Source organism: Flavobacterium johnsoniae (assembly GCF_001879205.1).
GTDB lineage: Bacteria > Bacteroidota > Bacteroidia > Flavobacteriales > Flavobacteriaceae > Flavobacterium > Flavobacterium johnsoniae_A.
Genome location: NZ_MLFK01000013.1, coordinates 230,687 through 288,357 on the forward strand (window position 1 = coordinate 230,687; position 57,671 = coordinate 288,357).

The window sequence follows — 57,671 nt, forward strand, 5'->3', positions numbered from 1 at the left end:
ACCCATTCGCACCCTATCGCTGGTTTTAAGCATAAACATTACGATGGAACCGCAAATTATAAAACTGCTTTTGGCGTTGGTTTAGTGCACGGACTCGCGGGAAGCGGTTCATTGGTTATTTTGGTTATTTCGCAAATAAAAACACCATTAGAAGGATTATTATATATTTTAATTTTCGGAATCGGGTCGATTCTGGGCATGTTTATAGCATCTGGACTGTTTAGTATTCCTTTTACAAAAAGCATTCTCAAATCTCAAAAACTGCAATACAGTTTAATCATTGTTTCTTCGGTAATCTGTATTGTATATGGGTTTAATATCATTTACACCAATTTGTTTTAGACCATAAGTTTAAATTAATTTAAAAAAAAATGCCTCGACGCTATCCCTAAGCCGAGGCATTTTTTTAATTTCTAAAAGCTGTGGCAATACCTGTTATGACATTTGAAGCTCCAAAAGCAAACAGGCCCGAAGCAACTGCATTTTGACCTGCAAAAAATTGATTTTCTGCAATAGCATTGCTAAAGAATAAGCCGCCGGCTGCGCCTGCAATTAGTCCGATACCAATAAGGGTAACGGTCCACCAGGGCTCCGGATCCGGCGGTGGAGGCGGATTTTTCCAAAAACGTTTCCACCAGCCTGGGTATTTGGTTCCGCACCATCCCATTGCTAAAAATAAAGCAGTTTCCATAATTTCATGATTTGATTTGTGCCTACTCGTTTGCTTTTCGGCTTACGCATTTAATTGGAGTAAAATTATGCCGTATTTAATCTGAAATTATAAGGTAAACTACTGTTTTTGAAAGGGGAAAAACCCTGTTTTTTTTCTTTATTAACCATCCTCTAATTTAGACATAAGACTAACTTAATGATATCTTAAGGTGGTTTTCAAAACTTCATTTACCGGGATAAATATCTTTGCCCCCATGAAAAAATTGTTCCAAAAATCAGTCTCCATTATTCTTTTATTTGCTGTAAACCAGTTTTCGTTCGGTCAAAAAATTTCTTCAATGAAAGGAACAGTTACTGACGGAAAACTTCCTGTCGAATTTGTTGATGTTATTTTAAAAAATGCCAACGACTCAACAAAAACGGCTAATTATACTGTAACGGATGCATCAGGAAATTTCTCTTTAGAAAATATAGCCGAAGGACAATATAAGCTGTATTTTAAACTGATTGGTTTTAAAACTATTATTAAAAAGATTCAATTTACCGGTTCTCCTGTTTCTGCTGGAACTATTGTTTTACAGAATGATACTAATTTATTGAATACAGTGGTGGTTAATTCTCAAAAGAAACAGATTCAGAAAACAGACGAAGGATTTATTTTTAATGCGGCTTCTAGTATTTCGCAATCCGGAGGTACAGCCACAGATATGCTGAAAAATATTCCAACTGTTGCCGTGGATGCTGAAGGAAGTATTACTTTAAGAGGAAAATCGCCTTTGATATTGATTAACGGAAAAAACTCTGCCATAACCAATATGGACCAAATTGCGGCAAGCAGCATTGAGAGTATCGAAATAATCAGCAGTCCCACCGCTAAATACGATGCCAATGCAGAAAGCGGTATCATTAATATTAAACTAAAAAAAAATAATCAAAGCGGTATGAATGGTGCTATGGCTTTAGGAAGCGGTTTTGGTGCTAAAGAAAGAATCAACAGTTCGGTTCTTTTGAATCATAAAACAGAAAAATGGAATTTTGGTTTGGGATATGATAACCGATTTGCCGGAAGAACAAAAAAAATAAAAGCAGACAGAACCAATTATTTTATTGATGATGAACATTTAATTCAACAAAACAGAAGTGATCAGCGAACTGAAGGTTTGCAAAATTTAAAACTGAATATTGATTTTTCACCTAATGAAAGAAACAGTTTTTCATTTGAAGCATTGGGAAATACAGAAAGTCAGGACAATGATGAAACTTTATTTACTCAGGTTAATACAAGTACAAACAGCTTTTTTTCTAATACCAGAAGACATTCTTTAGAACTGGAACGTTCAAAAGCGGGTGAACTGGCATTTAATTATGATAGGAAATTTTCTGATGATCGAAAAAACTTAAACGCAAGTCTTACATCATCATTCAACAAACATAAAGAAAACACTAATATTGACACCTATAATTACGATGAATATCAGCAGCAAATCAACGATGCTTCCCTGCAGCGCACACATAATTATGAACATGAAAATATATCCAATGCGATTTTAAATTATACCTTTCCTGCCGCTGAGAAATCAATTGTAGAAACCGGTTACAAAGGAACTTTTCGCTTTTTTAATTCTGATTTCGAAAGTTCCGATAAGGTTAACGGCGAATATGTAATTAATCCGCTTTCGAGCAATTCCTTTGATTTCAATGAACAAATAAATGCGGTTTACGGATTACTAAATTCTTTTATAGGAGAAAAAGAAAACCCCAAATGGAAATACAATTTAGGGCTGCGTGCAGAAAATGTTTCTAACACAGGAGCAACAAAAAATAATAGAGATCGATTTAACAATGATTATCTAAAACTTTTTCCGTCAGCATCATTGCAGTGGAATTTGGCATCAAATGAATTCGTGAAAATTGGATACAGTAAACGTATCAATCGCCCGGATTTAGATGATCTGAATCCGTTTATTGATATTACGGATGCTTTGAATCCACATGGAGGTAATCCGTATTTAAAACCTGAAATTATTCATATTGCCGAAATCAGTTATTTAAAAAACTGGTCTGCATATTCTTTTTCAGCCAATGCTTTTTACAGAAATGCTGCCGATGCCATCAGGCAATATGCAGAACTGTATGATAACGGAGTAATATTACTGCAGCCAAGAAATATCGGAACTACTGTAACGTATGGTTTGGAAACTATTTTTAGTTTAAAACCAATTAGTTTCTACGATGCAAACATCAGTTTAACGGCTTTCCAGCAAAACATCAACGCTTCAAATTTAGCTCAGGATGTTGTGAGTAGTGCTTTCAGCTTGTACGGAAAAATCATTAATAATTTTGTTCCCTGGAAAGGCGGTAAACTGCAGCTTATAGGTAATTACAATTCGGCACTGGCAACACCGCAGGGAAAAAGGATTCCTATTTATAATATAGATATGGGTTTTCAGCAAAAACTCGGAAAAGGAAATGCACGTTTGGGGTTGGTTGTAACCGATGTATTTAACACCCTCAAAAGTGGATACAAAAACAATACTTTATTATTTAGCAGCAACAGAACAAACAAATCTGATACACGCGCTTTAATGGTTACGTTTGCCTATACTTTTAAATCCGATTTTAAAGAAAAAATGCTCGAAAATCAGTTTTCTACAGAATAAATTGCCTTAAAAAATCAAAAATTCAAAAAATAGCATTCTTGTATTTCAGATTTATTTTTCTATCAAAATTTAAACTATATTCGCCATGAAAATCTGCCGCTGATTTTCCCTAAACGCCAAAAACTTTTAAACCTACATAGAATGAAATCTGTACATTTATTACTTATTGCTATATTTTTTGTTACTGCCAAATCATACTCCCAAGTTGAAGTAAATCAAATCACACACAATTCTAAAGATCGTTATATTACCACTACAATTGGTTTTCCGGTTCCGGGAACTTATGCCCCGATTGGACAAAAAGAGCCTATTACGGTATTAAATCCAGACGGAACTGGATCTATTCAGGCAGATGATCTTACAAAGAAAAAAATCAATTGGGGAATTGAATGCACAGAAGAAGGTGTACCGGTTTTTAAAGAAGGTTTCAATAGTAAATCGTATACTTTTTGGTACAGACCAAATGACAGCAATGAATGGTATTACTCTCAATTCTCTATTCATTTTGCCAAGAAAAAAATGTTCTTAATGGGCGAAAGAGTAAAAGCTTACGAAGATTATAACGTGCAATAATCTTTTAAAAAAGTACATCCAAATTAAATATTTCTCGATTTTTAGGAAAATTTACTACAAAAAAGAAAACGTTTTCGTTGATTTTTAATAGTCTCTATAAATTTTCCCATAAATTTCGATAAAATAAAAAATCATACCTTATTTTTATTTAATTTGCAGTAAAATTCAATATATTAAACATGGTTTCAATCACACGCCTTTTTGATTTTCCCTATTATCAACAAGAAACATATAACCTTCCAGTTGCTCTTGCAACCAAAAAAAATGGAGTCTGGGAAAAAACATCCAGCCAGGAATATATTGCAAAAGCAAATGCCGTTTCGAGAGCATTATTGCGCATGGGTGTTCAAAAAGATGATAAGATTGCTTTAATCAGCTCAAATAACCGCAGCGAATGGAATATAATGGACATTGGTATTTTACAAACCGGTGCGCAGAATGTTCCTATTTATCCAACCATTGCAGAAGAAGATTACGAATATATCCTAAACCATAGCGGCAGTATTTATTGTTTTGTTTCTGATGACGAAGTTTTACAAAAAGTAAATGCCATTAAAGCCAATGTACCTTCATTGAAAGAAGTATATTCTTTTAATGAAATTGAAGGCTGCAAACACTGGACAGATTTATTAATTTTAGGCGAAGATGAAAGCAACCAAAGCGAAGTTGAAGCCAGAAAAGACAGCATTAAAACGGATGATTTAGCCACGATTATCTATACTTCCGGAACTACAGGAAGACCAAAAGGGGTTATGCTTTCGCATCAAAACATTGTTTCGAATGTTTTAGACAGCGCACCAAGAATTCCGTTTGACCCGGGAAAAAGTACAGCATTGAGCTTCCTGCCAATCTGCCATATTTTTGAAAGAATGATTTTGTACATCTATCAATATTATGGGGTTTCGGTTTATTTTGGAGAATCTATCGATAAAATCAGTGATAACTTAAAAGAAGTCCGCCCTACTGTTATTACTGCAGTGCCAAGGCTTTTAGAAAAAGTTTACGATAAAATTTATGCAAAGGGTTCTGAATTAACAGGCATCAAGAAAAAACTATTTTTCTGGGCTATCGATCTGGGGTTAAGATATGAGCCTTACGGAGCAAATGGCTTTTGGTATGAATTTCAGTTAAAAATTGCCCGCAAACTAATTTTCAGTAAGTGGAAAGAAGGTTTGGGCGGCAACTTAGATTTAATGGTTTCCGGAAGCGCTGCATTACAGCCTCGCTTAACAAGAGTTTTTGCAGCAGCAGAAATTCCGGTAATGGAAGGTTACGGTTTAACTGAAACATCTCCGGTAATTGCCGTAAATGATCAAAGGAACAGAGGATTTAAAATTGGTACTGTTGGAAAACCAATCCGTAATCTGGAAGTAAAAATTGCCGAAGACGGAGAAATTTTATTAAAAGGCCCGAACGTAATGTTAGGCTATTATAAAGACCCTGAAAAAACTGCTGAAGCTGTAATTGATGGTTATTTTCATACAGGAGACATTGGAGAAATTGACAGTGAAGGTTTCTTAAAAATTACGGATCGTAAAAAAGAAATGTTCAAAACTTCCGGCGGTAAATATATTGCACCGCAGATGATCGAAAATGCCATGAAACAATCTCGTTTTATTGAGCAGATTATGGTTATTGGTGAAGGCGAAAAAATGCCGGGTGCATTTATTCAGCCAAACTTTGAATTCGTAAAAGAATGGGCAAAAATCCATAAAATTAATCTAGGAAGTTCTGATGCAGAAATCAGCGCCAATCCAGATGTTATTAAACGTATCGATGAAGAAGTAGAAAGCATCAACAAAAAATTTGGACACTGGGAACAGGTAAAACGTTTTGAACTTACACCAGATGTTTGGTCTATTGATGGCGGACAACTTACTCCTACGCTGAAATTGAAACGTAAAATTATTAAAGAAATTTATAAAGATCTTTACTCTAAAATATACGGGAACAATTAATAAATCAAAATAATATAACCAAACGAAAAGGCTGCCTTACTAAGACAGCCTTTTTAATTTTGCAGGCACCAATGTAAAATCTTGGCGATGTTTTTTGCATCGTCTATACCACGGTGATGCGTTCCTTCCAGCGGGATATTCAACAGCTGTAAAGCCCCATTCATTCCGGTTGGTTTTTGAATGCCAAATTTTTCGGCAAAATGGTTTTTTACATTAATATGCTCCTCACCCATTGGATATGAAATTCCAAACGATTTACATTGTTTTTTAAGCATATTGAGATCGTATTGACCGTAACTTGCCCAAGTATACAAATCAGGGTTGTATTCGTCGATTAGCTGATTAACAGCTTCTTCAAAACTAATTCCGTTCTGATCTAATAAATCCTGAGTTATGGTCGTTAATTCAGTACAAAATGGACTCACACTAGAACGTTGGGGTTTTATTAAAATTCCCTTGTTCTTTGTAATCGCACCAGTTTCTGTATCTAAAACCGCTAAACCAATTTCGATGATTTCATTTTCCTGGCCCTTCGGGACCGCACTCTGCCAGCATGTGGCTTCTAAATCGATAATAATAATTTTATCTGTTGTTTTCATTTTTTTTAATTTTTAATAATTGTTTTTTTTAACCGCTAAGAGCGCTAAGATTTACGCAATGAACGCTAAGATTTTTTTCGCGCAGATTGAGCAGATTTTTTAATAATCCTTTTAATCCTTTAATCTGTGACTAAAAACTTTGTGCTTTCGTGTCTTTGCGGAATTTTTTAACCGCAAATAGCGCTAAGATTTACGCAATGAAGGCTAAGATTTATTTCACGCAGATTGAGCAGATTGAGCAGATTTTTTAATAATCTTTAATCCTTTAATCTGTGGCTAAAAAACTTTGCTCCTTTGTCTCTTTGCCTCTTTGCCTCTTTGTCCCTTTGCCCCTTTGCCCCTTTGCAACTAAAAAGACCTAGAAAAACATACTTTTAAGATCTCTAAAGAAACTTCTTTTCTTAGATTTTTTCTCCTGTTTTTCCTTTTTATCCGAACTTTTCTTCTCAAAAACTGCTTTAGCTTTCTCAATCCGTTTAACTGGTTTTATTTCCTCAGTTTTAGAATTTTCGTAAAACTTTTTGAAAGGACGCGGTTCAAAATCAACCAAAATTGCAGCCATATTTATCGCATCAATATTTGACGGATCTGTTTCCCCTTTAAAGAACGTCTCAATAGGTCTGAACTTATCTTTTTTCTCCTTAAACTTATTCTTTTTGGTATGATCGAAGTCTAACCCTAATAGATTACTGAAAACATTCAAATCATCCTTTGTTGGGTTATTTTCGAAAATGAGCCAGCACAAATCACGAAGTTTTCCACGAGAAGGTTTGTATAAATAATCAAAGTATTTACCTTCTTTTTCTATCTCGTATTTTTTTCTAATTGCTTTTTTATATTTTTCTAATGTATTGTTTTGCATGGTATTTTTTTTTTTTGCAATTCTTGGGAATCTCAGGAAATCGAAGGCTTTTCCGGGAAATCCAATATCACAAAAGTTTAAAAGCACCCTTGCTTTATCAGAGAAATATCTCTAAATGATATATATTATTTCCTTAAAATTTACCTTTTCATTCCATAGGTTAATCAGTTTCAAATCCATTTTTATATTTGAGGCATATGACGACTCATTAAACTCCACTGTTTCTGTTTGATCACTATGATCTGACCTAAGTCTATTGCTTTGATTCATCCTTAAATTTTTATTGTTAAACTAACGATCAGCTTTCTGCTAATCGTTCCTACTTTTACTTTACTACGATTTTTTTACGAACAAATATTACAATTGTCCTGCGCAATTATTCTGCGTACTTTTTTAAAGTTTCTAAGATACTAAGGTGCTAAGGCTCTAAGTTTTTCTCTTTGTCTGAACCTTTGAACCTTTGAACCTTTGAACCTTTGCTCCTAAAGCAAAAAAAAGCACCCGATTAAAGGTGCTTCATAACAAATACGATATAATTATCCTATTGCCTGTATTCTTGCACCGATATGTAAAAGCATTCGCAATCCGAAGTTGCGCCAGCTAATCCTGGGTTGTTTATATATAATTTAAAACTCATTTTATTTATTTTTTAATTGTTGTTGTTATCTATTGAAACTTTTTGTTTCGATTTTGTTTGGCAAAGATATGATGGAAAAATTCATATTTCCAAATACTTTTTAAGATTATTTTTCTGACTATCAGTTAGTTATACACAAAATAAAAACATAGAAATTCCTGTCCGCATACTGGTGCAGATTACTGTTTTGTATCAAATGATTGGCGCTCATCGAATTACTTTCCAAGACTATATTTCGCTATTTGATTTAATCATTAAACATTTGGTCAAATTATTTTTTAATTATTTTTAGTTATGGTTTGTTTTTTAATCATTTTAAACCTCTTATTTTTCAATACTGATCAAAATCAATGTGCTTTAAAACAAAAAAAGCGTCCCGATTGAGGACGCTTTTTATATTTATGTTGAGTTTTAAATCTAAAATTTACATTTCAATTTCATAAAATACAAGCTGCGCCCATAGCTTTCAACCGGAAGATATCCGGCGAAATCAATTTTTTGTTCTGACGAACGGCTAATATGTATGTTTTTCATTTCCATTTCAGGTACAAATGTAGTTTTTTTCTTTTTAATAATTAAATTCCAATTATTCTTTTAATCTGTCCGCTGTTTTTATTTAATAAAAATTTAACCCAAAAGTTTCCTTTCAAAACAAGGAAAATCTCTTTATTAATTTTATTTTTGAGAGAAAATAAATACACTCCTATAAACCATTCTATACCACATAATGAAAAAAAATCTTAAATACATTGATGGCAGCTCCGATAAATTCTGGGAAATCGAAGTTACCGGATTAGAATATACCGTGACGTACGGAAAAAACGGAACCTCTGGAACATCTCAAACAAAAAGCTTTGCCTCAAACGAAGAATGTCTGAAAATGGCAGAGAAAATATTAGCCGAAAAAATAAAAAAAGGATATTCTGAAACCGGAGAAGTAGACGTTGTTTCTAAGCCCAAATCTGCAAAGAGCAAAAACTCAGATGAAGTTTTAGAAGAATACGACGCCATTTTAAAATCTAAAAAAATTGAATTACTGCTGCCTTTACTGAAAGAAAAGGCGAAAGGAAATATTGAAGCGTTAAAAAAGCATATCAAAAAATGCAAACGTTACTGGATGACGTATACCGATTTGACCAAAGATCCCGGTTATGTTAAAAAAGACAAACACGATCATGGCTGGGGAACCCGCGGTGACCGCACTCAAAGCGAAATCATTACCCTGAGCGCAATCGCTTTGTTTGATAAAACCGATATTAATTCGTGGGACGAAGCCCTTCATTTATTAAATGATTTAGATTACAAACCCTATGTTTTAGACACTTTGCTTTGGGCGAAACCAAATTGGCTTGCCGCTTTTTTACTGGAAAAAGTAAAAAGACAAGACTGGGTAAGTTTTAGCTATCACATTCTGCGAAAGCTGGAAGAAAATGACTTACTGCAATTTAACCCCGAATTATATGCTTTGAGTTTAGCCGCAACAAATGAATGGCGCGCTAAAATAAAAATCAGAGATTTTATCGATAACATCTTAAGTGATAAAGTAAGTTATCAAAGAGATATTCCCGAATTGTTTAATTATGAAACCGTTCTTCATAGTCATTTCTTTCGTGATAATGACACGCAAAAATATGACGAATTCCAAACCTGGAGCTTGATTTACAAATCGTTATTAGACGAAAAAAAGATGGAGCGTTCTTTCTTTATCGAAAACGCGATCCAGATTCAAACCAAAGAATGGAACAATAACCTGAAGTCTTTTTTTAGAAAAAGGCTGGACGAATTTAATGTTACCGCTGATGAACTTGTTGTTTATCAGGGAAATATATTCAGTTTTTTTCACAATGCCTATCCTCCTATTACAAGTTACGGCGTAGAACTTGTGAAAAAAATCTACGAGCATCCTAAATTCAAAACCAAATCATTTCTGGAATGGCTGGAACCGCTTATGATGCGAAACGATTGCAAAGCGGCAATAAAAAGCGTGCTGCCAATTTTGGAAAAAATGACCAAAGCAAATCCGAAATTAAACAATACTATTGCCTCAATAATTGCTGATGTTTATGTGATATCAGACTTGGCTTTGCAGGAACGCGTTTCAAAAATTTTACTAAAAATTGGATCTGCAAAAGACAAAACGCTAAAAGAAAAATTAAGTTCGTATGTCTCTTTAATGCAGGGAAATATCAAATCAGGCCTGACATCGTTTTTAGATGAAGAGGCACTTACGATTGACGATTCGGCATTAGAAGAATATCATTTTGAACCAAAAAAAGAATCATTGCTTACCGAAGAAGTACAGCTGCCAAATGACTGGAACGATATTGTGTTTCAGTTTGGAAATTTTATTAATTCAGATGAAACCCTGGATACCGAGATCCTGATGAACGTTTACATTCAGCAGCGAGATTTATTTCCGGCAGATTCTGCGGCACAATTACAGCCTTACGAAAAACAACTGCAAAAACATTATTTTGAAGCGGTTCATAAAAATTTCATGAAGTCGTTTTTACAGCAGAAAATTCAAAATATAAACGGCAGATTTGACAGCAGTTTCAAGCATTATTCAAAAATAAATACGATTACTTTAATCAAACCGTTATTAGAAAAAGTGCAGCAAAAAATCGAATCCAACTCGGCTTTGCCTTTGCTTTCTTTCCCGAGCCATAAACCATATTGGGTGGCACCAAAGGTTTTGCTGGAAAGAGTAATCGAATATCAAAAAACCAAAGAAGAAATTGATTCTGTCGATTTGGCGATTGCCATTGCGCGTATGCCCAGAGAAAATACCGCAGAAGCAATTCCGTTATTAGATAAAGTCGAAGGCGAATTAAAACAGCTTTTATCGTTCTGTCTGGGTGTTGATGAAAAACTCAATTTAGATTCGACTTCTTTGTTTTCTAAACTTTTGGCAACGATGGGCAAAACGACCAAAGAAACCGGAAATTTATCTTTGTGGGCCGTTGCAGCCAGAACGTTTTATCCAGATGATACTTTCCCTGAATTTGAAAACACGTATCTAAAAGATATACCGTTTGTGGTTTCGCCATTTGTTCCGAAAGTACAATTTAAAGAAAAATGGAACGAGTGGACGAATTATCAAACCAAAGAGAAAGAGCGAACACCGTCTTGGTACGAATTGAAATACGATCTGCCCCATTATAGCAAAATTCCAAACTATTTATTGTACAGTCAGGATATTTACAATCGCGGCAACAGCTGGGATTATTTGCTAAGCTATGCCGGAAACACGTATTACTGGCACAGTTTAATGCCTCAAAATTCTGATGCTTTGGCTTTGACTTTATTGCAGAACTGTGCAACCGGCGACGGAGCTAAGCCGGAATTAAAAGGTTTTCTGGATATCATAAACAGACCGGAGTTTAGATTTTCTGAAACTACGCAGCTTTTGTTCGCAGCTTGTTTCTTTCAGGAAAAGAAAGATTTGCGTTTACTGGCATCTGAAGTTTTGATTCAATTAATCGAAAGACAAGCTGTTGATGTCGAAATATTTGCCCAAAAAGCGGCACTATTGGCTTCAGAAAAATATGGTGTGTTTTTACGTTTTTCTGATGCATTAGCGGCACTGAAAGATATTTCGCCTTTACACAATAATGCTTTGTTCAAACTGTTTAATTCCTTTTTTAAAAATCTGGTTTTAAAGGAAAAACTGCCAACGAATTTCAAAAAAATAGTAGAGAATTATGTTGATGTTTTAACGAAGACCAATCAGAAACCTTCGCCAAAAGCAATGGAATTCTTTGAACAATGGAAAGACAATACCGCGCTTAAATCGTTGATTAAGCAAATTTTAAAATAACGAAAATGACAGATTTAGAATATAATTATAAAGGAATTTCAACCTACAGTAAAAGCAAAGGAATCAACAATCTGGTTTTGGCGCATCAAACCGAAATTGAAGAGATCAATAATATTCCGTGTTTTTTCTGGGGAAGTTTAACTGATCCTTATGTTACGGCAAAATGCTGGGGAACGATTGCCAAAGTGGTTCGTTCGAGTTTTGGGCCTATTCCGCCCAGTTTGCGCGATCCTATTGTTTCGGCGGGATCTGAGCGATTGCGTTTCGAAGGATTCTCGTCCTGCAATGGCGTGTATGTAAGACTCGATATGAAACCCGAAGCCATCGACGGCGAATTTATCGCGAACGGAACCACCAATGTCGATTTTAATGATCCTATGCTGAATGCTTTAAATGCGATTCAGAAAAACGAAAAAGTAACCCTTGCCGTTGGTCAGCAGGATGTTCAGGTGATTACGAGCAAGGCAAAAGTGACCGAGAAAAAAGTAACCCTGCCAATGCGCTGGATTAAAGGTTTAACAAGCGTACAGTTGTATCTGGCCGATATGGATTTAAAGTTTGAAGTAAACAAAATTCAAACGATTCAATTGTTTCAAAGTCTGCCAAAAGGAAACGTAAAAGGTGATTTTTTCATTACCAAAAGAGCCGGAAAATTTATGTTTTCGACTTTGGCAACAGCTGACAGCGTGAGAATTGGCGGTGTGCAGCGATTACGATTATTAGAAGGAATTCTGGCGATTGTCGATAAAATTTTCATTTACGAATCGTCGGACAAACAAACCTGCGCCGTTGTAGCCGAATTTGGAAAAATGCAATTGTTAATGGCTTTTTCTCCTGATTCTTACCGGGGCTTTTCTGGTGAAGGAAATGTACTGGAAACCATGACCGAAAACCTACCGATAGAATGGGTTTACGGTTTAAACAGTTTATTAAAATCGAATGAAACTTTTGACCCCACGATGCTTTCTATAGAAAATGATATCGATTTTGGAACCATGGACAACCTGACTTCGAATTTATCATCGATGGGATTATTAGGTTATGATTTAAGCGAAAAAGCGCATTTCTATCGCCGTCTGCCTTTTAAAACCGAACGTATTTTATCGCTAAATCCGAGATTGAAAAATGCCAAAAAACTTATCGATAACGAAGACATTGAAATCGTTGAACGAAAAGCCGATTATATCGAAGCGAAAGTAAAAGGTTCCGGCGTTGTACACAAGGTAATTATCGACAACGCTTCGCAAAGATGCACCTGCGACTGGTTTACGGCTTATCAGGGAAAACGAGGGATTTGTAAGCATATTTTGGGAGTGAAGATGATGATTTCCTGATGTTTGCTTTTTAATTTTAAATCGCCCTGAGTGTTGGGGCGATTTTAGAGCGCGGATTTTACGGATTCGCTTTCGTGAAAACGCGGATTTGTAAGGATTTTTTAAAGTTAGATTTTTGCCCTACTTGGAATTATACAATTCTTCTCTAATTTTTATTAGAGTTTGAATTGCTTTTCCCTCATCTGGCTTTTCAGGCAACGTAGATGTTTGATAATGATTTTCGATTGAATCGATTAAATCATCTGCCATTTGTAGTAAATCATCATATTCTTTATTTCCAGCTTTTATATCGAGTAATTCATCACGGTTTGGAACTCTGATATTTAATTTTCCTGTTGACAGAATTTTTTCTGCAGTTTGCAAAAGACGAATGGTGTGCATCATATTTTTGCTGTCGTAATTTTTACCATGTTGCTGATTCGTATTATAACGATCTTCGTTTCGTTTATCGATCCAACTCCAATATTCTGTGTATTCTTTACAATATTTAGAATATCCGTCTTGATTGCAGGATAAATAACCAATTAGCTTTTCGTTTTTCGGAATCGAAGAAACAGAAACTTCATTAGAGTTTTCTTTTTGAATAATTCCTTTGTAACCTAGGGTTTTATTTTCATCGTAAAACAAAGCAAACATACCTTTTGAATTAGATAAATTCACCAAACCGCATTGCTCTTGATTCAAATTGTTTTCTTCTAAAAAAGTATTGGCCGAAACAGTTTCATAACCTTTCAGAACATAACAAAAATCTAGAAGACTTTTCTTTTCTTTTGGTAACGGATTTACAATTTTCTTATTTAAACCTCTTGCCTTTTTGATTTGCGTTACGGCATAACCAGCAAAAGAATCTTTGCATAATTTGGACAGAAAATCTTCTATCTTCAAATTATCCATCAACGGATGTTTGTATAAAATATAATCTTCCGGCGAAGCCAAAATCTCTAAAATATTAGGATTATTTTTAAGCAGCAATTCTACAAAACGCCCAATTTCATAATACACCTCATCATTGGTTTCATTCGCCACTTGAGGTATATAATCTAACCCAAAGAATTTGTCTTTCGGAAGATAATAAACGCCCTTTATATCGGTGTCTGATGTTGGTGCATTTAACCCAAAAGATTTACTTCCTGAAATAACTTCGAAAAGGATCAGATTTTGGGATTTTAAGTCTTGGATGGTCATTGTTTTTGTGTGATGAAATTGTAAATCTCGATTGTTAATTGTTCAATCTCGTTATTTCTAGATAAGATTTCCCAAGAAAAATTTTTATTAAAAACTAACTCGCTTAATTCTCGTTTATTAATTATTGTTCCAAATGATTCCTCTGACTTTACTTCATAAGCAGATCGATTAAGTATAAACCTTGAAGAAATCTTTCCCATTTTTTTTCTTATTTCTTCAAGAAATTCTCCAACATATTTTTTTGCGAAATCTGAATAATTAACTTCAGACAAAGCCTTATCAATTTTTAATAAAATTTCAGCTTCATGTGACTTAACTAGGGTTTTATTACAAAGCTCAATAAGAATTTCTTTCCACATTTCATTGGTCAAAAGATTTTCTACCTCTCTTATATTCCAAACAATTTTAGGAATAAAATTATCTGTTTTTGCATCTTCTAATTCTTTTAATCTAATGCCTTTCTTACTACTTTGTTTAGATGCATCACAGTCTGCTAAAAGAAATATCCGATTACTTATTGCTAAAGCTTTTATATCCTTTAAAACAATTTCTACATCTTCTTTTTCTACTTCATCTTCAAAAATATAATGATCGATGTTTGATCCTGCATATTCAAAAAATGCAAAATCGATATCTTCTTTTGGATAAGATTTTCCAATTGAATCACAGTATGATTTTAAAAATGCCTTTAAGTAATTTCTATCAGATATTCCTTCAACCCAAATACTACAATTAGCCATGAATACCGAAGAATTATTTACTCCTAAATCCTTAAGTAAAGAGTTATCTCCTCTGTTTACATTTTTTACAATAAACTGTTTATCATTTAATTCATTCTTTCTTTGAGAAAACAAATAAATGGAAACATCTTCTTTTTCAATTGTTAAATCTAAAAAATGATTTGAATGTGTACTAATTATATATTTAAGCTTTTTATTAATTAAATCTTTATTAGATGTTATTTGTTCTAGAAATAATCTTTGCATTCCAGGATGCAAATTAAGTTCTGGCTCATCAATAAAAATAAATGATTCAGGTTCCGACATAAAAATTTTATACATCAGTACAATTAAAGCCTGAACACCGTCACCTAAATCATATAATTTTCTAGTTTCTTTTTCCCCTTCAACATGTATAAGAATCAGTTCTGATTCATTAATTCCTTTCTCATTATCATTTTTATCGAATTTCGCTACAATATCAATTTGTTTACTATCAAAAAAATTGACACTTAAAAATTTTTCAAAATTTTCAAACTGTATTCTTATACTTTTTTCTGAATTTCTTGAATTCAATATATCTCTATATAAATGAAGTCCTGTAAAAATTTGGACACTCTTGTCTATTCTGTAATTTTGTAGGTAAGTATGAAGAAATATATCTTTTTCAATCTTCTCATAATCATTTGTACCTGGTACATCTAATTTCTTTTCTGAACCATGTTTTATTATCTGAAATAACGAGTGGGCTGTTCTTAAAGTTGGTATGTAATATTTTTTAGGTTTAAATTCTTTACTATATGTATCTTCAATTTTAGAATAATCTTTCAAAAAATCATCTTGCATGCCAGAATAACCTAACATTTCATCTAGTTTTTTTTTGTTCCCATTGATTACAGAAATAATATTCTTAAAATCTCCTTCTTTTAACTTAATAAGTCTATTTTTTTGAATTTTAACAGCTTTTTGATCCAATATAGTTCCTCCTGCGATATTTCTAGAATACTTATCTATAAAGGTTTGTATTTTATCTATATTAAACATTTCAACGTATAAATTATACTCATCAATAAGTTCTCTTATTAACAATAAATCATTAATTCCATCATATGAATTTAGAGACATCAATTGTCTCATAAATCTACTTTTTCCACAATTATTAGCACCAACAATTATATTTATTGAATTGAATTTTGGAAAATATCTTAAAGGATGATCTTCATCATTTAAAAAATAATCTTTAAATTTTTCAGAATCCTCTATAATTAAATCATAAATATTTTTCATAATCTTTTATTTTATCATCTTCCTGAAAAACAAATCCAGCTCCTCACTCAACTTCTTCCTACTTCTCAACTTACTCGCATTTTCTTGATTAAATTTTATCGTTTCCAATAAAAAATCAGTTATTAAAGTTTCTTTTGGATGCAGGTATTTTTCGTCATGGTTGGCTTTTATTTCTTGTAATTCTATTATTGTATCTTGTATATTTTCTGGTGCGATTGGTAATAAATCAGCAAATGCAACAGGCGGAAAAGTATTATTTTCTATAATCCATTTTCCGCATAAAGCGGTGCGTAAAGCATAGAAATAACTTTTTAGTTTGACTTCTTCCATTTCGCATACTTCCATGAAATTCTTTGTCGTTCCTAAATAATGATGCAAAACCGATATGGGCGAAAAACATTCTACGGCTAAGTCCTGCATTTGTTTTACAAAATCATCATTTTGAAAATATACTATTGGCGAAAACAACCACTCGATCAAAGGTGCATTAGATTTTGCTAACAACCTTACGGATTTCCGTAAGTCCCAACCAGAACCATCAAGATCGTCTTCGGTCATGAATTCTATTACGTCTGGCTTTTCCCAAAGTGATAAATAATATTCAAGTTTGTGTTTGTATATAAAACGGATATCATAATCACTGTCTGGAGAAGCAAATCCCCAGGCACGACTTCCTGATTCTACAGCAAAAAGTATTTCTACATTTTTTTGTATTTCTATTTCTTTTAATTTTTGAAGTATTTTTTCTTTCATGATTGATTTCAAATATAAATAAACAAAAAGCCTTTAAACTCAGTAAATATACCTGATTTAAAAGCCAACATTTTTTGCCACTAAGGCACTAGGTCGCTAAGTTTTTTTTAAAAGTTTGTGCCTTTGTGTCTTCGCAGCAAAAACACTAAATCCCAAAAAAGCTTTTAGAATTTCGAGTCGTTTCTTCTGCCACTTTATCTAAAGTAATTCCTTTAAACTGTGCAATTGTCCCGGCAACAAAAGGCAGAAAAGCAGGTTCGCAACGGCGTTCGTGGTATTTTTTTAAAAGGGTCTTCGGGACATTTTTAGGAAGCATAAACGGCGCATCGGTTTCAATCATCATTCGGTCGAGCGGTACGTATTGAATCACTTCTTTTAAATGACTGAAACGTTTGGCATCAGAAATCGCTCCCGTAAAACCCAGATAAAATCCGTTATCGAGATAGGTTTTGGCTTCCTGCAGCGTTCCGGTAAAACAATGCACAACGGCTTTTGGCAATTGCGGTAAATAGTCTTTGGTGATATTCATAAAGCTGTCAAAAGCGGCTCTTTCGTGCAAAAACAAAGGTTTCTGGACTTCGATTGCCAATTCTAATTGGGCTTTATAACATTCTTCCTGTTTCTTTCTGGGCGAAAAATCACGATCAAAATCGAGTCCGCATTCTCCAACCGAAACGACTTGTTTCTGTTTTAATAAATTCCGCAGTCGTGAAATGCTTTTTTCATCAAAACTCTTCGCATCATGCGGATGAATTCCGGCAGTCGAATATAATATTCCCGGATATTGTTTTGCGATTTCTAATGAAGCTTCGCTGTTGCGCACGCTTGTGCCTGTGAGTATCATCTGCGATACGTCGGCGTCGATCGCGTCTTGTACGACATCGTCTATGTCGTTTTGGAATTGTTTATTTGTTAAATTAATTCCGATATCTATGTAATGTTTCATTTTTTTTTAAAGTTGCTAAGGTTCTGAGAGGCTAAGGTGCTAAGGCTTTTTACTCTCTTGAAACCTTTATTATTATTTATTTTTTTGCCACTAAGGCACTAGGACGCTAAGTTTTTTAACACAACGTTTATCATTTCGATCCCGAGGCTTCGGGATCGAAATGACATATGGTGCGGAAAAACCTTTGCGAACCTTGCGTATCCCGAGGCTTCGGGATTGCGTCCTTTGAGGTTAAAATCAGTACAAAGTGTTAGACCCACTGCAGTGCGCCTCTACGCTGAAAACTGCGACCGCGACTGAACACTAAAAATGAGTCGCAACACTGAAAACTGAGACCGCGACTGAAAACTAAAATCAATCCTCACGGCTACCATCATCCGCCATTCTCACCAACTTCGGCGTAAACTTCGCCACAACATCAACTAAATCCTGTTGTGCTTTCATCACTTGGTTGATATCTTTATAGGCCATTGGCGCTTCGTCCAGACCTGCACCGATAAGCGTAACGCCATGATCTTGCAGGATAGATTTCATCTCGGTTTTGGTAATATTTTTTATGGCTTGTGTTCGGCTCATTTGTCGTCCTGCTCCGTGTGAAGCCGAATTTATGGCGTTCTCCTCGCCTTTTCCTCTCACCAAAAATCCCGGCGCAGTCATACTTCCCGGAATGATTCCCATAACGCCTTTTCCGGCTGGAGTTGCTCCTTTTCTATGCACAATAACTTCTTCGCCATTCCAGATTTCTTTCCACGCAAAATTATGGTGGTTTTCGACTTTGGCTAAAATCGTTGCTCCTAAGGCGTGTTCCATTTTGTTATGAATAATCTCGTGACAAGCCGAAGCGTAATCACCCGCCAAATTCATCGCCATCCAGTATTCCTGCCCCAATTGTGAGTTCATATCCAGATAGGCTAAGTTTTTAGCCACATCCGGAAGTTTACAAACGTCTTTGGCGATTTTTGTATAATGTCCAGCGATTGTGGCACCCATTCCGCGTGAACCTGAATGCGTTAACAAAGCGACATATTTCCCTTTTGGGATATTCAAAACCGCATCGTCTTTCGTAAATTCCATGATTCCGAATTCGACAAAATGATTTCCACCACCCGAAGATCCTAATTGCGACCAGGCTTTATCTTTTAAATTCTTCACAAACGGAGTCATATTAAAAGCATCGTTTTCTAAAACCGCGTGATCTGCTTTATGTTGTCCGTGAAAGCCGTGTCCGGCTCCAAAAATCGAATTCGCAATTAATTCTTTTTTGAATTTGGCTTCGTTTTCAAAGTAAAAATCTTCTGCAATATCATAAACTGACAACGCCATTCTACAACCAATATCAACCCCAACTCCATAAGGAATAATGGCATTTTTGGTCGCTAAAACTCCGCCAATCGGCAATCCGTAGCCTTGGTGCGCGTCCGGCATTAAAGCTCCTGCCACCGTAACCGGTAATTTCATGGCAACTTCCATTTGTTTTCTGGCTCCGTCTTCGATTCCCTCTAATCCGTAAGCCGAATACGCATTCGGATTTTGGTTTAAAGCAATAAAATCTTCCGGTTTTTCATTTGCTTTTTCGATCAAAGCGATTGCCAGTTTGCTGAAGATTTTATCGTCTATATAATTCTCCGGAGTTTCTAAGACGTTTTTGAAATTAGCGATCATTTCGTCTCTTGTAAATCCGTTTCTTTTGCTGTTTATTTTTAAGGCAATCCCGATTATTTTTCCTTCCGGGAATCCTAATTCTAATATATCTGTACCGTTTATTTGTGTTTTCATTACTTGTTTTATTTTGATAGTACAAAGGTTGTTTAGTACTGCGCAATTATTTTGCGTATACAAATTAAACTTGTAAAAAATCATTTTTTAAATATTCCTTTATGTTATTTCCATATACAATGATATCACTACCCCATACTGAAATAACTGGGGAGAGATATTTATTTTCAAAAACGACAAGCACTCTATGGCTATAAATTGGTATGTAACCCACAATTTTAGAAACATCAAATCCAGCTTCAATTAAAGCTTCTTCAGCATAAAATTTAAATTTATTGATATCTTCTACCAACCATTTTGATTTCTCAATATCTCTTGGATACTGGTAAAAAAAATTATCAAATTTTATCTCTTCTTCTCCATCCGGATCAATTGAAATTTCTAAAGTATCCAAGCTTCCAAGAATTAAAAGCATTTCTTTATATTCCCAAGGAAAATCAAATCCAAACAATATTTGTAATTCATCGATTTCTTTCCTGCTAATTCCTTTTAAAAATTTAGTATTAGGCTGTACTTGATATCCGCAAATATCATTGTAAAGTTGTATTTTTTGAAACCTCTTTTCTATTTTATATTTAAGATCTTTGATTGTAATCATTTTTTAAATAAAAACCACGAACTCAATTAAGAATCCGCGGTTTCTGTTTTTAATCTACCAATAACTGTGTAACAACCGCTGGATTCATTGCCCATTGCGCTGTATAAACCTCATCGGCATTTTGATCTTCGGTGATTATTAAACCTTGAGCTTCTGCTTTGAGTTGTAACAAACTACCTATGTTCAATTTGCTGCTTAGTTTTGCCAATAACGCCTGAACTCCTTTAAAATCCAAACCTTGAACGACTTGCCCTCCAAATGTCATCTCTAACCAAACGATTTCTCTTTTGTCTACATCCAACACTCCAAAAACCAAACCTTTGGCAACATTCTGAGTCACACGAACCTGATGATCTACACACGACGGATCGTATGCAACTCCCGTTTTCTCCGAAATTTTCATCGGATGTTTGCTGTTCATCCAGCCAACAATTAAATTTGGCGTTATACTTCCGTTGCTGTATGCGTTGCAGGTAAAAGTTACAAATTTAGCTTTGGCTTTCGCCAATTCATCGATGTTGATGTTGATATATTCGGCCGTTCCAATTTTATTCGGAATGCTTCTAATATCACCGCTATGCTGGCAACCTGTTGTGGTTAATCGGCTGAAAGAACAAATATCTGAACTGTTTTCGTATGCGATATGACAGCTCAAATCCATATCTAAATGCTGTGCCGGCAAATCCTTACCCCATTGCATAAACAATCGCACTTCGTTTCCTTCAACTGGGAAACGTGTTCCCATTAATGCAACCGGCAAATCCTGAACAGTTTCACTTCGATCTCCTATAGAAACCGGAATATTAAACAATTGCGGATCGATATACATTGTCTTGTTTGTGTTCGCCATTTTTGCAAATCGTTTTTTCATGGCCAAAAGACACAATTCTTCGATTTGGTTTTTCATTGCTTCCAACTGAACATCATCATACAATTTCAATAAACCATTTGGTTCGATTCTTTTGTTTGTTCCGCCCAAAGGTTTCACACTTCTTTGCATGTTTTTATCAAAATAATTTTGAGCATACATATTTAATGTAAACACCAATCGAGCCGGAACTTTATCGATGATTTCTTCAAAATGTGCCACAGTTTCTTCTGCACCAAACCATAACATATTCGAAAATAACGAACGTGCAAACAATCCCGGACGTTGTTTCAATAAGGCAAATGTTTTATCGGCATCAAATTTCAATCTTGACGAATCTACTTTGCTTTGCCAAACATCATACACTTGGTTGTAAAATACATCCATTAAAAAATTCAATTTCACGAATCCTTTTCTTTTGCTGTATTCTGCCAAACGAAGCGCTCGGATAAAACGAACCCACATTCCACGTTTTGGATGCATGATTTCGCACATGGTCTCAACATCCATATCCATATTATTCAACCAGTTTGCCACCATTAAACATTCTTTTCTTGAATATTTAAGTTTCAGATCTTTTGCAGATGCAATTCTCGCCTGCGCACTTGTATCTAAAGAATTATGAAAATGCTGACCGTTTTTAGCTGTTCTTTTTATAATCGTTTTTGGTTCGATAATCTGCAGCATTCCAGTATTTTTATACCATAAATATCTTAAGATATCAGTTGGCGTTTTTAAAAATTGAGATGCTTCGGCTTCTTTACCGTTTTCAATCAAAAGATCGATCACTAACATTAAAGTTTCCTTCATTGCAACATCAACTTTTGGCAAAGGCAAATTTTGCATCGCCATTTTTAAACTATCTACCTGAGTAGCGTCTAAAGCGGTTTTAGATTGCAATAATGAGATATAGAAATCATTTAAATCTTTTTCTGTCCACAATTCAAGCACTTTCAATTTGCTTCCTTGTCCGAAGTTTTCGATTTTTCCAAATTCAAACGGAGTTCCGCAGAACGGGCAGCCGTTGTATCTTTCTAATGGAAAAGTATTATCCGGGATAATATGTCCGCATTGTAAAGTCGTTCCATTTTTCACACCTAAAACATTCCAGAAATAAGTTAGAATATGATCTACAACAGATTCTCCTGTTGGGATATTCCATTCTTTCACCAATGGCGTCCAGTTTTTATCTGTCCCTAAAACTTCTCTCAGCACTTCTAAAACTTCTACTTTATAATTTGGGTTTACATTATTTAAAGCGTGCAATAAAGATTCAGAAAATGTAAATCCAAGTTTTGAAACATTGGCTAATAAAACTGATGTTGTTCCAGATAAATTTTTAATATCATTCGAAATCATTTCTGATGGAATGAAAATGGCATTTTGGCGTAAACTGATTTTTAATAATTCTTTTGTTTTCATTTTTTTTAATTTTTAAAATTTAGATAATTGCGTTTCTGAGTTCTACCTAAAAGAGTTTGAAGTAAGAAACACTTGACCTGAAATTGGAGTGTAATGGATGAACTGTTTTACCAGATGGGTTTCCCTAAGAAGTAAGTTAATCTTGACCCTCATTTTTTATTAATGATGATTTTAAAACTTAATAACCAGCAACTTCCTTTCGGAAGTTAGGATTCGAACCTAAGAAGTAAGTTTTAATTGACCATTAATTGTGGAACAGGTGGGATTCGAACCCACGACCCGGACATTAAAAGTGTACGAAGTAAGTTTTGATTGACCTTTTAAGGATAATTTCAAAACTACCTGCTCTACCGCTGAGCTACTGTCCCCATATAATAGTAGAATAAAAAGGTAATGGTGTAAGTGTGTACGTTGGAAAGTGTTTCGAAGTAACTCAAACTTGACCTGTTTTATTCTTTTTTTTTATTTCTATGAACGTTTGTTTTTATTTCTGAACAAAGATTTTAAAACTAGTACGCAGTTATTTTGCGTAGTAAAATTTTGTTTTTCATTTTAAGAAATAGTATTTGTTTTATTTCTTGAGCAAAGATTTCAAAGCCACTACGCAATTATTTTGCGCAGTAAAAAAAGAATTTTAAATTTGGGTAAATATTAATTAAAAAAAGCGCGTAAATCCCAGAGGGACGACATATTTATAGCTATTTTTTCGATGTGTTTGAAGAGCCCCAGCGGGGTGACATATTTATTGATAAAATATGAAAGCCGAAGTGTCGCTCCCATGGAGCTTTTGATCCTATCCTATAAATTGCTATAAATATTACGCTCCGCTGGAGCTTTGATCTGATTAAATAAAAAAAATATATGAATTTAACCCAAATCTATTCTGAATTACTCTTGAATATTGGCTTTTCAGCAAATGATATTCAGGAAAACTGGCTGAATTTAGAAAGCGCCTATTCCAAGAAATCACGGCATTATCATAATCTCACTCATTTAAAAGAAATGATAGAAAGCTTTGAAACCTATTCCAATCGGCTTCAAAATCCGAATGAAATATTATTTTCTATTTTTTATCATGATTTTGTTTATTCGGCTTCAAAAAAAGACAACGAACTCAAAAGTGCCCAATACGCTTTGTCGATTTTACCTGAAAATGTCAATTTAAATAAACAATTAGTTTTTGATGCAATCTGTGCCACGCAACAGCATCAACAGAATGAAATTGAAGATATCAATTGGTTAATCGATTTTGATTTGAAAATCCTTGCGAAAGATTGGAACGACTATAAAATCTATTTTGAACAGATCAGAAAAGAATATCGTATTTATCCTGATTTTCTATACAAACCCGGGCGCGCCAAAGCGTTGAAACATTTTTTAGAGAATGAATTTATTTTTCACACCGATGAATTCAGGAGTTTGTATGAAGAGAAAGCGAGAATTAATATTGAGAAAGAGATAAGAATTTTAGAAGGTAAAAAATAATCTCACAAAGACGCGAAGGCGCAAAGTCTTTTTTCTCGCAGATTGAGCGGATTTTTTTTAAAATCATTTTAATCCTTTTAATCTGTGGCTTAAAAAATAAAAACTTTGCAACCTTGTGACTTTGCGAGCAAAAACACAAAGAACAATGTCACAAAACAAAAACGCATTAATCCGGTACAAAACCATTGACAAATGCCTGCAGAATAGATACAGGCAATGGACTTTAGAAGATTTAATTGAATGCTGTTCTGAAGCTTTATTTGAATACGAAGGCCGTGAAAACCCAATCAGCAAGCGAACTATTCAGATGGATATTCAGCTTATGCGAAGCGAAAAACTGGGTTACAACGCGCCGATCGTGGTTTACGATAAAAAGTATTATAAATATGAAGATGAAGATTTCTCGATAACCGATATTCCGCTGACGGAAACCGATATGAATGTTTTAACGGAAACTGTTTCCATGTTAAAACAATTCAAAGATTTTTCTCTTTTTAATGATGTATCGGATATTTTACAGCGTTTAGAGGATAAAATCTACTCCGAAAAATCACATACCAAACCTGTAATTTATCTGGATAAAAATGAGAATCTAAAAGGGCTTCATTATCTGGACGAAATCTATCAGGCGATTATCAAAAAAATGGTGCTAATTATTACTTATAAATCTTTTAAATCCAGAGAAGAAACAAAATTTCATTTTCATCCTTTTATATTAAAGGAATTCAACAATCGCTGGTTTCTAATCGGAAAGAAAAAAGCGTCACAGCCTATTACCAATTTGGCTTTGGATAGAATTATTTCCATTGATTACGATTTCAATTTGCCGTATTTAGAAGAAGATTTTGATGCGGATGTCTATTATAAAGATGTAATTGGCGTTACGGTAAATTCCGGATTAAAAGCAAGACGAATTGAATTATGGGTTAATGCTTCAAATGCGCCTTATGTCCTAACAAAACCACTGCATGCCTCTCAGCGATTAATCAAAGAAAATGAGGACGGAAGTATTATCGTGCATTTATATGTAATTCCAAATTATGAAATGGAAAGGGTCCTATTGGGTTTTGGAAGCTGTTTGGAAATCTTAAGGCCCGAAAGTCTGAGAAATCGTATGAAAAAGATTCTTCGGGAAGCAATTTTGCGCTACGAATCTGAAAATTCAACTGAAATAAATGCATAATTTTTTAAATAATACAGAATTAAAACCTATTTAAAAACCAAAAAGAGATTTTTTCAATACTTAAAATGTTAAAATCTAAAAAAAGAATAGTATATTTCACTATAAATAAACCACCAAACCACTATAAATCAGTGGGATTTTTTAACTAACCAAAAATTTATTAAAAAATCATATGCATGCATAGTATTTTTTAATTATATTTGAAATCGATATAGTTACCTATGAAAGACAAAACGATAGATTATATTTTGAGAGCTACATGGCAGGCTGTTTCAAGAATGTACAATGAAGAAGCTGCTAAATACGATGCCACAATGGCAACAGGATTTGCTCTTTTAAGTATGGACAAAGAAGATGGAACTCCGTCGACGGCCTTAGGACCGAGAATGGGTATGGAAGCTACAAGCCTGACCAGAACATTAAAATCTATGGAAGATAAAGGTTTGATTGTTCGCAAAAAAAATCCAAGTGACGGCCGGGGAGTTTTGATCTACCTGACTGATTTTGGAAAAGAAAAGAGAGAATTATCTAAAAATACGGTTCTGAAATTTAATGAAACTATTAGAAAGCATGTTTCAGATGAAAAACTAAAACATTTTATCGAAGTTTCTGAAATTATAAACGAATTAATTCAGGACAAAAACATATTCAATCACACAGAAAACAAAGAAAATGAATAATCTTTTTTAAGAGAAAATTCAAATTCTACCCAAAAAACAAATTTTACAAATATGAAACGCACAATTAAAAAAGTTGCTGTAATTGGATCCGGAATTATGGGTTCAGGAATAGCCAGTCATTTTGCTAACATTGGTGTTGAAGTTTTACTTCTTGACATTGTACCCCGCGAACTGACAGAAGCTGAAGCTAAAAAAGGATTAACACTTGAAAGTAAAGCCGTTCGCAACCGTGTGGTAAACGAACATTTGGCGAATTCATTAAAATCGAAACCCTCTCCTGTTTACAGCCAAAAATTCGCTAGCCGAATCACAACTGGAAATACAACTGATGATATGGCAAAAATTGCCAATGTTGACTGGATTATCGAAGTTGTAGTGGAACGTTTAGATATCAAGAAATTAGTTTTTGAACAAATCGAGAAATTCCGTACGCCGGGAACTTTGGTTACTTCTAATACTTCTGGTATTCCAATTCACTTTATGAGTGAAGGAAGAAGCGAAGATTTCCAAAAACACTTCTGCGGAACCCACTTTTTTAACCCTGCGCGTTACTTAAAATTATTTGAAATTATTCCTGGTCCGAAAACTTCAACACAAGTATTGGATTTCTTAAACGAATACGGATCTAAATTCTTAGGAAAAACTTCGGTTGTTGCAAAAGATACTCCGGCATTTATTGGAAACAGAATTGGTATTTACGGAATCCAGAGTTTATTCCATTTAGTAAAAGAAATGGGATTAACGATTGAAGAAGTTGATAAATTGACGGGCCCTGTAATTGGCCGTCCAAAATCGGCTACTTTCCGTACGGTTGACGTTGTTGGATTGGATACTTTGGTTCACGTTGCCAACGGTATTTATGAAAACTGTCCAACAGACGAACAGCATGAATTGTTTAAACTTCCTGATTTTATCAATAAAATGATGGAAAACAATTGGCTGGGAAGCAAAACCGGACAAGGTTTTTATAAAAAAGTAGATAAAGATATTCTTTCTTTAGACTTAGATACATTAGAATACCGCGCTGCCAAAAAAGCAAATTTTGCTACGTTAGAACTAACTAAAACTATCGATAAACCAATCAATCGTTTTAAAGTTTTAGTAAAAGGAACAGACAAAGCGGGAGAATTCTACCGTAAGAGTTTCGCTGGAATGTTTGCTTATGTATCAAACAGGATTCCTGAAATCTCAGACGAATTATACAAAATTGACGATGCTATGAAAGCTGGTTTTGGATGGGAAAATGGCCCGTTCGAAATTTGGGATGCAATTGGTGTTGCCAAAGGAATTGAAATCATGAAAGCTGAAGGTTTAGAACCAGCTGCATGGGTTACTGAAATGCTGGCTTCTGGAAGCGAAAGTTTTTACTCTGTAAAAGAAGGGGCTACTTATTTCTATAACATTCCAACAAAATCACAAGTAAAAGTTCCTGGACAAGATTCATTTATTATTCTAAACAACATTCGCGAAAGCAAAAAAGTTTGGAGCAACAGCGGTGCAATCATTCAGGATTTAGGTGACGGAATTTTGAACTTAGAATTCCAATCTAAAATGAATACAATTGGCGGCGACGTTCTACAAGCCATCAATAAAGCAATCGACTTATCTGAAAAAGAATATCAAGGTTTAGTTATTGGAAATCAGGCAGCGAATTTCTCTGTTGGGGCTAATATCGGAATGATTTTCATGATGGCAGTTGAGCAGGAATATGACGAATTGAACATGGCTATCAAATTGTTCCAGGACACGATGATGCGCGTTCGTTATTCTTCTATTCCAGTTGTAGTAGCGCCTCACGGAATGACTTTTGGCGGTGGATGCGAAATGAGTTTACACGCTGATAAAGTGGTTGCAGCTGCTGAAACTTATATGGGATTAGTTGAGTTTGGTGTTGGTGTTATTCCAGGTGGTGGAGGTTCTAAAGAAATGACTTTAAGAGCTTCAGATTTATTCCGCAAAAACGATGTGGAGCTGAATGTTCTTCAGGAATATTTCTTGACAATCGCAATGGCAAAAGTATCGACTTCTGGTTACGAAGCTTTTGATACTGGACTTTTACAGCATGGAAAAGACGTTATTGTAGTAAACAAAGATCGTCAGATTGCTGAAGCTAAAAAACATGCATTGTTACTAGCAGAAGCAGGTTATACACAGCCAATCAGAAGAAATGATATTAAGGTTTTAGGAAAACAAGCTCTTGGTATGTTCTTAGTTGGAACGGATCAAATGGAAGCTGGAAAATACATTTCTGAACACGACAAGAAAATCGCTAACAAACTGGCTTATGTAATGGCTGGTGGTGATTTATCTGAAGCAACTTTAGTTTCTGAACAATATTTATTAGATATCGAACGTGAAGCTTTCTTGAGTCTATGTACAGAACGTAAGACATTAGAGAGAATTCAATATATGTTAACTAAAGGAAAACCGCTTCGTAATTAGAAAAGTAGAAGAAAGATGCAAGAAGCAAGATTTTAAAAATAAAGTTTTGTCTTTTCTCTTGGCTCTTGCTTCTATAAATCTTTAAAAAACAAAAACAAATGAAAACAGCATATATAGTAAAAGCATACAGAACAGCAGTTGGAAAAGCTCCAAAAGGTGTTTTTAGATTTAAAAGACCTGATGAATTAGCTGCAGAAACCATTCAGTTTATGATGGACGAACTGCCTAATTTTGATAAAAAACGCATTGACGACGTTATGGTAGGAAATGCCATGCCGGAAGCAGAACAAGGTTTGAACGTTGGACGTTTAATTTCTCTTATGGGATTAAAAGTGGAAGACGTTCCTGGAGTTACGGTAAACCGTTATTGCGCATCTGGACTGGAAACTATCGGAATGGCGACTGCTAAAATACAATCAGGAATGGCAGATTGTATCATTGCCGGTGGTGCAGAAAGCATGAGTTTTATTCCGATGGGAGGTTACAAACCAACTCCGGATTATAAAGTTGCCGCTGCAGGTCACGAAGATTACTATTGGGGAATGGGTTTAACTGCCGAAGCGGTTGCCAACCAATATAAAATTTCAAGAGAAGATCAGGATGAGTTTGCTTACAACTCTCACATGAAAGCATTGAAAGCTCAGGCAGAAGGAAAATTCGACAAACAAATCGTTCCAATTACTGTTGAGCAGACTTTTATCAATGAAAATGGTAAAAAAGAAACCAAATCTTACGTTGTAAAACAAGACGAAGGACCAAGAGCCGGAACTTCTATCGCAGCTTTATCAGGTTTAAAACCAGTTTTTGCCGCTGACGGAAGTGTAACTGCTGGTAACTCTTCTCAAATGAGTGACGGTGCAGCTTTCGTTCTTATTATGAGCGAAGACATGGTTAAAGAATTAAACCTTGAGCCAATTGCACGTTTGGTAAACTTTGCTTCTTCTGGTGTTGAACCAAGAATTATGGGTATCGGTCCTGTAAAAGCAATTCCGAAAGCACTGAAACAAGCTGGTTTAGAATTAAAAGATATTGACTTGGTTGAATTAAACGAAGCTTTTGCTTCTCAGTCTTTGGCTGTAATTCGCGAGCTAGGTTTAAATCCTGATATCGTAAACGTAAACGGAGGAGCTATCGCTTTAGGTCACCCTCTGGGATGTACAGGAGCTAAACTTTCTGTTCAGTTATTTGATGAAATGAAACGCAGAGGTAATAAATACGGAATCGTAAGTATGTGCGTGGGAACTGGGCAAGGTTCTGCAGGGATTTACGAAGTGTTGTAGTTTTTAAGAGGAAAGAAGCAAGAAGCAAGAAGCAAGACTTGATTTTTGGAATGATAATATTCTGAAAATAAACGCTTATAAAAGTAGTAAAAAACTTACTTTTAATTTTTCTTCTTATCTTGCCTCGAAAAAACATGAGACACAATTTTAAGAATTTGAAAATTTGGATTTTAGCTATGGAAATTACAAATGAAATCTATAAGCTAACCGCCACTTTTCCAAAATCAGAAATTTATAGTTTGGCAAATCAAATGAATCGATGTTCTGTTTCAATGCCTTCAAATATTGCTGAGGGGTCAAACAGAGGCAATAAACATTTTCAACATTATTTGAATATCAGTTTAGGTTCGTCATTTGAATTACAAACACAATTGTTAATAGCTTGTCAAAACAACTACTTAACAAAAGAAAAAACAGAAAAATTAGAAAACAAAATAATTGAATTTCAAAAGATGACAACAGGATTCATAAGCAAGTTAAATTAAGATCTTGCTTCTTGCCTCTTTCATCTTATCAATCTAAAAACAAAAAAGTCATGAGCGACAAAACAAGAGGAGGTCAATTCCTAGTTAAAGAAACAAAGTGCGAAGACATCTTTACTCCAGAAGATTTCTCGGAAGAGCAGTTAATGATGCGTGACTCTGTAAAAGAGTTCGTAGACAAAGAATTATGGGCGCATAAAGATCGTTTTGAGAAAAAAGATTATGCGTATACAGAAGCTTCTATGCGTAAAGCTGGTGAATTGGGACTTCTTGGAGTTGCGGTTCCTGAAGAATACGGCGGATTAGGAATGGGATTTGTTTCTACAATGTTGGTTTGTGACTACATTTCTGGAGCAACTGGTTCTTTCTCAACTGCTTTTGGTGCGCATACCGGAATTGGAACTATGCCAATTACACTTTACGGGACTGAAGAACAAAAGAAAAAATACGTTCCGAAATTGGCTTCTGGAGAATGGTTTGGAGCTTACTGCTTAACTGAACCAGGTGCAGGATCTGATGCCAACTCAGGAAAAACAAAAGCTGTTTTATCTGACGACGGAACTCATTATTTAATTACAGGGCAAAAAATGTGGATTTCGAATGCAGGTTTCTGCAGCTTATTCATTGTTTTTGCTCGTATTGGAGACGATAAAAACATTACAGGTTTCATCGTAGAAAACGATCCGTCAAACGGAATTTCTATGAATGAAGAAGAGCATAAGTTAGGAATCCGTGCTTCTTCTACTCGTCAGGTTTTCTTCAACGAAACAAAAGTTCCGGTTGAAAACATGTTATCTGAAAGAGGAAACGGTTTCAAAATTGCAATGAATGCTTTAAATGTTGGTCGTATTAAACTAGCTGCTGCATGTTTGGATGCTCAAAGAAGAGTTACCTCTGGAGCTGTAAAATATGCTAACGAAAGAATTCAGTTTAATACTTCTATTTCATCATTTGGAGCTATCCGTTCTAAATTAGCTGAAATGGCTACAAGTGCATACGCTGGAGAAAGTGCTTCTTACCGTGCTGCAAAAGACATCGAAGACAGAATCGCTGCTCGTGAGGCGGAAGGAACTTCTCATCAGGAAGCTGAATTGAAAGGTGTTGAAGAATATGCTATCGAGTGCTCTATCTTGAAAGTTGCTGTTTCTGAAGACGTTCAAAACTGTTCTGATGAAGGAATTCAGGTTTTTGGAGGAATGGGATTCTCTGAAGATACACCAATGGAAAGTGCCTGGAGAGACGCGCGTATCGCGCGTATCTACGAAGGAACAAACGAAATCAACAGAATGCTTTCTGTAGGTATGCTGATCAAAAAAGCGATGAAAGGCCACGTTGATTTATTAGGTCCTGCAATGAAAGTTCAGGAAGAATTAATGGGAATTCCATCTTTTGACACACCGGATTTCTCTGAATTATTTGCAGAAGAGAAAGTAATCGTTGCCAACCTGAAAAAAGTATTTTTAATGGTTGCCGGAAGTGCTGTTCAAAAATATGGCCCGGATTTAGATTCTCATCAACAATTATTAATGGCTGCGGCCGATATCTTAATCGAAATCTACATGGCAGAAAGTACTATTTTAAGAACTGAAAAATTAGCCAAAAAAGAAGGAGAAGCAAAAGTACAAGAGCAAATTGCAATGGCAAAATTATACTTATACAAAGCTGTAGATATCGTAAACTTAAGAGGAAAAGAAGGAATTGCTTCTTTCTCTGAAGGAGACGAACAACGTATGATGTTAATGGGATTAAAACGTTTTACAAAATACACCAACCTGCCAAATGTTGTGGCACTAAGAGAAACAATTGCCTCTAAATTAGTTGCAGAAAATTCGTACTGCTTCTAATACAAAAATAGTTTTTAGCTTTTAATTTGTTTAAACCCGCACAAATCCGAAACTGTGCGGGTTTATTTTTTTGTTTTGTTGCATATTTCAGCATTCTTGCACATCTTAATCATTTTAATCTTGTAATTGGCGGCCTTTTTTTTTAAAAGAGCTTTAAAACAAACCACAATGAGTCGCAATATTTTTGCAACGATTTGCAAAATATTCGTTAAAATTGAGTTTTCAACAGTCATCGAATAGTTAAATATTAAATGTATTGCTTTATATTTAGCATTCTAAAACTTCAAAAAACAAAAAATGAAACAAATTAGCCTAATTACACTTTTATTTTGCTGCATTTTATCCACAACTACTTTTGCGCAGAAAAATAAAAAATTCGACATTATCGCTTATTATACTGGTGATTCTAAATTAATTGACGAATACGAAGTGAATAAATTAAATCAGATTATTTTTAGTTTCTGCCATTTAAAAGATGGAAAACTAAGCGTAGATTCTGCAAAAGATTCTATTACGATTAAACATTTAGTTTCTTTAAAAGCTAAAAATCCACAACTAAAAATTATTTTATCACTTGGCGGCTGGGGTGGCTGCGAACCGTGTTCAAATGCATTTTCAACCGCTGAGGGACGATTGAAATTTGCAAAATCAGTAAAAGAAGTAAGTAACTATTTTAAAGTTGACGGTTTAGATTTAGATTGGGAATATCCTGCAATTGAAGGACTTCCTGGCCATTTATATCAGCCGGCTGACAAACCTAACTTTACGGAATTAATCAAAATATTACGTTCTACTTTAGGCAAAAAATACGAGTTGAGTTTTGCTGCTGGCGGGTTTCAAAAATATCTGGATGAATCTATAGACTGGCATGCTGTAGCGCCATTGGTAAATCGTATCAACATTATGAGTTACGATTTAGTTAACGGATATTCGCAGGTAACAGGACATCATACTCCTTTGTACAGTACAAATCCAAATGAAGAATCAACAGACAGAGCGGTGACGTTTTTGTTGAACCAGGGAATTCCTGCTGAAAAATTAATAATTGGAGGTGCTTTTTATACCAGAACATGGAAAAATGTAGAAAACATCAATAATGGTCTTTATCAGGCAGGTGAGCACGTTCAGGGCGTTGACTTTAAAAATTTTGCCACAACATATACTGAAGCAAACGGCTGGAAATATTTTTGGGATGATAAAGCAAAAGCACCATATTGGTACAATGCACAGACTAAAACTTTTGCAACATCAGATGATCTTAAATCTATAAAAGCAAAAACGGAATATGTAAAAGAAAAAAAGCTAGGCGGTATTATGTTCTGGGAACTTCCTTTAGACAGTACACGTAACGGAATGGTAAACGCTATTTACGAAGTAAAAACCGCTAAATAAGCAAAAAAACACACAATAAAAACGGCAGTTATTTCTTTGAAGTAACTGCCGTTTTTATTTTATAAGAAAAAAATCTATTGAACTTTTGATTTATCTAATTCCCCAATAAACGGAATTGATTCCAGAATTTCGGCTCTAATTATAGTTTGCAAGTAAACTTCTAATTGAACAAATTTAGCCGCATTTATAGCTCCTATGGCTTTTTTTGCCTGCCCGTAAGTTTTAGAATATAATTTTTCGTAATCGATATGATTTTTCAGAGTTCCTTTTGCTAACTCATCTGCTTTTGCGTCTGTTAGGGTTTCATAATTGGCTGCGTAATCATTAATTAGCTGAAATTTGGTTTGGCCAAGTGCTTTACGTTTCGTTTCATACTCATCATATACTTTAGTAAAAGCAGCTGATTGGGTATCAGATAAATTCATATACTGTTTTACTAAATCGCTTTTTGATTTTCCGTAAATACTTTGTAAAACATCTACATCTTCCTTAAATGAAGATTGTGCATAAGATGAAAACGAGGCAATGGCCATAATAAAAATAAGACTTAATTTTTTCATAGTTTCGATTTTTAATTTGTTCCTAAATAATTATGCATTCTAAATTATATTAATTCAAAAAAGTGAGGGTGCAATAAAAAATATAAAAGCAGTTTTATTTTTTATCTGCTGCTGCTTTTGGAGCACTGATGACTCCATCATAAAATATAGGGGCGCGATTATTACTATTAACTGAAAGTGACGTTCCTCCATCAAAAAAAATCGTAAACATTAAATCATAAACATCATTCTTTCCTTTAACAGTAGCTTTCAGCGTGTAGTTCTTTTTGTTTTTCTCTACTTTTATATTTTGAGGTATCCCTTCAAATTTAATTCCTCCGTCGGTTCCATACCCCACATTGTAACCTCTTCCGAAAAAAGGAAGATCACAAGTTGTTTTCTCCATATTAAATTTCAAAAAATAAGTATTATAATCGAGATTTATTAGTCGGCCACCCTGAGGCGTAACTCTTTGAGCCTCGAAAACAAAATTATTAGAATCGATTAGGACTTCGATTTGTTTTTGCTTTTGTACATCACGTTCGGCTTTTAATTCTTTTTTAGTTTTTTCCTGAGCCAAAACAGAAAAATTCAAAAAGCCAAATAATAAAAATAAAACGGATAATTTAGTTTTCATCGTATCCCTTTTTAATTGCTTTCAAAAAGCAGTAAGCCTACTTTTTGGTAAATCTCATCATCGCAATATCTCCCGAAATTAAATTCAGTGTTTTACCATCATCGGTAATATCGTAAGACGTAATTTTTTGAAGCGTACTCATATAAGTCTGTTCGCCTTGATGCCCGTCCATACACATCATCTTGGTAACAGCCATTGGCTGCGTAAAATCAATTTTATTGCCGTTAACCACCAATTTTCCTGTATAAGTATTACAACTGTTATTTCCAGAAACCTGATTATCTTTAGTATTAAAAGTTATCGTTGGTTTTTTATTTGGGTATAAGCCGTCAAAAGCAATTCTGGGTCCGGTAATATAGTTGAGCTCCCAGGTACCGCTGAGTTTAGAAGCAGCATCCGTTTTTTTGCATTTAAAAATATTGCAGGAAAGTAAAACCGAACTCAAGAAAACAAGGGTTAAAATCTTTTTCATCATAACTTTAAGTATTAAATATGAACGAATTAGAAAATTTTAATTTCAGAAAATGTTCGTTGAAACCTTTACGAATTTAAGCAATATTTTTGGGTTTTGTGCTCAATCGAGATTAAATTATAACGAATAGTTTGACTTTTTTTTAACTTTTAGAGTTAAAGTATTCCGTTATTTTATGTTAAATTTACTTAATAATTAATTAAATGCCCATATACTATGAAAAAACTGATTGTATCTTTCGCTATAATTACAGCCTTAATAATTGGCTGTAAGACCAATACAAAATCAAATGATGCAAAAACTCTAACTGTAGCACTTGAGCCAAAAAGCAATAGCAAAGTAGGCGGAACTGCAACTTTTACTGAAAAAAATGGTAAAGTTACTTTTACAGCAAAAATGACAGGATTAGAGCCGGGAGTTCACGCAATACATATTCACGAAAAAGCAGATTGCAGCGCTGCAGATGGAAGTTCAGCCGGCGGACACTGGAACCCTACTTTCAAAAAACATGGAAAATGGGGAGTTGGAGAATATCATAAAGGTGATATTGGAAACTTTACAGCTGATGCAAAAGGCAACGGATCTATCACTCTAACCACTGACGAATGGTGCATAGGGTGTGATGATGAAACTAAAAATATACTAAACAAAGGTTTAATTGTTCACCAGGGAACTGATGATTTTACAACGCAGCCAACCGGAAATGCCGGCGGTCGCGCAGCCTGTGCAGGGATAATTAAATAATAAAATACTAGTAACCACTATTTTTCACAAAAATCTAGTGGTTATTTTATTTTTAATTCATTCTAAAACAATAAAAAGATATAGCTTTGCAGCTATAAATTCAATTCAATGATTAACCCATCAGCACACGGCTGGATAGATAAATTTTTTAGCGAGCAGAAGTTTTCAGAAGCAATTCCTTTTGAAACTGCTGATTCCTTTTACTATAAAGTAAGAGAGACCGGTTTTATCTACGGTCATATCATTGCAATTAATTCTCAAGTTCCAATTCCGATAAAAGGCTGGTTTAAAACCGAAATTTCTAAAGTTGCCTTATTAAACACACTTTATCATGTTTTTTGTTTAGAAAAAAGAAGTTCTGAACCTAATAACTTTATTGCTGAAGTATTGAAATTCTACAAGCAAATGAATCCGGAAGGGTTTAACTTGTTTAAAATGCTCCTGCCAAAAGACTCTCCTTCTTTATCATTAGAAAGTATAATTGATGAAAGAGTACAAACAAACGACAGTATTATAAGCAAGAACTTTTCGCATTTAGTAACTAATGCACTCTTGTTTATTGATGTTTTGGCATTCAGACAATATTTAGAACATGGAGAGATTCCTGAAAAATATCTAAAACGTATTGAAGAAACGGTTCTGGGAATTGTAGGCCTTGCCTTAAAAACTAAAACAATCAAATCGCAGCACGATGATTTACTGATTAAGCTTTTTGAAGCCTCTATACGTTATTCTAAATTCTCAAAAGTAACGGTTGAAACATTAGAAACACTGCAATTAGACTATTTTAAAAATAAGCTGGAGCATTACTATTTAATAGATATGGCCGGAATGGCTTTATGGAGCGATGGTGTTGTAGAAAATGAAGAATCGTATTTTTTATATTCTTTAGGATCAATGATGGGAGTTTCTGATGATTTTGTAACTCAGAGTATCGATACTACTCATACTTTCATTACGACACATAAAAAGAAAATACCTTACTTTAACTATTCAAATCCGGTTAAGCATTTTTATGACCAGATGACGCACAGCGTTGTAAAACTGATTATAAGAAACAAAAACAGATTAATTAAGGAAATTGTTCAGAGTAAAGAATTAATGGTTCTACTAGCTTATTCTACCACCAGGGATCTGGATGCAAAGGAAAAGAAAAAAGTAAAAAAACAGCTTTTGGATATTTGTAAAACAATTCCGTCGCTAACTATATTTTTACTTCCGGGAGGCAGTTTACTATTGCCTATTTTAATAAAGTTTATCCCAACAATGTTACCATCTGCATTTAATGAAAATCTAGACGAAAACGAATAAAAAAAATCGCCCTTTTGAGGCGATTTTTATTTTTTTATAGATTTGTAAGCTGGTAAACTTCATCTAACTCATCATTCGAACTGATGTTTACATTTAAATCGGTTACAAAACCAGAATTTAATCCATAAACCCATCCGTGAAGCATTAAGTCCTGACCATTTTTCCAGGCTCCCTGTACAATCGAAGTTTTTGCCAGATTATAAACCTGCTCTTTTGCATTGATTTCTACAAAGGCATTAAAACGCTCTGTTTCATCTGCAATTGAATTTAAGTATTTATCGTGTAAACGGTACTCATCTTTAATATGACGAATCCAGTTGTCGATAATTCCAACAGATTGCTGACCCATCGCCGCTTTTACACCTCCACAGCCATAATGACCGCAGACAATAACGTGTTTTACTTTTAAAACATTTACTGCATAATCTAATACACTTAACATATTCATATCAGAGTGAACGACCATGTTCGCAATATTTCTGTGTACAAACACCTCTCCTGGTTTAGCACCAATGATTTCGTTTGCTGGTACACGGCTGTCAGAACATCCAATCCATAATAATGGAGGAGATTGTCCTTTTGCTAAATCAGCAAAGTAATTAGGATCTTTTGCCAATGAATCTTCAACCCACTTTTTATTATTCTCTAGTATTTGTTCATAAAACTTTCTCATTCTTTTTTATTTTTTTGTATTTTCAATGCTTAAGCATATCAAAAAGACTTTACTGTAAAGTTATTTAAATTTTGATATTTCTCAAGCCTGATTAATATCTTTATTTATATAATTTGTTTAAAAATTTTCTTTTACTTCTTCTTTCTTAACTAATGCACGCTTTGCAACATCATAATAATGTTCGATAGTTACGTGATTATTATTATCCGGAGTGTTCTCTAATTCATAAGCCTCTTTAAAACCTTTTAGTTTTACTTTGATGTTTTCATCAATTGCACGGGTTTCTTTAAATTCACGAATTAAATCCAGAACATCATGAGCAATATACTCAGTATCATGCGCATTGATAATCACTCTGGAATTTTCAGGAATTTCACTTAATGTCTGTTTTATCGCAGCTTTATTTAAAAATGAAACTTCCTGCGCCAAATCGATATGGATAATATCGCCGTCTTCGTATTCTTCTTTTTTGAAGTTGTATGCTCGTTTTAGGTTTCCTCTTAAAACAAAAATAATACTAATGATAATTCCTAAAGCAACTCCTTTAAGCAAATCTGTCGCAACAACAAAGACCAAAGTTGCAATAAAAGGGACAAACTGGTATTTCCCCTTTTCCCAGAAATGCATAAAGGTTGCTGGTTTTGCTAATTTATATCCTACTAAGATTAAAACTGTTGCCAATGTTGCCAATGGAATTTTATTTAAAATGGCAGGAATAGATAAAACACTTATTAATAAAAGGACACCATGTATGATAGCCGACATTTTAGATTTTGCCCCTGCATTGTTGTTTGCAGATGATCTAACGACTACTGATGTCATAGGAAGCCCTCCTAAAAGAGAACTTACCATATTACCAATACCTTGTGCTCTAAGCTCAACATTTGTATTGGTATAACGTTTCTGAACATCCATTCTATCTGAAGCTTCGATACACAAAAGTGTTTCAATAGAAGCAACAATGGCAATTGTAACAGCTACAACCCAAACCTGCGGATTTGTTACTGCCGCAAAGTTTGGCATAATTAGAATAGACTTAAATTCATCAAAAGATTTTGGAACTGGCAAAGAAACCAAATGCTCTTTTGCAATTGCCAATGAGCTTCCTGAAGCTATAAAAAATTCATTTAATAATACCCCCAGTATAACAGCAACAAGAGCGCCAGGCACCAACTTTAATTTCTTTAAAAAAGGAACTTTATCCCAAGAAATTAAAACGATTAATGATACTACTGAAACTAAAACTGCACCAAGGTGAATGTGATTTAAAACATCAAAAAGAAAAGAAAACGAATTGCTTCCGTCATTTTGAATAAAGGCCTGATCACCTTCAAAATCAGCATCGTAACCAACAGCGTGCGGAATTTGTTTTAGAATAATAATAATTCCAATACCCGCTAACATTCCTTCGATTACGTTAGTTGGAAAATAATTGGATATACTTCCGGCTTTTAAAAATCCTAATGCTAATTGAATTATTCCTGCAATAAAAACAGACAGTAAAAACACATCAAAAGCGCCAAAATCAGTAATAGCGGTTAATATAATAGCTGTTAAACCAGCGGCAGGTCCGGAAACGCTGATATGTGACTGGCTTAAATAACCTACCACAATACCACCAATAACACCTGCAATAATTCCAGAAAATAACGGCGCTCCAGAGGCCATTGCAATACCTAAACACAATGGAAGAGCCACCAAAAAAACCACTAAACCTGAAGCAAAATCAGATTTAAGGTTGGCAAAAAGATTGATTTTTTTTGTCATAATACAATACTAAAAATTGATACATTAAAGATCTACTGCATTTATTCTAAATACAGCTGCTTTCAAATAATCGGAAGTATTATATTAAATTGGGAGGTGGAGCAAATATGCTCGGAGAAATATTATCAAGTTTTACGATGTTTTCAGAAACAATCGTTTTCTTTTGAATATAAACAGGCATCAGCACTTCATGCTCTAAAATAACAGGATGCACTGCAGCTTTAAGTTCTTTATGAACTTCTTCTTCAGAGAAACTAAAAGACATGCAAGTATTATTCCCTTTCTTTATCGCCTGAACAATTGTTGGGGTCGATAAGAAAGCAATAAATATGAATAATAATATGCGGGCTACTAATTTCATTGAGGCAAAAATAGCGTTAAACAAATAAAATCAAAGCGACAAGGCAAAAATTTTATACAATTTTAACAAAAAAGAAAAGCAGAATGATCAAATTCGATCATTCTGCTTTTTTAACATATTAACAAACAACTCATTACAAGGTTTCATCTAACCATGCATTCATCATCCAGATTGTTTTTTCCTGCTCTGCAATAAAGTCACTCATCATTGAATTTGTACCTTCATCATTTATTTCATCTGATTTGTTTAGAATTTCTCTTTCAATTTTTAACAAATCTGATAAAGAGTTAACAATCAGCTGTACTGCTTTTTCATCATTTGAAATATTTTTTCCAACCGTTAATTTGTTGTTTTTAATATAATCTTCAAAAGTATGCAGCGGAGTCCCTCCAATTGTAAGCACCCTTTCAGCGATCATATCAATTTTTAATTGTGAATCTGTATATAGTTCTTCAAATTTCACATGTAAATCAAAGAAACGTTTTCCTCTAATATTCCAGTGAATTCCTCTTAAATTTTGATAATAAACCTGAAAATTCGACAACAGCACATTTAATTCTTTTACTAATAATTCCGACTCTTTTACAGGCAATCCTAAAATATTTGTTTTCATAATATTGTATTTTAATCACTAAGTTACTACAAAAATAAAGCATCTCCTATAAAAAAATTATAAAAAAAAATTATATTTACCTATTTTTGCATCACAAAATACTATCAAAATGACGATCACTCAATTACAATATGTGTTAGCTGTTGCAGAGCATAAAAACTTTACACTTGCTGCCGAAAAATGTTTCGTAACACAACCAACATTAAGTATGCAGATTCAAAAAATTGAAGAAGAACTTAATATTTTAATTTTCGACAGAAGCAAGAAACCGATCCAGCTTACAGATATTGGCCAAAAGATTGTAAATCAAGCTAAAAATATTGTAAACGAAGCCGACAGAATAAAAGACATCGTGGAGCAGCAAAAAGGTTTTATTGGCGGAGAATTTCGTTTGGGAATTATCCCTACGATTATGCCAACGCTTTTACCTATGTTTTTAAATAATTTCATCAAGAAATACCCAAAAGTTAAACTTTTAATTGAAGAGCTTAATACAGATGAAATTATTGTAAAACTAAAGAACGGCCATCTTGATGCGGCAATTGCGGCAACACCTTTGGAAGACGAAAAAATTAAAGAAATTGTTTTGTATTTTGAGCCTTTTGTGGCTTACATTCCGGAACATCATGCTGTTTTTGAAAAACAAGAAATTGAAGTTGCAGATTTAAACATTAACGAAATCCTGCTTTTGCAAGACGGGCATTGCTTTAGAGACGGAATTTTAAACTTGTGCAAAAACGGTACAGACATCGACCAGAATAATTTTCAGATTCAAAGCGGCAGTTTTGAAACTCTAATAAAATTAGCCGATGAAGGTTTGGGCACAACGTTACTTCCGTACCTGCACACCTTAGACTTAAAAGATTCCGACAAACTGAAACTACGAAACTTTAAGGAACCAAAACCCGCCCGAGAGGTAAGTTTAATTTACCCAAAGAGCGAATTAAAAATGCAAATCATTGATGCCATTCGATCTACAATTGCCGGCGTTGTAAAAGGGGCAATTGTTTTTCAAAATGTTCAAATCATCAGTCCGCTGCAAAAAAAGCAATCATAAAAAAAGGAGCCAATTTGGCTCCTTTTTCTTTATACTTTAATTAGAAGTAGACTTTGTTTTAATTCTGGTTTCTCAATAATAAAATTCAATAACCATTCTTGCAATTGTTCCATTTCGTATGGTAACAGGGTTTTGATAGCTTTTTCTAATTCTTTGCAGAAAAGTATCGGATCGAAACTAACTCTCTCAAGTATTGATTTCGTGTAATCAAACATCATTTTAGACATAATAAAATAAGATTTTCGGGGGTTATCTATATTTTTAAACTCGCAACAAATTTAATCAAATAACATTCATAGGCATTCATTTTAACTTATTTTTTTAAAAACTTTAGCAACGAATACGTTTTCTTAAAACATATAAATCAATATAGAATGATTCTAAACAACTCATTTAAACCTTTTTAAAGGCTCTAAACATTTCTCGTTTCCCTGGAGGACCTGCCAATTTCTCAACCGTAAATCCAACAGAAATCATGCTTCTTTTAACAACTCCTCTTGCGGCGTAAGTAACCAAAACTCCATTTGGCTTTAAACTATTGTACATTTTCTGAAAAATCTCGGTACTCCAAAGCTCCGGCTGGACACGATATCCAAAAGCGTCAAAGTAAATCAAATCAAAAATTTCTAAATCGTCAATTTCATCAAAAAATTGTTTCCTTTTGGTTAACGAGAATTGACTGCTAATTTCGGTTTTCTCATTCCATTCACATTTATGCATTTTTTGGAAAATGTTTTCAAATTCCAATGCTTCGAGTTCTGCCACATAATTCATAGCCATGACTTCGTCGGCATTAACAGGATAAGCCTCTATCCCTACGTAATCAATTTGCTGCGTTTTTTGTTCTGATTCTAGAAAAGTGATAAAAGCATTAAGTCCGGTTCCAAAACCAATTTCGAGAATAGAAACCGGATTATTTTCAAATAATGACAAACCATTTTTTATAAATACATGTTTTGCTTCCTGAATTGCACCGTGTTTAGAATGATAACTTTCATTCCATTCTTCTAAATGAATTGTCGTTGAGCCATCTAGCGTTTTTATTATTTCTCTTTTCACAATTTTCGAATTTTACAATGGTAATTTCTCGGGTTTGAGTCCATTTTATCAGTCAAATTTAATCAAAACAAATGCGTAAAGCCTTAAAAAACGACAGTTTTTTCATAAATTCTTTATAAAACTTCCCTAAAATTTTAGGTTTATTATAAGATAAATAAATCTCAGTCAAACACAGGAATTAATGCAGTTTTACTAAGCAAATTATATATTTTTCCGTAATTTTGCATTCAACAAAACCTATTCTTCATCAGATCATTACGTTATATTTTCATTGAAAGAATACAAATTAGATAAAAACTTTACATAATTATGAGTACAACTCAAACAAGCAAAATTGAAATCAGAAAAGCTGATTCTTCTAAGATAAGTTCTGTAGACTTTGAAAACTTAAGCTTTGGTGCTGTATTTACAGACCATTTATTTGAATGTGATTACAAAAACGGACAATGGCAGACTCCGGTCATTAAGCCTTATGCTCCTATTTTGATGGATCCATCTTCTAAAGTCTTTCATTATGGACAAGCTATTTTTGAAGGAATGAAAGCTTACAAAGATGAGAACAATGATGTTTGGTTGTTTAGACCTGATGAAAACTACAAACGTTTCAACAATTCTGCAGTTCGTATGGCCATGCCGGAAGTACCAGAAGATGTGTTTATGGAAGGTTTAAATGAATTATTGAAAATCGACCAAGAATGGATTCAAAGAGGTAACGGAGCCAGTATGTACATTCGTCCTTTTATGATCGCTACAGGACCTGGTGTTATTGCAAATCCGTCTGACGAATATAAATTTATGATTTTACTTTCTCCTGCAAAATCTTATTATGGAGGCGAAGTAAAAGTAATTATTGCTGAACATTACAGTAGAGCTGCGAATGGTGGAATTGGTGCTGCAAAAGCAGCCGGAAACTATGCTGCACAGTTTTACCCAACTAACCTGGCAAACAAAGAAGGTTTCCAGCAAGTTATCTGGACTGATGATGCTACGCATACAAAATTAGAAGAAGCAGGAACAATGAACGTTTTCTTCAGAATCAACGATACTTTATTAACAGCTCCAACAAGTGAGAGAATTTTAGATGGTATTACCAGAAAAAGTTTAATTACAATGGCTGAAAAAGAAGGATTAAAAGTTGAAGTTCGTCCGGTAATTGTTTCAGAATTAGTAGAAGCTGCGAAAAACGGATCTTTAAAAGAAATTTTTGGAGCGGGAACTGCGGCAGTTATTAGTGTAATTAAAGGATTCTCATATAAAGGAGAATACTTTGAGATGACTCCTGTTGAGAACTCATACGCTTCTTTCTTAAAAGAAAAACTAACAAGTCTTCAAAATAAACTTTCTGAAGATACTTACGGATGGACTGTTAAGGTACAATAATCCATAATTGATTATAAAAACAAACCCGATAAATTAAAGTTTATCGGGTTTTCTATTTTATTATGAATATTAAAATGCAAAAGCAATTTTACCGCAAAGAGCGTAAAGGTTTTTAATATTAGTAATAATAAATACACACAAAGTTCGCAAAGCTGGAATTGATAAGCTTTGCGAACTTTGCGTTATTTTCACAAGAGCTGCAAAAAAACTTAGCGCTCTTTGCGGTTAATCTTTATAAAAGTTTAGAGAAATCAGGTTTAAAATAATTTGGTCCTTTCATCACTTTTCCGTCTTCGCGGTAAATCGGCTGACCGTCTTCGCCCAACTTACTCATATTACTACGTTGGATTTCATCAAAAACAGCTTCGATTTTATCCTGCAGCCCGTGTTCGATAATTGTACCGCATAAAATATACATCATATCTCCAAGAGCGTCAGCAATTTCGACTAAATCATTATTTTGAACCGCTTCAAGATATTCTTCATTTTCTTCTTTCATTAAATTATAACGAAGCAGTTTTTTAGTTTCTCCCAAATCAGCAATTGGAGTATGGCTGTGGCCTATTTTAAAAGCAGTATGAAATTCAGTAACCGCATCAAGTTGTTTCTTCATGTTTTTATTCTATTAAATGAGATGGCAAATTAGCAACAAATCGTATACAATTCTCTAAATTTGTCAAAAATAATTTTTAAGTATGTTTAGTCAAGGACAATTAATATTCGGACTCTGTTTTTTTATTGCATTTGTAATTGTAATGATTTTCGCTTATCGCAAAGATCTCGCACTCCATAAAGTTTTTTATAAAGGAAACTATAAAGTATTATTGGTTTTCCTGCTTTTTATAGCGCTTTTGTTCGTCATCAAAATCTTTTTAAAAAGATAACAATCTATTTTTTTATTTTAAGTTATAGTTTAGTCTCCCAATAAAATTTATAACTTTACGAAAAACCTGCACCAATATGAAGATTCTAAAATATTTATTCCTTTTACTATTATTAAGTTTAGTTGCTCTTACCGTTTTTGTTGCTACCCAAAAAGGGATTTTTTCTGTTGAAAGAAGTAAAGTAATCAATTCGCCAAAGGCAACTGTCTATAATTATGTAAATGATTTTAGAAATTACGAAGATTTTGAATCCTGGGCAGTTGAAGATCCAACATTCAAATTTACTTTCCCTAATAAAACTACCGGTATTGGAGGTTCATTTTCCTGGTCTAACGAAGAAGAAACCGGAAATGCAGTAACTGTAAAAACAAAAGACGGAGAAAGTATTGAACAAAAAATGAAGTACAATGGCACAGAAGCTGATGTAACCTGGACTTTTAAAGATACTTTGGCAGGAAAAACCAAAGTAACCTGGAAAGCAAAAGGAACAATGAGTTTTTTATTTAAAGTTTACGCAGCATTAAACGGCGGTTCAGACAAAGTTATTGGAACTATTTATGAAAAAAGCCTTGCAAACATTGACAAAAACCTGGATTACGAAACCAAAACTTATGCTGTACAAGTAAATGGAGTTGTAAAGAAAACGGAAACTCCTTATATCAAACAGACTTTTACAAGTGAAATTCCGAAAATCAATAAAAACGCGAGAATCGTAATTCCAAAGCTTATTCAGTTTAGCGAAAATAACGGATTAAGCGCAAGTGGAAAACCTTTCATTATTTATCACACTTACGATACCACAAAAGGATTGGCTAAAATCTCTATTTGTCTTCCAATAAACAAAGAAATCTCTATTAGTTCAGGAAGTGATATTTTATCAGGAAAACTAAATGGTTTTGACGCTGTAAAAACAACTTTAAAAGGTGATTACGCGCATACTAGTGAAGCTATTGCCAAAACAACAGCTTATATTAATAAAGAAAAAATAACACCAGAACTAAGCTGGTCGCATCTTGAAATTTTAGAAGTAAGCAAACTGGATGTAAAAAGTCCGTCTAAATTGATCACTGAAATTTATTTCCCTATTAAACCAAAAGTGGTTCCTGCGGCAGTTACCGCTCCTGTTTACTCGTCTGATGTCAGCACAAGTACAGATACAGAAGAAACGACACCAAAACCTGCTGTACACAAACCTGCTGCACCAAAACCTGCACCAACAACAACTCCTGCCCAAAAACCAGAAGAAGAACAGTCTGAATTTTAATTTTTTTTAAGGTTGATTAAACCTTTTGCATAAATTTCATTCTAACTGATTATAAAGTTTGATAAATCAAGAAGTTTGATCGACGAAAAGGAATTTATACAACAATTATTAGATCCTAAAACGCAGAACACAGCGTTTCAAAAACTTATATCTGATTATCAAAGACCACTGTATTCTCATATTCGAAATATTGTTTTGAATCATGATGATGCAGATGATGTTTTGCAGAATACTTTCGTTAAGGTATTTCAGTATTTAAAAAACTTTAAAGGAGAAAGCAGGCTTTTTTCCTGGATGTACCGAATTGCAACTAATGAAGCTTTGACTTTTTTAAATCAGAAAGCAAAATTAAAAGGTATAACTTCTGAAGATTTACAAAATAAAACGATCGATAATTTGAAATCTGACGTTTATTTTGACGGGGATGAAATTCAAATTAAACTTCAAAAAGCAATCGTTACCCTGCCGGAAAAACAACAGCTGGTTTTTAAGATGAAATATTTTGAAGAATTAAAATACGAAGAAATCGCAGAAATTCTGGGAACATCAGTTGGCGCATTAAAAGCATCTTACCATCATGCGGTAAAAAAAATCGAATTATATGTTACATCAAATTAAACCTTTTATAGCAAATATTATCTTATAGACATTATGAAAGAATTTAAATTAGAAAACGAACCGAAAACAGCCTCTGGATTTAAAACCCCGGATCATTATTTTGATACTTTTTCGGCAAAAGTTTTAGAACAGATCAATGAAAGAGAAAGGGAAGTAAAAGTAATACCGCTTTACAAACGTAAAAAAGTTATTTCAATAGCTGCGGCGGCTGCAATTTTCATTGCTTTTCTGATTCCAACAGCAAATCATTATTACAAAGCATCAAAAGAATTAGACGAGGCAACTTTAGAAACGTATCTAACTTATCAGTCTAATTTAAATCAATATGATTTAATTAAAGAATTAGACACTAAAGACATCGACAAATTAAACAAAAATCTTGCTCTGGAAGATGAAACCTTAGAGGATATTTTAGCAGCAAATCCTAATATTGAAAACTTAATTTCTGAATAAAAACAAAATTATACAAATATGAAAATCAAAAATATATTAACGGTAGTTCTGTTTTTAGCATCTTTATCCTTTTATGCCCAAAATGATAAAGATGATGAAAAACGAGAAAAAGTTAAAGCATTTAAAGTTTCATTTTTAACGACAGAACTTGAACTTACTTCGACAGAAGCCGAAAAATTCTGGCCAATTTACAATGCATACGATGACAAGCAATTTGAATTGCGTCATGATAAAATGAAAACGTATTTACGTAAACTGGATGATGATAATTTAAGTTCGATTTCAGAAAAAGAAGCGGTAACACTGCTTTCTCAAATAGAAAGTACAGACAAAGAATTATACCTTTTGCGTGAAAAATTCATGACAAACCTAAAAAAGGTGCTTCCTGCAAAAAAGATACTAAAGCTTAAAAAATCAGAAGATGATTTTAACCGAAAATTGTTAAAACAATATCGAGATAAAGCAGGTAAAAATTAATTGCCATTATAAGAAACAACAGCGATAAGAACCCTATATAATAATACTTATTTTATTATTTAGGGTTCTTATTTTTTTATTTAAAATTAAGGCGTACTACTTTATTATGTCCTGCAGCAATTGCCGTATTTCTGTTCACAAAACGAATTGTAAAAAGTTTTGAATCTGTAGACAGCTGTGTCCAGTTTTCGCCTCCATTTTGAGAGTATTGTATTCCTTCGGATCCAACACAAATAATTTCACGGCCATTTCCTCCCGGAACATATTGTACACACGATGCGTATCCAAAACCCATATTCTGCCCTATTAATTCCCATGTTTTTCCTCCATCTTTGGTAAAGGCTTTATTATCTGATTTTTTGTTTGGAAGATCATAATCTCCTCCGGCAATAAATCCATGTTTGGCATCATAAAAATCTGCTGTAAAAATCCCGGTCATGGATTTCCCTTGTACAATTGGTGTTTCTACAACTTTCCATGTTTTTGCTTTATCAGGAGAATAAAAAACACGTGCTTTTTTACCTCCGGAAACCAGCCAGGTATCATTTCCTTTTATAACAATATTGGTATTACTTGCTGCAAAAGCAGCTTCACCCGACGCATTTGTTGGAAGTTTGTCTGATAATAATTTTGTCCAGGTTTCGCCGCCGTCGCGAGTCACAATTACAGAAAAAGTATCCTCCGTAGGGTCGCCAATTGCGATTCCTTCTTTATCATTCCAAAACTGCATACTGTCATAAAAAACTTTCGGATTAATTTCTTTATAAACTAATTTAAACTTGTGGTCTTTTTTTGAAACCGAATAAAGCAAAGCCGGATTTGCTACACTAAGCAAAAAGATATCTTTAGAAGTCTGAGCGATACTTCTAAATTCTAATTTAAGCGTATCACGATAAATATGCTCTTCAAATTTTTCTTTTTTATCCAGATCATAATACCCAAAACGAGAATTATCTGCCCCGTACCAAACCTTATTTTTATCAATTAAAATTGCTCTTATACTAATTTTATCCTTAAACAAAGTATCTACGGTCATGGATGTAAAACCACCGTAAAATACTTTTTTAGTGTCGTAATTAAATGTTGTAAAAGACATTAGCAAAACAAAAACACCACAAAATAAAACCAGTTTTTTCATATAAATTAAAATTTGTTTAATGCTAAAATACGATTATTTATAACATCTCAAATATGTTTAGTTTTTTTTCAGAAAATAATAATTTTCAGATCTTTTTTGTTCAATCAAAATCAAGGTGCAATTCAACAAAACAACAATTACCTAAAAACATGATAGTTACAAAAGCAAACACATTAGAAATAATTTATGGCACAGTAATTGGATATCTCATTGTACAAATAATTTAATATGATTTTATCATGAAAACGAAATTACTTTTAATAGCGATGACAGCATTAGTTTTTGGTTCTTGTGCCGCACAAAATCAAACTACTGTTTATGCAAAAAACTCAGATATAAGTGATAATTTAGATTTAAGAGCAGTTGCTTCTATGTTTGGCGAATCTTCAAATCTTCAGGACTTTGAAAGACGTCTAAACGATCCAAAATATCAAATCTCTAACCTTGACTTAAACGGAGATGATCAGGTAGATTATTTGCGTGTAATAGAATCTGTAGAAGATAGAACACACGTGGTCATCATACAGGCTGTTTTGGACCGTGATGTTTATCAGGATGTAGCAACAATTGATGTAGAAAGAGACAACTACAATAAGGTAAGCGTTCAGGTTGTAGGTAACACTTATTTATACGGTGACAACTACATTTATGAGCCTGTTTATAGTGTCGCTCCGGTAATTTATACTTCGTTTTGGGTTACCAACTACAGACCTTATTATTCAACTTGGTACTGGGGATATTACCCTACTTATTACAGCGCATGGAGACCTTACCCTGTTTACAGATATAGAAACAATATAAATGTATGCATTAACGTACACAACAGCTATAATTACGTAAACACCAGAAGAAGCTATAGAGCTCCGGCTATATACGAAACAAGACGTTCTTACGGTTATGAAAGAATGAGACCCAACTATAGTTTCTCAGAAAGACATTCTAATGTAAGCAACAGATATGATCTGGATCAAAGAAGAATTGCAAGCAGAGAATCTAACCGATCTCAAAATACCTACAACTCTAACAGATCAAATTCAGGACGAGTTTCTACAGATAACAGAAATTATACAGATAACAGAGGGAACTCTAACAGAAGTTACAACAATACAAATCGTACATCAAATACAAATAGAAACAACAGCGGGGTTGTAAACACACCTGCAAGAACTGAAAATACTCAAAGAACAGATTACGGAAGAAATAATTCTAATTCTTCTTCTCCAAGAGTAAATTCAGAAACCAGATATAACACAAACAGAACATCTTCTCAAACAACAGAAACACCGAGAAGTTACTCTGAAACAAGAACAAATTCTTCAAGACCTGCTCCTGTGCAAAGAACAGAAGCTCCAAGAAGCTACTCTGAAAACAGAGGAAATTTTGAAAACAGATCAAATGCATCGAGATCTCAAAACACACAACGTTCTGAATCTCCAAGAGCAAGTCAGGAATCCCGAGGCAGCCAACCGCAAAGAGAAAGCAGTTCAGGCTCTAGAGGAGGCGGAAGAAGAGGTTAAGAATATTTCAATTTATATTAAAAATTAAAAGCACAATTTGGGGATTGTGCTTTTTTTTATCTTTTTAATTATAATTGCCGCTAATTTGTTTTAAAACAGTAAATTTGCAACCGTCTTTTATAAAAATATACATGAGCGCATCGCATAAAAACTTACATAGTAAGTTGTCTATAGGGGGTTTATTGATAACATTAGGGATTATTTACGGAGACATTGGAACTTCTCCATTATATGTAATGAAAGCCATTCTTGGCGACCATACTATTAATGCCGATATTGTTTTAGGAGGTATTTCATGTGTATTTTGGACTTTAACACTGCAAACTACAATAAAGTACGTTCTTATAACCTTAAGCGCAGATAATCATGGCGAAGGTGGTATTTTTGCATTATATGCATTAGTCAAGAAAACTAAAATTCAATGGCTTATTGTACCCGCCATCATTGGAGGTAGTGCATTACTTGCTGACGGTATTATAACACCGCCAATTTCAATTTCATCAGCTGTTGAAGGAATCAGGGCGTTTTATCCAACAATGCAGACCCAGACTATTGTTTACATTGTTATTACCATTCTTTTTATTTTATTTACCATACAACAATTTGGAACTAAATTAGTTGGAAAGTTTTTCGCCCCAATGATGCTGATTTGGTTTGCCATGTTAGGAACCTTAGGTTTTATTCAGATTATAAACTTCCCGGAAGTTATTAAAGCGATAAATCCTTACTACGCTTATCATCTGCTATCTATTCATCCTGATGGTTTCTTTGTTCTTGGATTTGTATTTTTATGTACAACCGGAGCCGAAGCTTTGTACTCAGACATGGGACACTGCGGACGAAAAAATATTAGAATCAGCTGGATTTTTGTAAAAACAACTTTAGTATTAAACTACTTTGGTCAGGCTGCTTATTTAATTCACCACGAAGGAAGCACATTACAACAATTAGGTGGAGAAAACGGAAATCCATTTTACCTTATTATGCCGCATTGGTTTTTACCATTCGGAATTGTAGTAGCTACTTTAGCAGCCGTAATCGCTTCACAAGCACTTATCAGCGGATCATTTACTTTGATAAATGAAGCTATGCGTTTGAATTTCTGGCCTAAAGTAAAAATCAAATATCCTACAGAAGTTAAAGGACAACTGTATATCCCATCTATTAACTGGTTATTGTTTTTTGGTTGTGTTGGGATTGTTTTGCACTTCGAAAAATCAGGAAATATGGAACATGCTTATGGTCTTGCCATTATATTGTGTATGATCATGACAACCATTTTGCTGAATTATTATTTGATAATGAAACGTGTTAAACTGTACTTCATGGTACCGCTTATCACTATTTATTTATTGATCGAATTTAGCTTCCTTATTGCCAACATCACCAAATTTGCCGAAGGCGGTTATGTAACATTAATCATTGCGATACTTCTTATCTCAATCATGACTATTTGGTATTTAGCTAAGAAAATCAACAAAAGCTATACTAAAATCATCAAAATTGACGATTATAAAAAGGTGTTAACCGAGTTGAGTGAAGACTTATCTATTCCGAAATATGCTACGCATTTAGTTTATATGACCAATGCGAATCGTGTTGACGAATTAGAGGAAAAAGTAATTTACTCGATCCTGCAAAAACGTCCAAAAAGAGCCGATATTTATTGGTTTGTACACGTAAATATTTTGACCGAACCTTATAAAACGCAATATAAAGTTACCGAAATTGCGAAAGACGATATTTACAGAATCGATTTTAATTTAGGATTTAGAGAACCTACAAAAATCAATTTGATGTTTAGAGAAGTTATTCGCGACATGGTGAAACGAGGTGAAGTGGATATTACCAGCCGTTACGAATCTTTGAACAAAAACAATATTATTGGAGACTTTAAATTTGTATTGTCGGAGAAATTCCTATCGAATGATAATGATTTAAGATGGCACGAAAATATCATCATGAACTCTTACTTCTTCATTAAAAAACTGAGTTTGTCTGAAGAAAGAGCTTTTGGTCTAGACAGCAGTTCAGTAAAAATAGAGAAATTCCCAATGGTGCTTCACGCTCCGGAAAATATTGGATTAACAAGAATTACAAAATAAAACTGCTCGCAGAAATCTATTAAAAACACTCTTTTAAAATTTTATCAGAGTGTTTTTTTTTCTTTTAAAAGAAAGCTAAACAACAATCTAAATTAAAAATTTAACTTTCAATCAATTAATAGTACCTTTGCACCTCAAATATTAGAAATGAGATTACACAGAAATTTAGTTTATACTACCATCGATTCTTTGAACGCAATTTTCAATGAAGGAGAATATGCAGACAAAGTGGTAGCCAGAGCATTAAAAAAAGACAAACGTTGGGGAAGTTCTGACAGGAAGTTTGTTGCTGAAACGATATACGAAATTGTTCGCTGGAAACGATTATACGCAGAAATTGCCGAAGTAAAAGAACCTTACGACAGAGATAACCTTTGGAGAATGTTCGCAGTTTGGGCAGTTTTAAGAGGATATCCAATTCCGGATTGGAGACAATTGGAAGGAACTCCTGAAAGAAAAATTAAAGGCCGTTTTGATGAGCTTTCAAAAGTGAGAGCTTTAAAAGAATCTATTCCGGACTGGATGGACGAATTAGGCGCAAAAGAACTTGGAGAAAAAGTTTGGGCAAAAGAAATCGCTGCTCAAAATCAGCCTGCCAAAGTTATTTTGAGAACCAATACCCTTAAAGGAACTAAAGAAAACCTGAGAAACACTTTGATGGATTTAAATATTGAAACAGAATATTTAAAAGACCAGCCAGAAGCTTTGGTTTTAAAAGAAAGAGCGAATGTATTTTTAACAGATGCTTTTAAACAAGGACTTTTTGAAGTTCAGGATGCCAACTCACAATTAGTTGCCGGTTTCCTTGATGTTAAGCCCGGAATGCGCGTTGTAGATACCTGCGCAGGAGCAGGTGGCAAAACATTGCATATTGCTTCTTTAATGGAAAACAAAGGGCAATTGATTGCAATGGATTTGTACGAAAGTAAATTGAAACAATTAAAATTAAGAGCTAAAAGAAACGGTGCTTTTAATATTGAATACCGTATTATTGACACTACAAAAGTGATCAAAAAACTGCATGAAAAAGCAGACCGTGTTTTAATTGACGCACCTTGCAGCGGATTAGGAGTTTTAAAAAGAAATCCTGATTCTAAATGGAAATTACAACCTGAATTTATCGATAACATTCGTAAAGTTCAAAGTGAAGTTTTAGAAAGTTATTCTAAAATTGTAAAACCAGGCGGAAAGTTAGTTTACGCAACTTGTTCTGTTTTGCCATCAGAAAACCAGGAACAAGTTCAAAAATTCTTAAAAACAGAAATCGGACAACAATTTACTTTTGTAGAAGATCGTAAACTATTGGCATCAGAATCTGGATTTGACGTATTTTATATGGCTCTTTTGGAAAGAAAAAAATAAAAATAAATCCAATATTTTAAATCCCAAATTCCAATTTTAAAACTTGGAATTTGGGATTTATTTTTTTTAAGCATTTTTATAATTTAAAAACCAAAATATTTATACTTTCAAACTAGACTTGCGGAGTAATTTTCCATTTGCATTTTCTTTGAATTTCGGAACAAATACAACTTCTTTAGGTTTTTCAAATTTTCCTAAAACATCAAAAAAATCTGCTGAAAAATCATATTTTTCTCCTTCAATTACTAAGATTAATTTTTCTCCTAAAACAGTATCAGGAACTCCCGTTACAAAAAATCGATTAGAAATCCTGTCAGTTAATTTAGCTTCAATCTGTTCCGGAATCAACTTTACTCCTCCACTATTAATCACATTATCAATTCTTCCCAGAAAAACAAACTGATCATCACTTACCAAATCAACTAGATCATTAGTCACAATTGGCTCATCAGAAATCGAAGCTACACGAATCACCAAGCACCCTCGATCGTCCTTTTCAATTTTTACATTTGGCAGAATCGAAAAAGCACTCTCACCTACTTTTTTAGCCGCGATATGCGTTATCGTTTCTGTCATTCCATAGGTTTCGTAAATCTCTGTTTTCAATGGTAAAAGTTTTTCCTCAAGAGCACTGTCAATTTTTGCACCGCCTATGATTAGCTTTTTTATATTCCCCAGTTTTTCAATCGAATTTTGTACCTGCAATGGTACCATTGCCACAAAATCGTATTTCTTATTATTGTAAGCCAAAGGTTCTGTACTCGGGATAACGACATCAAGCTCCAGACCCAAAATCAAACTGCGAACAAGCATCATTTTTCCGGCTATAAACTGTGTTGGAAGACACAATAAAGCCTTATTTCCCGGTTCTAATCCGAAGAAATCTCCCGTTGCCAATGCAGATTGAATCATAGCCTGCTTTTCTAACCTTACGAGTTTAGGCAGTCCTGTAGTTCCAGAAGTCGTCATTTCGATATAATCTTTATGATCGAACCAATCCAGAAAAAATTCTCCAATTGCCCTTTCGTAGGCATCACCTTCTTTAATAAAACTATATCCAATACGGCATAAATCTGCAGCATTTAGATGATAGCCATCGAGTTTAAAATAGTTATGTACATTTTTATGAGTTAAGTTTGACATAATAAATTTAGTTTAAGTTTAAAAATTCTGCTGTTTCTTTATTTTTTTCCTCAATTGTACCGGTTAACTTTTCTTTCCAATTTGTCCAATTGTATTTTTTACTAAAGATGAAAAGCAAAATTGGATACACGATTACAACCGGTAAAATAACATCAAAGCCAGCAGAAGGCTCTGACATATCTTTAAAAATAGAATGTGTCTGAAAAACAGACCAATCCGAAGTTACTAATAAAGCTCCTATAAGATTGTTAGCAGCATGAAAACCCAGAGCCAGTTCCATACCATCATCCATTAATGTTATTATTCCTAAAAACAGACCAGTTCCTATATAATAAACCATAATAATATAACCCATTTTTTCTACCTCAGGGTTTAAAATATGCATTGAACCAAATATCAGCGAAGTCATCATTAAAGGAAACCATTTATTATGAGCCAGATTGGCAAAACCCTGCATTAAATAGCCTCTAAAAACATACTCTTCGGTACTGGTTTGAATAGGAATTAAAATAGTTCCAATCAGAACCAAAATCAAAAACGGAATTAATTTAAAATTCCAGACAAATTCTTCCGGCGACTGAAAATAAAGAACAAAAAAGCTAATGATAGAGAAAACAGACCATATCAAAAAAGAAAAAGTCACTCGTTTCCAATCTACTTTTGGCCGTGAGGCAGTCACAGACAACAAGGTCTGATGATGCAGGTATTTGACCACAAAATAAATACCGGCAAAAGCAAATACAAACGAAATCATAACTAAAAACAAAGTCAGATTGGGTTCGAAGATTTTTAAAGCCACATCCTCATTCGTTGGGAAACCTTTTTTATCCTTGAAACTTTTTAATAGAACTGCTGCTGAAAAAGGAATCTGACCTATAAATGACGCTGTAATGATAAAAACTGATCCTATAAGATATTTCCAAAATTTATTTTCGGGTTTAACTCCTTGTTCTAAAAACATATAATTAAAGTTTTAAAATGAGATTTTATTTTAATAGTAAATCCTATTTTTGTTATTGCTTAAGCTCCTCTTTTTAAAGAAATCTATTTTAGCAGACTCTAAATATAAGAAAATGATACAAATTTACCATAATCCGCGCTGCGGAAAATCGAGAAACTGTCTGGCTTTTGTTGAACAAACTAAAGAAGAGTATGAAATTATTCCATACTTAACCGAAACTCCACGTTTCGACGACTTAAAAGAACTTCTAAAAAAATTAGATTTAAAACCTATTGAATTAATCAGAACCAAAGAAAAAATCTGGATAGAAAATTACAAAGGAAAAAATCTAACTGATGATGAAACAATTCAGGCAATGGTCGATAATCCTATTTTAATCGAAAGACCTATCGTAATAAAAGACGGGAAAGCCATTATTGGAAGAGATTTAGACAAAGTAGCTTCTTTTTTAGATTGATTCTAAAATAAACTGTTAACATTTTTTTGTGATCTTTCTCTTTAAACCAAAAGCTACATTTGCCGTCTAAGAAGAAAAGAAACCAGAAAAAAAAATGAAACAAATCAATTTTGCTGTAATGCTTGTGCTATTTTTCACAGGCTTTTACACCTATGCACAACAGGGACCACCTGCAAAAAACAAGGTCAAGGTTACCGGAAAAGTTTTTGAAAAAGTAAGCAGGCAGCCACTTGAATATGCTACTATTTCAATCATGGCTCCAAATGACACAAAAGTTATTGCCGGGGGAATAACCAACCCTAAAGGTGAATTTGAAGTCGCTGTTGCTCCGGGAACTTACGATATAAAAGTAGAATTCATTTCGTTTAAATCTACAGAAATTAAACAGAAAAGTATTCAGGGCGATACCAACTTAGGTAATGTAAATTTATCTGAAGATGCTGCTCAATTAAATGAAGTTGTGGTTCGTGCCGAAAAATCATCAGTAGAAATTAAACTTGACAAAAAGGTTTATAATGTTGGTCAGGACATGATGGTAAAAGGAGGAACGGTAAGCGATGTTTTAGACAATGTACCTTCTGTTTCTGTTGATACCGAAGGAAATGTAAGTTTAAGAGGAAGTGATAATATTCGAATTTTAATTGACGGAAGGCCTTCAAACGCGATAAATGTTGCCGAAGCTTTGCGTCAGCTTCCGGCAGATGCCATTGATAAAGTAGAAGTTATTACCAATCCATCAGCACGTTATGATGCCGAAGGTGGATCAGGAATCATCAACATCATTCTTAAAAAAGGAAAAAATCAAGGTTTAAACGGAACTTTTATTGCTTCGGGAGGACTTCCTGAAGCGTATGGTTTAAGCGGTAATTTAAATTACAAAACAGAGAAATTAAACTATTTTACTACTCTGGGCTACAACCGCAGAACAAGCGAAGGTGCAGGTTTAACCAATACATCTTATTTAAATGCTAACGGAACTCCAAAAGGATTTCTTGACGAAGATCGTGATACTAAAAGAACTTCTGATGGATTTAACGGAAGAGCGGGAATAGAATGGACTGTTGCTCCAAATACATTCTGGACAAATGCCATCAATTATCAAAAGAGTTCCGGCGATACCAGAGACTTTATCACGTATAGCAATTTTGGCGCAGCACATGATTTTACAGGTAATTCATACCGATTAAATGACGGGGAAACCTCAAGCGAAAACGTAGAATAT

General features: G+C 34.0%; 50 protein-coding genes and 1 tRNA gene (2 of these 51 running past the window's edge). 27 read left to right on the forward strand and 24 right to left on the reverse strand.

Going from position 1 to position 57,671, the window contains the following annotated elements; all coding sequences use genetic code 11:
* Positions 1–342: the final stretch of a sulfite exporter TauE/SafE family protein gene (locus BKM63_RS23030; RefSeq protein ID WP_071638915.1), read on the forward strand. The gene continues 375 nt to the left of window position 1, outside the view; only the last 342 of its 717 coding nucleotides appear in the window; its start codon lies beyond the left edge, outside the window; its stop codon occupies positions 340–342.
* 64 nt (positions 343–406) lie between these two features.
* Here BKM63_RS23030 and BKM63_RS23035 read toward each other — a convergent pair whose 3' ends face one another.
* On the reverse strand, positions 407–691 hold the full coding sequence (locus tag BKM63_RS23035; protein WP_123907111.1) for a hypothetical protein: 285 nt from the start codon (positions 689–691) through the stop codon (positions 407–409).
* A gap of 319 nt (positions 692–1,010) precedes the next feature.
* On the opposite strand from BKM63_RS23035, the gene BKM63_RS23040 reads away from it, so the two are divergent.
* The 3 genes from BKM63_RS23040 (at position 1,011) to BKM63_RS23050 (ending at position 5,863) form a co-directional block, all read left to right on the forward strand.
* Positions 1,011–3,332, forward strand: coding sequence for a TonB-dependent receptor domain-containing protein (locus tag BKM63_RS23040; protein ID WP_242661219.1), 2,322 nt, complete (start codon positions 1,011–1,013; stop codon positions 3,330–3,332).
* A gap of 141 nt (positions 3,333–3,473) precedes the next feature.
* The gene (locus BKM63_RS23045; protein WP_071638918.1) at positions 3,474–3,905 is read left to right on the forward strand and encodes a hypothetical protein; all 432 of its coding nucleotides are present in this window, start codon (positions 3,474–3,476) and stop codon (positions 3,903–3,905) included.
* 179 nt (positions 3,906–4,084) lie between these two features.
* Entirely contained in the window at positions 4,085–5,863 is a 1,779-nt protein-coding gene (locus BKM63_RS23050) for an AMP-dependent synthetase/ligase (RefSeq protein WP_071638919.1), read from the forward strand.
* 53 nt (positions 5,864–5,916) lie between these two features.
* Here the strand turns inward: BKM63_RS23050 and BKM63_RS23055 are convergent, their stop codons facing one another.
* Both BKM63_RS23055 and BKM63_RS23060 read right to left on the reverse strand, forming a co-directional pair.
* Positions 5,917–6,462, reverse strand: a complete 546-nt coding sequence (locus BKM63_RS23055) for a 3'-5' exonuclease (RefSeq protein WP_071638920.1) — start codon at positions 6,460–6,462, stop codon at positions 5,917–5,919.
* A 358-nt stretch (positions 6,463–6,820) separates the two neighbouring features.
* A complete protein-coding gene (locus BKM63_RS23060) occupies positions 6,821–7,324 on the reverse strand; it encodes a hypothetical protein (protein ID WP_071638921.1) in 504 nt (167 codons plus the stop codon).
* A gap of 1,364 nt (positions 7,325–8,688) precedes the next feature.
* Here BKM63_RS23060 and BKM63_RS23065 point away from each other — a divergent pair.
* Positions 8,689–11,781, forward strand: coding sequence for a DUF6493 family protein (locus BKM63_RS23065; RefSeq protein WP_071638922.1), 3,093 nt, complete (start codon positions 8,689–8,691; stop codon positions 11,779–11,781).
* Between the two features lie 5 nt (positions 11,782–11,786).
* Positions 11,787–13,115, forward strand: a complete 1,329-nt coding sequence (locus BKM63_RS23070; RefSeq protein WP_071638923.1) for an SWIM zinc finger family protein — start codon at positions 11,787–11,789, stop codon at positions 13,113–13,115.
* A gap of 120 nt (positions 13,116–13,235) precedes the next feature.
* On the opposite strand, the gene BKM63_RS23075 is transcribed toward BKM63_RS23070, so the two are convergent.
* The 8 genes from BKM63_RS23075 to BKM63_RS23750 form a co-directional block, all read right to left on the reverse strand.
* Complete coding sequence (locus tag BKM63_RS23075) at positions 13,236–14,300, reverse strand: DNA polymerase beta superfamily protein (RefSeq protein ID WP_071638924.1); 1,065 nt, start codon at positions 14,298–14,300, stop codon at positions 13,236–13,238.
* The gene (locus tag BKM63_RS23080; protein WP_071638925.1) at positions 14,297–16,306 is read right to left on the reverse strand and encodes an AAA family ATPase; all 2,010 of its coding nucleotides are present in this window, start codon (positions 16,304–16,306) and stop codon (positions 14,297–14,299) included. Before BKM63_RS23080 ends, BKM63_RS23075 begins: the two co-directional genes overlap by 4 nt.
* A gap of 6 nt (positions 16,307–16,312) precedes the next feature.
* Positions 16,313–17,059, reverse strand: coding sequence for a nucleotidyltransferase domain-containing protein (locus BKM63_RS23085; protein ID WP_071638926.1), 747 nt, complete (start codon positions 17,057–17,059; stop codon positions 16,313–16,315).
* Between the two features lie 145 nt (positions 17,060–17,204).
* Positions 17,205–18,005 (reverse strand): TatD family hydrolase, encoded by an 801-nt coding sequence (locus BKM63_RS23090; RefSeq protein WP_071638927.1) that lies wholly within the window; start codon positions 18,003–18,005, stop codon positions 17,205–17,207.
* Positions 18,006–18,359: 354 nt separating this feature from the next.
* On the reverse strand, positions 18,360–19,781 hold the full coding sequence (locus BKM63_RS23095) for an RtcB family protein (RefSeq protein ID WP_071638928.1): 1,422 nt from the start codon (positions 19,779–19,781) through the stop codon (positions 18,360–18,362).
* A 64-nt stretch (positions 19,782–19,845) separates the two neighbouring features.
* Positions 19,846–20,379, reverse strand: a complete 534-nt coding sequence (locus BKM63_RS23100) for a hypothetical protein (protein ID WP_071638929.1) — start codon at positions 20,377–20,379, stop codon at positions 19,846–19,848.
* Between the two features lie 49 nt (positions 20,380–20,428).
* Complete coding sequence (locus BKM63_RS23105) at positions 20,429–22,669, reverse strand: hypothetical protein (protein WP_071638930.1); 2,241 nt, start codon at positions 22,667–22,669, stop codon at positions 20,429–20,431.
* A 251-nt stretch (positions 22,670–22,920) separates the two neighbouring features.
* Positions 22,921–23,037 (reverse strand) — tRNA-OTHER (locus BKM63_RS23750).
* A gap of 493 nt (positions 23,038–23,530) precedes the next feature.
* Between BKM63_RS23750 and BKM63_RS23110 the strand changes: the two genes are divergently transcribed.
* The 8 genes from BKM63_RS23110 to BKM63_RS23145 all read left to right on the forward strand — a co-directional run bounded on the left by BKM63_RS23110 (position 23,531) and on the right by BKM63_RS23145 (position 33,457).
* On the forward strand, positions 23,531–24,154 hold the full coding sequence (locus tag BKM63_RS23110; RefSeq protein ID WP_071638931.1) for an HD domain-containing protein: 624 nt from the start codon (positions 23,531–23,533) through the stop codon (positions 24,152–24,154).
* A 145-nt stretch (positions 24,155–24,299) separates the two neighbouring features.
* Positions 24,300–25,337, forward strand: coding sequence for a helix-turn-helix transcriptional regulator (locus tag BKM63_RS23115; RefSeq protein ID WP_071638932.1), 1,038 nt, complete (start codon positions 24,300–24,302; stop codon positions 25,335–25,337).
* A 221-nt stretch (positions 25,338–25,558) separates the two neighbouring features.
* Positions 25,559–26,017 (forward strand): MarR family winged helix-turn-helix transcriptional regulator, encoded by a 459-nt coding sequence (locus BKM63_RS23120; protein ID WP_071638933.1) that lies wholly within the window; start codon positions 25,559–25,561, stop codon positions 26,015–26,017.
* Between the two features lie 51 nt (positions 26,018–26,068).
* Entirely contained in the window at positions 26,069–28,459 is a 2,391-nt protein-coding gene (locus BKM63_RS23125) for a 3-hydroxyacyl-CoA dehydrogenase/enoyl-CoA hydratase family protein (RefSeq protein ID WP_071638934.1), read from the forward strand.
* A 98-nt stretch (positions 28,460–28,557) separates the two neighbouring features.
* Positions 28,558–29,739, forward strand: a complete 1,182-nt coding sequence (locus BKM63_RS23130; protein ID WP_071638935.1) for a thiolase family protein — start codon at positions 28,558–28,560, stop codon at positions 29,737–29,739.
* Between the two features lie 134 nt (positions 29,740–29,873).
* Positions 29,874–30,224 carry a four helix bundle protein gene (locus tag BKM63_RS23135; protein WP_071638936.1) on the forward strand — a complete coding sequence of 117 codons (351 nt, stop codon included), beginning with the start codon at positions 29,874–29,876 and terminating at the stop codon, positions 30,222–30,224.
* A gap of 50 nt (positions 30,225–30,274) precedes the next feature.
* On the forward strand, positions 30,275–32,065 hold the full coding sequence (locus tag BKM63_RS23140) for an acyl-CoA dehydrogenase family protein (RefSeq protein WP_071638937.1): 1,791 nt from the start codon (positions 30,275–30,277) through the stop codon (positions 32,063–32,065).
* A gap of 297 nt (positions 32,066–32,362) precedes the next feature.
* On the forward strand, positions 32,363–33,457 hold the full coding sequence (locus BKM63_RS23145; protein WP_071638938.1) for a glycoside hydrolase family 18 protein: 1,095 nt from the start codon (positions 32,363–32,365) through the stop codon (positions 33,455–33,457).
* A gap of 74 nt (positions 33,458–33,531) precedes the next feature.
* On the opposite strand, the gene BKM63_RS23150 is transcribed toward BKM63_RS23145, so the two are convergent.
* From BKM63_RS23150 to BKM63_RS23160, 3 genes are all read right to left on the reverse strand, one after another.
* Positions 33,532–34,017, reverse strand: a complete 486-nt coding sequence (locus BKM63_RS23150; protein WP_071638939.1) for a hypothetical protein — start codon at positions 34,015–34,017, stop codon at positions 33,532–33,534.
* 94 nt (positions 34,018–34,111) lie between these two features.
* Entirely contained in the window at positions 34,112–34,633 is a 522-nt protein-coding gene (locus tag BKM63_RS23155; RefSeq protein ID WP_071638940.1) for a DUF4251 domain-containing protein, read from the reverse strand.
* A gap of 37 nt (positions 34,634–34,670) precedes the next feature.
* On the reverse strand, positions 34,671–35,108 hold the full coding sequence (locus BKM63_RS23160; RefSeq protein WP_071638941.1) for an META domain-containing protein: 438 nt from the start codon (positions 35,106–35,108) through the stop codon (positions 34,671–34,673).
* 213 nt (positions 35,109–35,321) lie between these two features.
* Between BKM63_RS23160 and BKM63_RS23165 the strand changes: the two genes are divergently transcribed.
* Positions 35,322–35,849, forward strand: a complete 528-nt coding sequence (locus BKM63_RS23165; RefSeq protein WP_071638942.1) for a superoxide dismutase family protein — start codon at positions 35,322–35,324, stop codon at positions 35,847–35,849.
* Between the two features lie 108 nt (positions 35,850–35,957).
* Positions 35,958–37,160: an LETM1-related biofilm-associated protein gene (locus BKM63_RS23170; RefSeq protein ID WP_071638943.1), complete on the forward strand. Its 1,203-nt coding sequence runs from the start codon at positions 35,958–35,960 to the stop codon at positions 37,158–37,160.
* Between the two features lie 34 nt (positions 37,161–37,194).
* Here the strand turns inward: BKM63_RS23170 and can are convergent, their stop codons facing one another.
* The 4 genes from can to BKM63_RS23190 all read right to left on the reverse strand — a co-directional run bounded on the left by can (position 37,195) and on the right by BKM63_RS23190 (position 40,574).
* Positions 37,195–37,833 carry a carbonate dehydratase gene (can, locus tag BKM63_RS23175; RefSeq protein WP_071638944.1) on the reverse strand — a complete coding sequence of 213 codons (639 nt, stop codon included), beginning with the start codon at positions 37,831–37,833 and terminating at the stop codon, positions 37,195–37,197.
* Between the two features lie 117 nt (positions 37,834–37,950).
* A complete protein-coding gene (locus BKM63_RS23180) occupies positions 37,951–39,600 on the reverse strand; it encodes a SulP family inorganic anion transporter (RefSeq protein ID WP_071638945.1) in 1,650 nt (549 codons plus the stop codon).
* A 79-nt stretch (positions 39,601–39,679) separates the two neighbouring features.
* Positions 39,680–39,961 (reverse strand): hypothetical protein, encoded by a 282-nt coding sequence (locus BKM63_RS23185; RefSeq protein ID WP_071638946.1) that lies wholly within the window; start codon positions 39,959–39,961, stop codon positions 39,680–39,682.
* A gap of 133 nt (positions 39,962–40,094) precedes the next feature.
* The gene (locus tag BKM63_RS23190) at positions 40,095–40,574 is read right to left on the reverse strand and encodes a Dps family protein (RefSeq protein ID WP_071638947.1); all 480 of its coding nucleotides are present in this window, start codon (positions 40,572–40,574) and stop codon (positions 40,095–40,097) included.
* A gap of 109 nt (positions 40,575–40,683) precedes the next feature.
* Here BKM63_RS23190 and BKM63_RS23195 point away from each other — a divergent pair, with 109 nt between their 5' ends.
* Positions 40,684–41,631, forward strand: a complete 948-nt coding sequence (locus BKM63_RS23195) for a LysR substrate-binding domain-containing protein (protein WP_071638948.1) — start codon at positions 40,684–40,686, stop codon at positions 41,629–41,631.
* 29 nt (positions 41,632–41,660) lie between these two features.
* Here BKM63_RS23195 and BKM63_RS24010 read toward each other — a convergent pair whose 3' ends face one another.
* Together BKM63_RS24010 and mnmD are read right to left on the reverse strand one after the other, a co-directional pair.
* Positions 41,661–41,858 carry a hypothetical protein gene (locus BKM63_RS24010; protein WP_017496117.1) on the reverse strand — a complete coding sequence of 66 codons (198 nt, stop codon included), beginning with the start codon at positions 41,856–41,858 and terminating at the stop codon, positions 41,661–41,663.
* Between the two features lie 166 nt (positions 41,859–42,024).
* Positions 42,025–42,690, reverse strand: a complete 666-nt coding sequence (gene mnmD, locus BKM63_RS23205) for a tRNA (5-methylaminomethyl-2-thiouridine)(34)-methyltransferase MnmD (RefSeq protein ID WP_071638949.1) — start codon at positions 42,688–42,690, stop codon at positions 42,025–42,027.
* A 309-nt stretch (positions 42,691–42,999) separates the two neighbouring features.
* Between mnmD and BKM63_RS23210 the strand changes: the two genes are divergently transcribed.
* The gene (locus BKM63_RS23210) at positions 43,000–44,070 is read left to right on the forward strand and encodes a branched-chain amino acid aminotransferase (RefSeq protein WP_071638950.1); all 1,071 of its coding nucleotides are present in this window, start codon (positions 43,000–43,002) and stop codon (positions 44,068–44,070) included.
* 232 nt (positions 44,071–44,302) lie between these two features.
* Here the strand turns inward: BKM63_RS23210 and BKM63_RS23215 are convergent, their stop codons facing one another.
* Positions 44,303–44,683 carry a nucleoside triphosphate pyrophosphohydrolase family protein gene (locus BKM63_RS23215; protein ID WP_071638951.1) on the reverse strand — a complete coding sequence of 127 codons (381 nt, stop codon included), beginning with the start codon at positions 44,681–44,683 and terminating at the stop codon, positions 44,303–44,305.
* A 347-nt stretch (positions 44,684–45,030) separates the two neighbouring features.
* Between BKM63_RS23215 and BKM63_RS23225 the strand changes: the two genes are divergently transcribed.
* From BKM63_RS23225 to BKM63_RS23240, 4 genes are all read left to right on the forward strand, one after another.
* Positions 45,031–46,218 (forward strand): SRPBCC family protein, encoded by a 1,188-nt coding sequence (locus BKM63_RS23225; RefSeq protein WP_071638952.1) that lies wholly within the window; start codon positions 45,031–45,033, stop codon positions 46,216–46,218.
* A gap of 75 nt (positions 46,219–46,293) precedes the next feature.
* Entirely contained in the window at positions 46,294–46,836 is a 543-nt protein-coding gene (locus BKM63_RS23230) for an RNA polymerase sigma factor (RefSeq protein WP_071638953.1), read from the forward strand.
* A gap of 33 nt (positions 46,837–46,869) precedes the next feature.
* Positions 46,870–47,289 (forward strand): hypothetical protein, encoded by a 420-nt coding sequence (locus BKM63_RS23235; protein WP_071638954.1) that lies wholly within the window; start codon positions 46,870–46,872, stop codon positions 47,287–47,289.
* An 18-nt stretch (positions 47,290–47,307) separates the two neighbouring features.
* Positions 47,308–47,766 carry a sensor of ECF-type sigma factor gene (locus tag BKM63_RS23240; protein ID WP_071638955.1) on the forward strand — a complete coding sequence of 153 codons (459 nt, stop codon included), beginning with the start codon at positions 47,308–47,310 and terminating at the stop codon, positions 47,764–47,766.
* A gap of 76 nt (positions 47,767–47,842) precedes the next feature.
* Here BKM63_RS23240 and BKM63_RS23245 read toward each other — a convergent pair whose 3' ends face one another.
* Positions 47,843–48,904: an oxidoreductase gene (locus tag BKM63_RS23245; RefSeq protein WP_071638956.1), complete on the reverse strand. Its 1,062-nt coding sequence runs from the start codon at positions 48,902–48,904 to the stop codon at positions 47,843–47,845.
* A gap of 239 nt (positions 48,905–49,143) precedes the next feature.
* Between BKM63_RS23245 and BKM63_RS23250 the strand changes: the two genes are divergently transcribed.
* The 3 genes from BKM63_RS23250 to BKM63_RS23260 all read left to right on the forward strand — a co-directional run bounded on the left by BKM63_RS23250 (position 49,144) and on the right by BKM63_RS23260 (position 53,888).
* On the forward strand, positions 49,144–50,421 hold the full coding sequence (locus tag BKM63_RS23250) for a hypothetical protein (protein ID WP_071638957.1): 1,278 nt from the start codon (positions 49,144–49,146) through the stop codon (positions 50,419–50,421).
* Positions 50,422–50,552: 131 nt separating this feature from the next.
* Positions 50,553–52,526: a KUP/HAK/KT family potassium transporter gene (locus BKM63_RS23255; RefSeq protein ID WP_071638958.1), complete on the forward strand. Its 1,974-nt coding sequence runs from the start codon at positions 50,553–50,555 to the stop codon at positions 52,524–52,526.
* Between the two features lie 147 nt (positions 52,527–52,673).
* Entirely contained in the window at positions 52,674–53,888 is a 1,215-nt protein-coding gene (locus BKM63_RS23260) for an RsmB/NOP family class I SAM-dependent RNA methyltransferase (RefSeq protein ID WP_071638959.1), read from the forward strand.
* Between the two features lie 99 nt (positions 53,889–53,987).
* Here BKM63_RS23260 and BKM63_RS23265 read toward each other — a convergent pair whose 3' ends face one another.
* Both BKM63_RS23265 and BKM63_RS23270 read right to left on the reverse strand, forming a co-directional pair.
* Positions 53,988–55,031, reverse strand: a complete 1,044-nt coding sequence (locus tag BKM63_RS23265; RefSeq protein ID WP_071638960.1) for an AMP-binding protein — start codon at positions 55,029–55,031, stop codon at positions 53,988–53,990.
* A 7-nt stretch (positions 55,032–55,038) separates the two neighbouring features.
* Positions 55,039–55,992: a CPBP family intramembrane glutamic endopeptidase gene (locus BKM63_RS23270; RefSeq protein WP_071638961.1), complete on the reverse strand. Its 954-nt coding sequence runs from the start codon at positions 55,990–55,992 to the stop codon at positions 55,039–55,041.
* 112 nt (positions 55,993–56,104) lie between these two features.
* Between BKM63_RS23270 and arsC the strand changes: the two genes are divergently transcribed.
* Positions 56,105–56,449 carry an arsenate reductase (glutaredoxin) gene (gene arsC / locus BKM63_RS23275; protein WP_071638962.1) on the forward strand — a complete coding sequence of 115 codons (345 nt, stop codon included), beginning with the start codon at positions 56,105–56,107 and terminating at the stop codon, positions 56,447–56,449.
* 94 nt (positions 56,450–56,543) lie between these two features.
* A protein-coding gene (locus BKM63_RS23280) for an outer membrane beta-barrel family protein (RefSeq protein WP_071638963.1) crosses the window boundary here: on the forward strand, positions 56,544–57,671 show its 5' portion. Its footprint extends 1,386 nt past the window's final position; 1,128 of the gene's 2,514 nt are visible here — the first part of the coding sequence; it begins with the start codon at positions 56,544–56,546; the stop codon falls past the right edge of the window.

Bases quoted from the DNA above. Each gene is read 5' to 3' on its own strand.
- BKM63_RS23190 (WP_071638947.1), bottom strand. From the start codon at position 40,574: ATGAAAACAAATATTTTAGGATTGCCTGTAAAAGAGTCGGAATTATTA.
- BKM63_RS23105 (WP_071638930.1), bottom strand. From the start codon at position 22,669: ATGAAAACAAAAGAATTATTAAAAATCAGTTTACGCCAAAATGCCATT.
- BKM63_RS23090 (WP_071638927.1), bottom strand. From the start codon at position 18,005: ATGAAACATTACATAGATATCGGAATTAATTTAACAAATAAACAATTC.
- BKM63_RS23255 (WP_071638958.1), top strand. From the start codon at position 50,553: ATGAGCGCATCGCATAAAAACTTACATAGTAAGTTGTCTATAGGGGGT.
- BKM63_RS23250 (WP_071638957.1), top strand. From the start codon at position 49,144: ATGAAAACGAAATTACTTTTAATAGCGATGACAGCATTAGTTTTTGGT.
- BKM63_RS23150 (WP_071638939.1), bottom strand. From the start codon at position 34,017: ATGAAAAAATTAAGTCTTATTTTTATTATGGCCATTGCCTCGTTTTCA.
- BKM63_RS23130 (WP_071638935.1), top strand. From the start codon at position 28,558: ATGAAAACAGCATATATAGTAAAAGCATACAGAACAGCAGTTGGAAAA.
- BKM63_RS23140 (WP_071638937.1), top strand. From the start codon at position 30,275: ATGAGCGACAAAACAAGAGGAGGTCAATTCCTAGTTAAAGAAACAAAG.
- BKM63_RS23265 (WP_071638960.1), bottom strand. From the start codon at position 55,031: ATGTCAAACTTAACTCATAAAAATGTACATAACTATTTTAAACTCGAT.
- BKM63_RS23235 (WP_071638954.1), top strand. From the start codon at position 46,870: ATGAAAGAATTTAAATTAGAAAACGAACCGAAAACAGCCTCTGGATTT.
- BKM63_RS23225 (WP_071638952.1), top strand. From the start codon at position 45,031: ATGAAGATTCTAAAATATTTATTCCTTTTACTATTATTAAGTTTAGTT.
- BKM63_RS23215 (WP_071638951.1), bottom strand. From the start codon at position 44,683: ATGAAGAAACAACTTGATGCGGTTACTGAATTTCATACTGCTTTTAAA.
- BKM63_RS23270 (WP_071638961.1), bottom strand. From the start codon at position 55,992: ATGTTTTTAGAACAAGGAGTTAAACCCGAAAATAAATTTTGGAAATAT.
- BKM63_RS23110 (WP_071638931.1), top strand. From the start codon at position 23,531: ATGAATTTAACCCAAATCTATTCTGAATTACTCTTGAATATTGGCTTT.
- BKM63_RS23075 (WP_071638924.1), bottom strand. From the start codon at position 14,300: ATGACCATCCAAGACTTAAAATCCCAAAATCTGATCCTTTTCGAAGTT.
- BKM63_RS23070 (WP_071638923.1), top strand. From the start codon at position 11,787: ATGACAGATTTAGAATATAATTATAAAGGAATTTCAACCTACAGTAAA.
- BKM63_RS23245 (WP_071638956.1), bottom strand. From the start codon at position 48,904: ATGAAAAAACTGGTTTTATTTTGTGGTGTTTTTGTTTTGCTAATGTCT.
- BKM63_RS23055 (WP_071638920.1), bottom strand. From the start codon at position 6,462: ATGAAAACAACAGATAAAATTATTATTATCGATTTAGAAGCCACATGC.
- BKM63_RS23050 (WP_071638919.1), top strand. From the start codon at position 4,085: ATGGTTTCAATCACACGCCTTTTTGATTTTCCCTATTATCAACAAGAA.
- BKM63_RS23085 (WP_071638926.1), bottom strand. From the start codon at position 17,059: ATGAAAGAAAAAATACTTCAAAAATTAAAAGAAATAGAAATACAAAAA.
- BKM63_RS23100 (WP_071638929.1), bottom strand. From the start codon at position 20,379: ATGATTACAATCAAAGATCTTAAATATAAAATAGAAAAGAGGTTTCAA.
- BKM63_RS23120 (WP_071638933.1), top strand. From the start codon at position 25,559: ATGAAAGACAAAACGATAGATTATATTTTGAGAGCTACATGGCAGGCT.
- BKM63_RS23260 (WP_071638959.1), top strand. From the start codon at position 52,674: ATGAGATTACACAGAAATTTAGTTTATACTACCATCGATTCTTTGAAC.
- BKM63_RS23145 (WP_071638938.1), top strand. From the start codon at position 32,363: ATGAAACAAATTAGCCTAATTACACTTTTATTTTGCTGCATTTTATCC.
- BKM63_RS23165 (WP_071638942.1), top strand. From the start codon at position 35,322: ATGAAAAAACTGATTGTATCTTTCGCTATAATTACAGCCTTAATAATT.
- BKM63_RS23040 (WP_242661219.1), top strand. From the start codon at position 1,011: ATGAAAGGAACAGTTACTGACGGAAAACTTCCTGTCGAATTTGTTGAT.
- BKM63_RS23045 (WP_071638918.1), top strand. From the start codon at position 3,474: ATGAAATCTGTACATTTATTACTTATTGCTATATTTTTTGTTACTGCC.
- BKM63_RS23210 (WP_071638950.1), top strand. From the start codon at position 43,000: ATGAGTACAACTCAAACAAGCAAAATTGAAATCAGAAAAGCTGATTCT.
- BKM63_RS23185 (WP_071638946.1), bottom strand. From the start codon at position 39,961: ATGAAATTAGTAGCCCGCATATTATTATTCATATTTATTGCTTTCTTA.
- can (WP_071638944.1), bottom strand. From the start codon at position 37,833: ATGAGAAAGTTTTATGAACAAATACTAGAGAATAATAAAAAGTGGGTT.
- BKM63_RS23115 (WP_071638932.1), top strand. From the start codon at position 24,300: ATGTCACAAAACAAAAACGCATTAATCCGGTACAAAACCATTGACAAA.
- BKM63_RS23240 (WP_071638955.1), top strand. From the start codon at position 47,308: ATGAAAATCAAAAATATATTAACGGTAGTTCTGTTTTTAGCATCTTTA.
- BKM63_RS23180 (WP_071638945.1), bottom strand. From the start codon at position 39,600: ATGACAAAAAAAATCAATCTTTTTGCCAACCTTAAATCTGATTTTGCT.
- BKM63_RS23195 (WP_071638948.1), top strand. From the start codon at position 40,684: ATGACGATCACTCAATTACAATATGTGTTAGCTGTTGCAGAGCATAAA.
- BKM63_RS23155 (WP_071638940.1), bottom strand. From the start codon at position 34,633: ATGAAAACTAAATTATCCGTTTTATTTTTATTATTTGGCTTTTTGAAT.
- BKM63_RS24010 (WP_017496117.1), bottom strand. From the start codon at position 41,858: ATGTCTAAAATGATGTTTGATTACACGAAATCAATACTTGAGAGAGTT.
- BKM63_RS23135 (WP_071638936.1), top strand. From the start codon at position 29,874: ATGAGACACAATTTTAAGAATTTGAAAATTTGGATTTTAGCTATGGAA.
- arsC (WP_071638962.1), top strand. From the start codon at position 56,105: ATGATACAAATTTACCATAATCCGCGCTGCGGAAAATCGAGAAACTGT.
- BKM63_RS23160 (WP_071638941.1), bottom strand. From the start codon at position 35,108: ATGATGAAAAAGATTTTAACCCTTGTTTTCTTGAGTTCGGTTTTACTT.
- BKM63_RS23065 (WP_071638922.1), top strand. From the start codon at position 8,689: ATGAAAAAAAATCTTAAATACATTGATGGCAGCTCCGATAAATTCTGG.
- BKM63_RS23170 (WP_071638943.1), top strand. From the start codon at position 35,958: ATGATTAACCCATCAGCACACGGCTGGATAGATAAATTTTTTAGCGAG.
- BKM63_RS23080 (WP_071638925.1), bottom strand. From the start codon at position 16,306: ATGAAAAATATTTATGATTTAATTATAGAGGATTCTGAAAAATTTAAA.
- BKM63_RS23125 (WP_071638934.1), top strand. From the start codon at position 26,069: ATGAAACGCACAATTAAAAAAGTTGCTGTAATTGGATCCGGAATTATG.
- BKM63_RS23035 (WP_123907111.1), bottom strand. From the start codon at position 691: ATGGAAACTGCTTTATTTTTAGCAATGGGATGGTGCGGAACCAAATAC.
- BKM63_RS23060 (WP_071638921.1), bottom strand. From the start codon at position 7,324: ATGCAAAACAATACATTAGAAAAATATAAAAAAGCAATTAGAAAAAAA.
- BKM63_RS23095 (WP_071638928.1), bottom strand. From the start codon at position 19,781: ATGAAAACACAAATAAACGGTACAGATATATTAGAATTAGGATTCCCG.